Here is a 57,671-nt window from a genome sequence, read left to right as displayed (position 1 = left end):
GTCCCTCGGGCGCCCGGCGCCGCAGTGCCCGTCCGCCGGTGGGCGCAGCGTCACCCCGGCCGACGGCGGCGAGGGCGCCGTGGTGGACCTCTCGCCGTCCGGGGTCGCCGGCCCGGGCGGCGGCATGGTCCGGGTGGCCGTCACGGTCACCCTGGGCCGGGCGGCGTCCGCGATGGGCACCACCGGCGGCCGCGAGGTGGTGAGCAGGTCCTCCGGCGGCAGGGCGCCGTCCTCGCCGGGGACGACCACGGGCAGCGCGGGAGGCGGATCCGCCGTGCTCTCCATGCGGGCCGCCCCGGTGCCCGCCGCGACCACGGTCATCGCGGCGATCGTCACGGTGGCGAGCGCGGTGAAGCCCGCGTGGGACATCTGCGCCCCCGAGCGCGCCGCGCGGCGCCGGGCCGCCCTGCCCTGCGTCGCCCCCCGTGCCACCCCCTCTGCCACCCCCTGCGCCACTCCCGGCGCGAGTTCCTGTGCCACTCCCCGCGCCGCGCCCGCCTGGGTGCGCACCCCGCGTGCGGCGGCCCGGCCGGGGGAGGTGCCCGCCGGGTGGGGCACGGGCTGCCAGATCTCGTCGAGCACGGCGGCGACCGCGCGCCGGGGGTCGGCGGTCGCGTGGACCCCGCCCGCGGCGAGCAGGAAGGCCAGCAGCCGGGCCGCGTCGGGGCGGTCGGCGGGCTCGCGCCGCAGCGCCGCCGCCACGCCGTCCCACAGCGGCTTCGGCACGGCGTCGATCCGGGGCTCCTCGACCAGGATGCGCCGCGTGAGCACGTCGAGATCACCGGCGCCGAACGGATGCTGCCCGGTGGCCGCGAACGCGACCAGGCAGCCCCAGGAGAAGACGTCCGAGGCGGGGATGGCGTGGTGGCCCCGCAGCCGCTCGGGCGCCACCCAGCCCGGGCTGCCCATGATCTGCCCGGCCTGTGTGTGCGCCATCGCGACGTCGAGGTCGCGGGCTATCCCGAAGTCGATGACGAACGGCCCGCGCGGCGACAGCAGCACGTTGCCGGGCTTGAGGTCGCGGTGGACCAGCCCGGCCTCGTGCGTGGCCACCAGCGCCGCGGCGGTGCCGAGGGCCACGCCGTACGCGAGGTCGGGTGTGAGCGGCCCCCTGGCGGCGACGACCTGGGAGAGCGCGGGGCCGGGGACGTATTCGGTGACGAGGTAGGGCCGGTCGCCGTCGAAGCCGTCCTCGATGACGGCGGCCGTGCAGAACGGCACGACGCGGCGGGAGAGCGCGACCTCCTCGGCGAACCGGGCCCGCAGCGTGGGGTCGCCCAGGTGCATCGGATGCGGCGTCTTCAGGGCGACGTACCCTCCGCCGGGATGCTCGGCCAGGTAGACCACGCCCATTCCACCGCTGCCCAGCCGGCCGAGCAGCAGGTAGCGCCCGACGACGACCGGGTCGCCCACGGTCAGCGGGCGCACACCGGGAGGCATGCCGTTCTGGAAGGCCGTTCCGCCACGTGCCATACGGAAGCTACCTCTCTCGAAGTGCCGCACAGCCACTGTGGCCGGTTGGAACGCGCCACGCGCTCAACTAGCGCCAAGCGGCATGAGAGGTAAGCCCAATGGCACCGTTCAGTAAGGCCGGCCAGAGAAACCCCAGGTCACATTGGTCCCATTGACCCCAAAATGACCCCTACGCGGCCTCGGCCCCCGCGGCGGAGCGGTGGACGTCGACGGCGTCGAGGAAGCGGGAGACGTGATCGAAGAACAGGCGGCCCTCGGGGAGGACGTCGGCGAGGAGGGGGAAGATGTGCGGCATGCGGTTCCACTCCTCGTAGGTCACCTGCACGCCGTTCTCACGGGCGCTGAGGGCCACGTGGCGGGCCTCGTCGCGCAGGACCTCGGTGGAGCCGGTGACGATCATCAGCGGGGGGATGCCGGTGTAGTCGCCGTACACGGGGGACACGATGGGGTCGAAGCAGTCGAGGCCGTCGGTCCAGCGGCGGGCGAGCCAGTCGACCCGGCCGGCGGGGAGCATGGGGTCCGCCCAGACGTTGGCGCGGCGGCGGCTGGAGCTGAGGTCGGCCCAGGGGGACAGGCAGATCCCGGCGGCGGGGAGGGGCATGCCGCGGTCGCGCAGGGACAGCAGCGTGGCCAGGGTGAGGTGGCCTCCGGCGGAGTCCCCGGCCAGCACGATGTCCTGGGGGTCGTATCCGAGGCCGAGCAGGCACTCGTACGCCTGGAGCGCGTCCGTCAGCGACTCGGCGAGGGAGTGGACCGGCCCCTGGCGGTAGTCGAGCGAGAACACCGGGCGGCGGGCCACGGCCGACAGCCGCCACGTGATCGGCCGGTGGGTGGCCGGGGAGCAGACGAAGTAGGCCCCGCCGTGGAAGTAGAGCACCACCTTGCCCTCGTCCAGGCCGGTGCCGCCGTGCACCCATTCCCCGGTGCACGAGCCGAATCCGTCTGGAACGATGGACACGTGCTTGGGGAGCATGCCGGGAACCCGCTCGCCGAGGCAGATGATGCGGCTGGCCACGGCCATCCCCGCGGTGTTGCGCACGAGAATGGTGGAGATCGGCTTCATGGTGCCCCGCAGAACCCCGTTGATCGCGGCGGCCTGCCAGCTGACCGGATATTCCGGACGGATGTCTACATTTAGCTCATGCTCCATGCAAGCCTCCCAAAAGGGACATTCCCCATTAGGTCATCCGTTCTACCGGTTGGCATGTTTCGCTCCCCTTACAGGGGTGTTACGAGCAGGTAACGACCGGAGGTCATGAGGCATCCATGCATGGATATTCGGCGGCTCCGCTGCCCCGGAAGCTCGGTGTCAAGCCCGGCCACCGGGTGTTGCTGGTAAACGCTCCGCAAAATATCCGCGTGGACGGCGATGAGGAGGACGACGGAAATCCCGCGCCGTACGACGTGATCGTGATTTTCTGCCCCGACAGCGCCGCTCTGGCGGCCGCGTTCCCCCGGGCGCGCGAGCGCCTGGCCCGGGACGGCGGGCTCTGGGTGAGCTGGCCCAAGAAGGCGAGCGGCGTCGCCACCGATCTGTCCGGCGACGTCGTCCGCGCCTTCGGGCTCGGCGAGGGCCTGGTGGACAACAAGGTGTGCGCCGTGGACGAGGTGTGGTCGGGGCTGCGCTTCGTCCGCCGCCTCGCCGACCGGTGATCCCCGGCCACGGCGCCGCCGCCTCCCTCTACCCGCGACTCGCCTGGTACGGCTTCCGCAGGCACGCGACCTACTGGGCCGCCGCGCTGGCCGGGGCCTTCACCAACAGCGTCTTCGGGGTACTCCGCGCGTACGTGCTGATCGCGCTGTGGCAGGCCCGGCCGGGGCTCGGCGGGTACGACGTCGCGGCGGCGGTGACCTTCACCTTCCTCACGCAGGCGTTCATCGGGCCCATGCAGCTGTTCGGCGGCGGCCTGGACCTGCCGCAGCGCATCCGCAACGGCGACGTCGCGCTCGACCTGGTCCGCCCGGCGTCCCTGCAGGCCTGGTGCCTGTCGGAGGACCTGGGCCGCGCCGCGTACCTGTTCGCCGTCCGCGGCGCGCCGCCGGCCCTCATCGGGGCGTTGCTGTTCGGCATCGTCGCCCCGCGCGCGCCGGTCGCGTTCCTCGTGAGCGTCGTGCTGGGCGTGGTCGTGAGCTTCGGGTGGAGGTACATCGTGGCGCTGGCGACGTGCTGGGTCATGGACGACCGGGGCCTCGCGACGGTGTCGATGGTGCTCACCACGTTCTTCAGCGGGCTCATGCTGCCCCTGACGATCTTCCCCGGGTGGTTCGGCGAACTCGCCCGCGCACTGCCGTGGTCGGCGATGGCCCAGGTGCCCGCCGACGTCTACCTCGGCACGGCCGAGCCCGCCCGTGCCCTCGCCTTCCAGGCGCTGTGGGCCGCAGTCCTCCTGGCGCTCGGCGCGCTCATGACCGGCGCCGCCCGCAGGAAGGTCGTGATCCAAGGTGGGTGAGCGGCCGTGATCAGGACGTACGCACTGCTGGCCTGGACGTGGACGCGGGCCGCGGCGCAGTACCGGCTCTCGTTCGCGCTCACGACGACGGGCGCCTTCGTCGTCGGCGGCCTCGACATCGCGGTGATCTGGGTGATCTTCGCCAACACCGACACGCTGGCCGGCTTCGGCCTGGCCGAGGTCATGCTCCTGTACGGCGCGTCACAACTGGCCTTCGCGCTCGCCGACATGCTGTTCAGCAACGTCGACCGGATCAGCCAGCACATCAGGGCAGGGACCCTCGACGTCATGCTGATCCGGCCCGCGTCGCCCTTCGTGCAGGTGGCGGCCGACCGCTTCACGCCGCACCGGATCGGCCGGGCCCTGCAGGCCGCCGTGGTGCTGGGCGTGGCCCTGGCGCGACTGGAGATCCCCCTCGGCCGCGTCTGGATGGTGCCCGTCATGGTGGTGTCGGGGGCCGTGATCTTCACGGCGTTGTTCACGCTGGGCGGCGCGCTGCAGTTCCTGCTCACCGACGCCCCCGAGGTGGCCAACGCGTTCACCTACGGCGGGGCGATGCTCAACCAGTATCCGCTGAGCGTCTACGACGCCCGCATCGTCCGGGGGCTGACCTTCGTGCTGCCCCTGGCGTTCATCAACTGGCAGCCGGGCCTGTACGTGCTCGGCAGGCCCGACCCGCTCGGGCTGCCGTCCTGGACGGGCCTGCTGTCCCCCGCAGCCGCGCTCGCGCTGGCCGCCGTCGCCGCGCTCGCCTGGCGTGCGGGGATCCGCCGCTACCGATCGACGGGGAGCTGAACAGTGATCGAGGCAGACGGGGTCGGCAGGACCTTCACGGTCCGCCGCCGGGTCGTGCACGCCGTACAGGATCTGTCCTTCCGCATCGCGGCCGGGGAGTTCGCCGCCTTCCTCGGACCGAACGGCGCGGGCAAGTCCACCACGATCAAGATGCTGACCGGGATCCTCACGCCGACGTCGGGCCGGGTCACCGTGGCCGGTCTCGACCCCTCCCGGCGGCGTACGGCTCTCGCCCGCAGGATCGGCGTCGTCTTCGGCCAGCGGACGACGCTGTGGTGGGACCTGCCGCTGCGGGACAGCCTGGAACTGGTACGGCTCCTGTACAAAGTAGATCGCAAAGTGTTCCGGGAGCGGCTGGACGAGATGTGCGACCTGCTCGACCTGGGCGCCTTCCTGCGGACACCGGTGCGCCAGCTCAGCCTGGGCCAGCGGATGCGCGGCGACATCACCGCCGCCCTGCTGCACGATCCCGCCGTGCTGGTGCTCGACGAGCCGACGATCGGGCTCGACGTGGTCAGCAAGGCGGAGGTGCGCGACTTCCTGCGGCGGCTGAACGCCGAGCGCGGGACGACCGTGCTGCTGACCACCCACGACCTGGGCGACGTGGAGCGGCTGTGCCGCCGGGTGCTGCTGATCGACCACGGCCGGCTGGCCTTCGACGGCACGGTGGACGACCTGCGCGCGACGGTGCCGGGACGCGCGTCGATCGAGGACGTGGTGGCCGACCTCTATCTCAGAAGCCGTACGACTCCTCGTACTCCTCCTCCTGCTCCTCTTCCCGCTCCCGACCGGCCCAGCGGGACGGCATGAGCACCGGGAGGAACAACGCGACACCGAGCAGGCCGTACACGCCGGTGGACAGCAGCGTGAGCATGCCCCGGCCGGCCTGCAGCAGCTCGGCCTGCACCGACGGCCCGGTGGGCACGAGGCTCGCGGCGCGGGACACGTCGAGGACGTAGACCACGGTCCAGGCCAGCAGCGCCATCGACGGGACGAACGCCGCCAGCGGGGAGACCCGGCCGACCAGCACCAGCCCGAGCAGCAGACCCACGACGGCCATCACGCCCAGGGCGATCAGCATGCGGGTGTCCTTGGCCGGGTCGATGCTCTGGGCCGCTCCCCGGACCGCCTCCTGGGAGGCCCATCCACCACCGAGGAGAAGAGCCGCCGCGACGACAACGCCCAGGAGCAGCCCGAAGAAGTGCCGCATGAACACCGCCTTGGGTGAGAGGTCCGCGGCAACACTAGCGACAAAGAACGGTAAAGGGCAGCACTTACGCCGTGATGTCCTTGCTCGTGAAGCGCGCCCAGGCGACGGAGCCGGCGACGAGGGCGTAGGCGGCGAAGGCGAACAGCCCCTGCCCCATCTGGTCGAACGCCACGGGCGCCCGCAACGCCCCGTCGAACGCGCTCCACCAGGAGGTCAGCAGGAACGGCCGCACGGCCGCGACCTGCGGGATCGCGGACAGGACCTGGCTGACCACCACCAGCACGACGCTCGCGGCCACCGCCCCGATCGGCGCCTCGGTCAGCGTGGAGACCGCGAGCGCGACCGCGCCGAGCGCGGCCATCCCGGCGGCGGCGTACAGGACGACCACCCCCACGCGCAGCAGGGCTCCGGACGCCGGGATCGTCGTGCCGGACAGCAGCGTCACCGGCCCGGCCGGGAACAGCACCAGCCCCGCCGCCAGCGCCGACAGCGCCACCACCGCGCACGCCGCGAGGCAGAACACCACGATGTTGGCGTACTTGACCGCGAGCAGCCTGGTGCGGCCCGCGGGGGCGACGAGCAGGTAGCGCAGCGTGCCCTGGGCGGCCTCGCCGGCGACCGCGTCGCCCGCCACGACCGCCACGGTCAGCGGCAGCACGATCGGCATCATCGCGACGAACGCGGCGAACGTCAGCATCAGGCCGTTGCCCGCGATCTGCCCGACGATCGAGCCGCCCACGTCCTCACCCGACGCGACCCGCACCGCGACGCCGATCAGCACCGGCACCACGGCCAGCACCCCGAGCATCGCGAGGTTGCGCGGGCGGCGGAACGTCAAGCCGATTTCGGAGGCCAGCAGCCTCGTCAGATGCCGCGCCGCCCGCCCCGCCGACGGCCCGCCCGGCGCGGGCCCGGTGGCGTGTCCGAGGCCCGGCCGGGCCTCCTCCCCCGGCCGGGCCGCGGACACGGCCTCGGACACCGGTTCGGCCACCGCCTCGGACACCGGTTCGGCCACTGCCTCGGACACCGCTGTCGCGTTCTCACGCACCGACATCGAACCCCTCCCCCGTCAGCCCGACGAAGATCTCCTCGAGCGTGGGCCTGACCACGCCGAACCCGCGTACGGCCACGCCCTCGCCGACGAGCAGCGCGCAGAGCCGTTCCGGCGCCTCCTCGCCGGCGACCGCCGTCACCTCGCCGTCCCCCGCGCGCACCTCGCGCAGCCCGGCCCGGGACAGCACGGCCGCCGCCGCGCCGACGTCCGGCGTCTCCACGCGCAGGCGCGGCCGTTCGCCCGACGCGCGCAGGGCGGCGATCGGCCCCTGGGCGACGAGCCCGCCGGTGCGCATGACGCCCACGTGGGTGCACATCTGCTCGACCTCGCTCAGCAGGTGGGAGGAGACGAAGACGGTCGTGCCGTCCTCGGCGATCCTCCTGATCAGCGTGCGCACCTCCCTGGTGCCCTGCGGGTCGAGGCCGTTGGTCGGCTCGTCCAGCACGAGCAGCTCCCTCGGGACCAGCAGCGCGGCGGCGATGGCCAGGCGCTGGCGCATGCCGAGCGAGTAGTTCCGGTAGCGCTTGCCGGCCGCCGCTGTCAGCCCGACCCGCTCCAGTGCCGCGCCGATCCTGGCCCGCGCCGTACGCGGGTCGGCCCCGGGGCCGGCCGCGTCGAGGCGGCGCAGGTTCGCCTCGCCCGACAGGTACGGATAGAAGGCCGGCCCCTCGACCACCGCGCCGACGCGCGGCAGCGCCCGCGCCAGCCCGGCGGGCATGGGCGTGCCGAGCAACGACCACGTGCCGGCGGTCGGGGCGACCAGGCCGAGCAGCATGCGGATCGTGGTGGTCTTGCCCGAGCCGTTGGGACCGAGGAAGCCGAAGACGGCGCCGCGCGGCACCGCCAGGTCGACGCCGTCGACCGCCACCTGCCCGCCCCGGAAGCGCTTGGTGAGACCGGACGTGACGATGGCGTGCGCGCCCGCGCCCTCGGAGGAGGGCGAGGGTGCCCCGGCGTCGTCCCGGAGCGCCCCCGCGCGCGTGCCCACCGTCACCGCGTCCACCGGAGTGTCCACCCGGCCGTCCACCGCGATGTCCGCGGTGACGTCCACGTTGTCGTCCACGGTGTCGTCCAGGGGGATCCCGTCCGTCCGCGGTGCGTGGGCCCGGTCATCTCTTCTCACCCGCCGCCCGGTAGAGGGCCTCCGGGGTGACGGCGCCGGCGAGCAGGCGGCCGTCGTCGGTGATCAGGATCGACACCACCTTCGTGCGCAGCAGCCTGCCGCTCCCCCACGCCCCGCTGACCGGGGTGGCCGACGAGCGCACGCCGTCGAGCAGCGCGGCGAGATCCACGCCGTCCCGCTCGCCGTCCCCCTCCCCTGATCGCTCGGCGGACCGCTCGGCCGAGACGTCGGGCAGGGACGTGACGAGCACGCTGTCCCAGCCCGAGCCGGCGACGCGGCCCCGGTCACGGGCCTCGGCGGCCGTCTCCGGCCGGTGCCCGGCGGGAGGCGTGGCGGTCCCCTCCTCGACCTTCGCCCCGGGCGGCGGCGTGAAGGAGAAGTTCTCCGCGGCGGGAGGGGTGAACGACAGCGACTCGAAGCCGACCTCGAAGACCGGCTCGGCCGCGCCCTTCGCGTAGACCTGCACGCGCAGCGGCATCAGCTTCTCACCGTCGAGCGCCACCCGGACGTCCTTGATCAGCGAGTCGGCCGCCTTGGGCGTCAGCACGAGCTGGTAGGCCGCGCGGCCCGCGACCGTGACGTTCTCGCCGACGCTGATCGCGGTGTCGGTGCCGGCCGCCTCCAGCGCCTGCCGCGCGGCCTGCTCGGGCGTCGCGAACCGCGTCTCGAACGGCGTCTCGAACGGCGTCTTGAACGGCGTCGCGGGCCGCGCCGGGAACGCGCCGTCCGGCCTGCCGCCGGTGGCCGCCGGGGCGGTCATGCGGGTCGCCTTGTTCGCGGCGCTGTCCCACAGCCACACCTCGTCACCGTCGGCGATGAGGTCGGTCTCGCTCATCTCCCCCGGCAGCATGAGGCGGAACCGGTTCTCCCCCGCGTACCAGATCTTGAGCTGGTGCGACCCCGACAGCAGCGACAGGGGCGAGGCCCCGGCCGACCCGGGCGGCCCGGACTGGCCCGACAGGCCGGGCAGCGCGGGCAGGCCGAGCGACGCCGTCTCGACGATCGTGCCGGACATCTGCGGCATCCGGCCGTGCTGCCAGGTGCGCGCGACCTCGGTCAGCAACTGCTCCGCCGTGCGGTCCGGCAGCGACGGGTCGCTGCCCACCGCCGCGATCACCGGGCCGGCTCCCACGGCCGCCGCCACCACGGCCACGGCCGCCACCGGCACTCCCCACTTCACTGCTCGAGCTCTCGTCGACATCTCACATCTCCCACTATGGGCGGAAACCTGATGACTCGAAGACTGCCGGGATGTTCCTGTGCCGACGCTGAGACGGGCTGAGAGGCCTCTCAGGCACGCCGCACCCTCACGGGCGATAGGGGCCACACTGGGGCAATGCGGGTTCTGGTGGTGGAGGACGAGCGGCGGATGGCGGCGGCGCTGCGCCGCGGGCTGCAGGCGGAGGGCTTCGCCGTCGACCTGGCGCACGACGGCAACGAGGGCCTGCACCTGGCCCGCGTCGGCGACTACGACGTGGTCGTGCTCGACATCATGCTGCCCGGTCTGTCGGGCTACAACGTGTGCAAGCAGTTGCGCGCGGAGGAGAACTGGGTGCCGATCCTCATGCTGTCGGCCAAGGACGGCGAGTACGACATGGCCGACGGGCTCGACCTCGGCGCCGACGACTACCTCACCAAACCGTTCTCGTACGTCGTGCTGGTGGCCCGGCTCCGGGCGCTGCTGCGCCGGGGCGGCGGCCGCAGGCCCGCCGTGCTGCGCGCGGGCGATCTGTCGCTCGATCCCGCGGCCCGGCACGTCGCGCGGGGCGAGGAGCCGGTCGAGCTGACGCCCAGGGAGTTCGCGCTGCTGGAGTATCTGATGCGCCGGCCGGGCGAGGTGGTGTCGAAGCCGGAGATCCTGGAACACGTGTGGGACACCTACGACACCGATCCGAACGTGGTCGAGGTGTACGTCGGATATCTCCGCAGGAAGATCGACACGCCGTTCGGGCGGGCCGCCCTGCAGACCGTGCGCGGAGCCGGATACCGGCTCGCGAGCGACGGCGGCTGAGCCGTGCGCCTGCCCGATCCCGCCGTCCTCGCGCGCCCCGTGACGTGGTGGCGGCGGCAGAGCCTGCGGTTCCGGGTGACCGCCGCCGCGACCGCCGTGCTGGCGCTCGCCCTCGCCGTGTCGGCGTACGTGTTCGTCGCGGTGCTCGGCGAGGCGCTCGTGCGCCGCATCGACGACCAGGTCTACCAGCGGGGGCGTGAGATCGTCGCGCTGTCGGACGCGGACCGGCTGTCCGATCCCGTCGTCTCGGCGGACAACACGATCGTGCAGGTGCTCGACCGGGACGGCCGCATCGTCGACGCCACCCCCAACACCGACCGGCTGGTCCCCCTGCTGCCGGCGGAGGCACGGGAGGCCGCCGTAGGCGCCGGCGAGCCCCTCTTCCTGGACGGCCGGCCGTACGCGCTGCCGGGGACGCTGCGGGTGCGGGTGCTCAGCGCGGACCGCGGCGTGACGGTGATCGTGGCGCGGTCGTTCGCCGAGGTGGAGAGCAGCCTGGTGACCACCGGGCACGTGCTGATCGCCGGCATGCCGCTCCTGCTCGCGCTGCTGGCGGCGGTCTCGTGGCTGGTCGTCGGGCGCACGCTGCGGCCGATCGCGCTGCTGCGGCGGGGCGCGGCCGAGGTGGGCGCGACGGCGCGGTCGCGGCGGCTGCCGGTGCCCGAGGCCCGCGACGAGGTGCACGCGCTCGCGACCACCCTCAACGACATGCTCGGGCGGCTGGAGGAGGCCGACGCGCGCCAGCGGGCGCTGGTCTCCGACGCCGCGCACGAGTTGCGCAGCCCGCTCGCGAGCATCCGGCTCCAGCTGGAGGTCGCGCTCAGCCACCCGGAGGGGCAGGACTGGAAGGAGACGGCCGAGGGGGTGCTGGAGGACACCCTCCGGCTGTCCCGGCTCGCCGAGGACCTGCTCGCGCTCGCCCGGCTCGACGAGGGCCGCCTGGGCCGGCGGGAGCCGGTCGACCTGGCCGAGCTCGCCCGCCGTACGGCCGAGCGGCACGGCCTCGCCCTCGACCTCGCGTCCGGCCCGTCTCCCGTCGTGGTGGGCGACGCCCTGGACCTGCGGCGGGTGCTCGCCAACCTGGTCGGCAACGCCCTGCGGCACGCGGCGTCCGCGGTCCGGATCGGCGTGCGCGCCGACGGGACGGTCGCGGAGCTGACCGTAACCGACGACGGGCCGGGCATCCCGCCGGAGGACCGCGAGCGGGTCTTCGACCGGTTCACCCGGCTCGACGACGCGCGCAGCCGCGACGACGGCGGCGCCGGGCTCGGTCTCGCCATCGTGCGCACCACGGTGGAGGCCCACGGCGGTACGGTCCATCTGGAGGACGCCTCCCCCGGGCTGCGCGCCGTGGTCCGGATCCCCCTGGCACGTTGAGGAGTTCCATGCTTCCCGACCACGGCAGGCCCGTCGCCGAACTGCTCGCCGAGCTCACCGCCCTGAAGGCGGCCGACCTGCCGGTCCGCGGCGGCAAGGTGACGGCCTACGTCTACGACACCGGCCTGCCGGAGGTGCACGAGGCCGCGCAGCGGGCGTACGCGGAGATGCTCGAGGTCAACATGCTGGACCCGACGGCCTTCCCCAGCATGGTCGCGCTGGAGCGTCAGGTCGTCGGGGCGGTCGCCGAGCTGCTCGGACGTCCCGGCGCGCCGGGGATCTTCACCAGCGGCGGCACCGAGTCGATCATGCTGGCGGTGAAGGCGGCCCGCGACGCCCGTCCCGGCGCCACCCGGGTCGTGCTGCCGGTCACCGCGCACCCGGCGTTCCACAAGGCCGCGCACTACCTCGGCATGGAGATCGTGCCGGTCCCGGTGGACCCCGCCGGCTACCGTGCCTCGGTCCCGGCGTTCGAGGACGCGCTGGACGAACGGACCGCGCTGGCCGTGGTCTCGGCGCCGTCCTACCCGCAGGGCGTCGTCGACCCGGTCGAGGAGGTCGCCGCGCTCGCCGCCTCGCGCGGCGTGCCGTGCCACGTGGACGCCTGCGTCGGCGGGTGGCTGCTGCCGTGGCTGCGCGAGGCCGGGGCCGCGATCCCGCCCTTCGACCTGAGCGTGCCCGGCGTCACCTCGATCTCCTGCGACCTGCACAAGTTCGGGTACGCGCCGAAGGGGGCGTCCGTGCTGCTGTTCCGCGACGCGGAGCTGCGCCGCCGGGCCTACTTCGCCTCGGCGGCCTGGCCCGGCTACACGATCATCAACGCGACCGTGCAGAGCTCGCGCTCGGCCGGGCCGCTGGGCGGCGCCTGGGCGACCCTGCAGGCCCTCGGCCGGGAGGGCTACCTGGAGCTCGGCCGCAGGACGCTCGAGGCGACCCGGCGGCTGGCCGACGGCGTGGGGAAGATCCCCGGCCTGCGGGTGCTCGGCGAGCCGGAGGCCGCGCTGGTCGCCGTCGCCGGCTCCGCCGAGGTGGACGTCTTCGTGCTCGCCGACGAGGCGCGCCGGCTCGGCTGGTTCCTCCAGCCGCAGCTGTCGTACGCCGGGATCCCGGCCAACATCCACATGACGGTCACCGGCGTGACGCTGGCCGGGGTGGACGCGATGCTGGAGGTGATCGCGGAGGCGGCCGAGGCCGCCCGGAAGCGGGGGCCGGCCGAGGTGCCCGAGGGCCTGCCCGAGCTGATCGCGTCCCTCGACCTCGACGCGCTGGACGACGCCACGTTCGCCGAGCTCGCCGCCTCGGTCGGGATCGACCTCACCGCGACCGGACAGCCCGGGATGGCGGTCGTGAACGCCGTGCTCGACGCGCTGCCGGCCGCGTCCCGCGAGGCGGTCCTCGTCCGGTTCCTGTCGGTCCTGTACGCCTGAGCCGCCTGTCTCCCGAGGAGGCCCTCCGCCCGCGGTGAGCGCCCCGGTTGCGCCGGGGTGGGCACGGGTGTGCCGCTGGTGCCAAACTCTGCGTCATGAGGGAGAACGAGCAGCGGTCGCTGGTTCCCAGCATGCGGTTGGACGATCTGCTGGCGGAGTTGCAGACGCGACTGGAGGCGGTGCTCGCCACGCGTGATCGGGTGCACGCGCTGCTGGAGGCGGTCGTGTCGATCGGCAGCGATCTGGACCTGGAGGTCGTGCTGCGGCGCATCGTGGCGACCGCCACCACGCTGGTGGACGCGACCTACGGGGCGATGGGCGTGATCGGGGAGGAGAACACGCTCGTCCAGTTCGTGCCGGTGGGGCTCCGCGAGGAGGAGATCGCCCGGATCGAGCACTGGCCGCACGGGCTGGGCCTGCTCGGTCTGCTCATCAAGGAGCCGCAGACGCTGCGGTTGTCGCATATCTCCGAGCACCCGGAGTCCTATGGTTTCCCGCCGGGGCATCCGCCGATGGGCAGTTTCCTCGGCGTGCCGATCCGGGTGCGCGATGAGGTGTTCGGCAATCTGTATCTGACCGAGAAGCGCGGGGGCGGGGACTTCGACGAGGACGACGAGGCGATCGTGGTGGCGCTGGCCACGGCCGCGGGTGTCGCGATCGAGAACGCGCGGTTGTACGAGGACAGCCGGCGGCGGGAGACCTGGTTGCAGGCCTCGGCCGACATCACGACGCGGTTGTTGTCCGGTGGCGAGCCGCAGGAGGTCCTCACGCTGATCGCGCGGCGTGCCCGTGAGATGGCCGACGCCGACGCCGCGGCGATCCTGCTCCCCGGCAAGGACGGCGGCATCCTGCACGTGGCGCTGGAGGACGGCGCGCCGGCCGAGGACGGGCAGCCGGGCGTCCGTCTCGTCGGCGACGAGGTCGCGGTCGAGGGGTCTCTGGCCGGCCGGGCGTTCCTCAGCGGCGAGCCGCTGGCGCTGGACGATCTCGACCACAACCAGGTGCGGCTGGTCTGGGCCGACGACCCGCCGGTGGGGCCGGCCGGCGCCGTGCCGCTGGGTGCGCCGGGAGCCGTGCGCGGGGTGCTGGCCCTGGTCAAACGCGCGGGACGGATGCCGTTCAGCCAATCCGAACTACGGACGCTGCACGCCTTTGCCGGACAGGCCGCCGTCGCCCTGGAACTGGCCGAGACCCGCCGCGACGCCGAACGCCTCGGCCTGCTGGAAGACCGCGACCGCATCGCCAAGGACCTGCACGACGTCGTCATCCAGCGCCTGTTCGCCGTCGCCATGACCCTGATGAGCACGGTACGCCTGGTCGAACGTCCCGAAGCCTCCTCCCGCCTCCAGAACGCGATCGACGAACTCGACACCACCATCCGCCAGATCCGCTCGACCATCTTCGCCCTGCAGACCCCCCGCGAGCAGAGCGCGCCCAGCCTCCGCGCCCAGATCGTCGACCTGGTCGAAGGCGCCCGCGGCCACCTGGGCTTCATGCCCGGCCTGAGCCTGGAGGGCCGCCTCGACAACGACGTGCCCCCCGAGACCGCCGAGCACCTGCTCGCCGTGCTCCGCGAGGCCCTGTCCAACCTCGTCCGCCACGCCAAAGCCCGCCGCGCCGACGTCACCGTCCAGGCCGCCGACGGGCGCCTGACGCTCCTGGTCCAGGACGACGGCGTCGGCATCCCGCCCGAAGGCCGCCGCAGCGGCCTGCGCAACCTCGCCGACCGCGCCGAACGACTCGGCGGCACCTTCACCGTCACCTCCCCTGAGGCCGGCGGCGCCCGCCTCGACTGGAGCGTCCCACTGCACGGATGAGACCACCCCTACGCCGGCCGGACCCGCCGCGGGCCGTCACGCTGCGGCGGATCCGCGGACGAGGTCACGGGCGGGGGCGGCGGACGCGGGGAACGGCTTGGCCGCGGCGGGCGGCCTCGGCCTCCAGGCGCTTCCTGAGCATTCTGCCCTCGCCGTAGAACGAGCGGATCCGCTCGCGGCGGTTCCCGGACAGGCTCCAGTCGTTCAGGGCCCGCTCGACCCGCACACTCAGCCGGTCGCCCTCTCCGGTCGCGCTCCCGACGAGCACCACGTTCTCCTGCCACTCCATGGCCGGGCCGTGCCGGTGAAAGGTCAGGCACACCGGCCCTCCGGCCGCCTGGACGCCCGCGGGAAGCCACAGGTCGAAGCCGGCATCGGTGCGTACGGCCGAGCGGACGCGCACCGCCAGCGGCATGCCGTCGGCCACCATGGTGACGACGGGCTCGCCCAGACGGGCCGCGCGGTCGGCGAAGAGCCGCCAGTCCGGCGGCGGGGCCGATCGGCTCGGCAGCCGGGGGCCCGCGGGGGCGGGATCGGAGGCGGGGACCGCGACGCCTCCGGGGCCCCTCCAGACCTCGGGCGTCCTGGACAGATCGCCCTCGGGCCACCAGACGATCCTCTCGGGGGTGACCTCCACCCAGATGCGAGCGAAATACCACCCCAGCCGCTTCACCAGGAACCACGGCATCCCGGCGAATCCGGCGCCGGTCTTGGCGAGCGACAAGCGGACGTACCGGTCGGTGTTGGCCTGCAGGTCCGCGTCGCGTACGGTCGCCCGGCCCTGCACCAGGACGACGGGCGGCCGGTCTGGCCCGCTGCCCGCGCCCTCCGCGCCAGCGCTGGAGAAGAGCAGCGCGACGCGCGGGTCGCGCCGGGCGCGCTCGGCCTTGCCGGGGTAGGTGAGCCCGGTGCTCACGTCGAGCGTGCCGGCCGCGCCGGCGTACGGCGTGACGGGCCAGGTGACGGGCCTGCCGTCGCTGGTGAGCGAGGCGTATTCGCAGACCATGGCGCGGTCGAAGAGCTCGGCCGCCTCACGCGGCCACGTGGTCGGTGCGGATGCGGTCATCACGACTCCAGGACGGCGATCACGGGGGCGGCGGCGCCGTACAGGCGGGAGAAGCGCCGCCGGTAGGCCGGCCACCAGAACAGGCGGAACAGGAGCCGGGCCACGACGGGCAGGTCGGCGTACGACCTCGCGAGCAGGCCGGCGTCCGCGCTCGAGGCGAGCCAGCCGAAGACAAGGGGGACGCGGCGGCGGCCGAAGTCGTCCATCGCCCGGCGCTTGTCGGCCTCGACGTCGTCGAGGGTGAGGTGGCGGAGCATGAGCGGCACGGCGGTCCGCTCCTCGTGGTCGAGGTGCTCGTTGACGAGCTCGTGCAGCCGCCGCAGGGCAGGCGCGCGCCCGGCCAGGGGCACCCCGCGATCGGAGGCGGCCGCGACGAGCGGGTCGAGCTCGGCGTGCTCGGACTCCAGCTCGGCCAGCGCGTCCGCCGCCTCCGGGGCACGGCCGGTGAGCGTGGGCCACAGGTGGGCGTCCTCGTGCGAGTGGTGGGCGTGCAGCATGTCCAGCACGAGCGCGAGCTGCTCCTCCAGCAGCTCCTCGTGCGCGTCGTCACGCGGGTTCGCGCACGCCTCGGCCAGGCGGCCGAACTCGGCGCGGAAACCGGCGTGCATCATCAGGAAGCCGGTCAGGTGTTCCGTTGTGATCATCGGTCTGTTTCCTCACGTGTCGAACGTGTCGGAGACAGACTGCGCGACCCGCCTCTACACGCACTTGTCGAGGGCTTGGCGGGCCCTTGCCAGCCAGTAGCCCCCGCCCGCCTGCTCCAGCAGGCGCACCGCCTCCCGCAGGTGGGACCGCGCCCCCTCGCGGTCCCCGAGCGCCAGCAGCGCCTCGCCCATGTGACCGTCGTAGGCGCCGTCGATCGTGGTGCAGGTGCCGCTCACGTGCAGCAGCCCGGCGAAGGGACGGAACGCGTCGTAGACCTCCCGCACGATGTCCGTCTCGCCGAGCCGGATCGCCGCGTGCAGCCGGCACATCGCGGCCATCGCCCAGTGGTAGTCGCGCGGCGGCAGCGGGGTCTCACGCAGGAGCCGCCGGGCGCGCTCGTGCTCGCCCCGGTCCGCCAGCGCGTACGCCAGGACGTAGGCGAGCCCGGCCATGCCCGTCCGCCGGAACACCTCCTCGACCCACTCCGCCTCCTCGCCGAAGCGGTCCTCCTGGATGAGCGTCTCGGCCCGCACGGCGAGCATGCCCACCTCGAAGTACGCGAGGTCGGAGAAGGACAGCGTCGCCCTGACGGGCTCGAAGTGACGCGTCGGGTCCGGCACACCCTGGAACAGGTCGAGACCCACGTGTGCGATCGCCGCCTGCAGCGCCAGCGTGGGGTTGTGCAGGTCGCGCAGCAGCGCGTCGGTCCGCGCCAGCAGCGCGCGGGCCTGCGCCACCCTGCCGTGCTCGACGTGATGGGTGACGAGGTGGAGCTGTGCGATCACCCTGAGCTGCGACGACAGGCCCGGCTCGGCCAGCAGGCGCCGCGCGGTCGCGGCGAGCTGCTCGATGAAGTCCTGTCCCTGCATGGCGAGCAGCCGCAGGTGCAGCACGCGCCGCAGCAGGGCGGGGTCGCCCACGCGCTCGGCCGCCGCCACGGCCCGCGACGAGACCGCGTCGACCTCGTCCTCGTGGCCGGTCTGGGCGTGCACGACGGCCCGGACGGCCTGCGCCGTCGCCCACGCGGGCGTGTCCGGGGACAGCTCGCGCACGGCCCGGTCCATCGCCTCCCGCAGGGCGGCCACGTCGAGGCCGTAGCGGAACGGCACCCAGACGCCGTGTCCCATCGCGATGTCGGCGGCCCTGACCGCCTTCTCCAGGTCGGCGCCGGCCAGGGCCAGCGCCTGCTCGACCGCCTCGTACCCCTCGTCGAACCGCCCGGCGGCGTAGCGGCTCTCGGCCAGCCCGACTGCGAGCTCGAACCGCTCGGCCGCGCCGGCCCCCGCCGGCTCGGCCGCCGCCAGCGCCTCCTGCCACGAGATGGCCGCGTCATCGGGCGCGTGCCGCCGCAGGGCCGCCCGCGCGGCGCGGGCGGAGTAGTCCATCGCCATGCGGGCGTTCTCCTCGCCGAGCTCCGCCGCCGCGAGCCAGTGCCGCGCGATCACCGCCGCCCGGTCGTCCCGGTCCCCGTGGACGCGGGTGAGGACGCCCGCGACCTGCTCGTGCACGCGCGCCCGCCACAGCCGGGACCGGCGCGACAGCAGCGCGTCGGTCACCAGGGCGTGCGCGAACTCGTACCCGCCCAGCCGGTACGACGACTCCCGGACCAGCCCCGCACCGAGGGCCGCGTCGAGCGGCGGCAGCAGGTCGCCGACCGTGACGCCGGCGACCTGGGCCAGGACGCCCGCCTCGAACTCGTCGCCCATCACGGCGGCGAGCTCCAGCACGCGGGCGGCCTCCTCCCCCAGGCCCGCCACCCGGTGCAGCACGACGTCCAGCACGCCCTGCGGCAGCTCCTCGCCCGCCCGCGCCAGCTCCGCGAGGAAGAACGGGTTCCCCGCGGTGCGCCCGCGCAGTTCCTCGGCCCTGCGGCTGCCCGGGTCGCGGCCGGACAACTCCCGGACGAGCGCGCGGACCTCCTCTGCGGCGAGCCCGTCGAGCCCGAGCCTGCGCGCGCCGAGCCGCGACAGCGCCGACAGCGTGCCGGTGAGCGCCGACGCCTCGTGCCGCCGGAAGGTCGCCACCAGCAGCAGGCCCGGCCGGGCGGTGGACGCCACGTGGACCAGCAGCCGCAGCGTGGCGTCGTCGGCCGCGTGGATGTCCTCCAGCACGACGATCACCGGGCCGGCGTCGGCCAGGAACGCGCCGACCGCCTCGAAGAACCGCAGCCGCGCCCCTTGCGCGTCGGACGCCGGGATCGCCGCCGAACCGCCCGACAGGAACGTGCTCACCTCGTCGGGCAGGGCGGCCTCCGGGGCCGCGGCGGCGAGGTCGCACAGCACCCGTTCCCAGGGCCACAGGGCGGGCGCGGTCTCGTGGTCCGGACTCGACCCCCAGCCCACCGGCACGTCGGCGGTCGCGCGGAACCGCTTCAGCAGGCTCGTCTTGCCGACGCCCGGCTCGCCGTCCACCAGCACGACCTGCCCGGCGGCGGACGACGCCTTGGCCGCCTCGTACAGGAACTCCAGCGCGCTCTGCCTGCCGACGAAGACCTGCTGTTCCGCCGCGGGCTCCGAAGCCCCGCGTACCGTCGTCTCTTTCGGCGGCCGTGCCGAAGGCCGCTGCGGGGGTGAGGGCTCCGGCGGAAGCAGCGCGGCGTCCTGGCGCAGCACCGCGCCTTCGAGCTCCCGCAGCCGCGGCCCGGGGTCGATGCCCAGATCTCCGGCGAGCACCTCGCGCACCCGGCGCAGGCATTCGAGGGCCGCCCCCTGCCGGCCCGCCCGGTAGTGGGCCAGCACCAGCAGCTCCCAGGCACGCTCCCGAAGGGGGTGCTCGCGGACGAACGAGTCCAGCCGCGCGACCACGTCCGTATGGCGGCCGAGCTCCAGCAGGGCCGCGGCCAGCCCCTCCACCGCGTCCAGCCGCACCTGTTCCAGGCGGCCGATCTCCGGCTGCGCCCACTCCTCGGACCGCACGTCCGCGTACGGGTCGCCTCGCCACAGGTCGAGCGCCTCGGCGAGGGCGGCCGCCGCCACCTCGTGCCGTCCCCCGGCGAGATGACCGGCCCCTGCCGACGCGAGCGTCTCGAAGTCCCTCGTGTCGAGCCCGAGCCCTCCGGTCATCAGGCCGTACCCGTCGGCGGCGCTGACCAGGACGGTCGGGGTCGCGCCCGGCCGCCGGTCGGGCTCCAGCCGGCGGCGCAGGTTGGAGACGTAGACCTGCAGGCTCCCCTGGGCGCTGGCCGGCGGGTTGCCCGACCACAGCCGGTCCGCCAGGAGATCAACGGGGAGCACGCGGTCCGCGTGCATCGTGAGGAGAGCCAGGAGGGCTCGCTGCTTAGGCGGTCCGGCCGGTACGGCCTGCCCGGCCACGACGAGTTCCATGGGCCCGAGGACGTTCAGCCGCACGGGCCAATGGTAGGAGGCGCCTGACAACCGGTCCAGTTGTCACATCCCCGGAGCCGTCCGGCGTTCCAGGACCTTCGCACCGGCCGGCTCCCCGCCCCAGGGGTGCGTGACCACGGCCGCCCGAGCACACCGCGGCACTGGTTCGAGATGGGATGGCGCAGCGGCAGGCCCGCCGTGTGTGACACCCGGCCGGGACCGGAGCGCGAGGTCAGCCGGCCTCCGCCTCGGCGCCGCTGCTACCCGCCGAGGCGGGAGACCACCGCGAGAGCCGTACGGGCGCTCGCCGCGTCGTGCACGCGGAACACCCGGGCGCCCTGCAGCGCCGACACGGTGAGCGTGGCCAGGGTGCCTGCGTGGCGGTCCTCCACGGGCAGGCCGCCCAGGGTCTCCCCGACGAAGTCCTTGTTGGAGACGGCGACCAGCACCGGCCACCCCGTCGCGGTCAGCTCGTCGAGCCGCCTGCTGACCTCCAGCGAGTGCCACGTGTTCTTGCCGAAGTCGTGCGCCGGGTCGACCAGGATCGCGTCGCGGCGGACGCCCGCCGCGACCGCCCGCTCCGCGAGGTCCGTCGTGTACGCGATCACGTCGGCCACCACGTCGGCGTACGCGATGCGGTGGGGCCGGGTGCGCGGCTCCACCCGCCCGGCGTGCGCGCACACCATGCCGATGCCGTACGCCGCGGCGACCTCGGCGAGCTCGGGGTCCACGCCGCCCCAGGTGTCGTTGAGCAGGTCGGCCCCGGCCTCCGCGACGACCTTGGCGACCTCCGATCGCCAGGTGTCCACACTGATGATCACCTCGGGGTGCCGCTCGCGCACCGCGGCGACGACCTCCGCCACGCGGCGAATCTCCTCGGCCGGGTCGACCTCTGTGCCGGGACCGGCCTTGACGCCACCGATGTCCACGATGTCCGCCCCTTCCTCGACGAGGCGCGAGGCGGCGTCCACCGCGGCGGAGAAGGCGTAGGTCGATCCCCTGTCGTAGAAGGAGTCGGGGGTCCGGTTGACCACGGCCATGACCGCGAAGTCGCCGGGACCGAAGGCACGGCCGCGCAGGCGCAGGACGGACGCAGGGCCGGGCGCCTCGGCGGGCATCGGCGTAGTGGACATCGCTCGCCAGCGTACTAGCTGAGCGTCGTCCGATCCGTGCCCGCCGGAACACTGGGGTGATGGAACGGTCCAAATCGCGGGCACACGCTCACGCCGCGGAGCCGCCCTCGGCCAGGGCCACGAAGTCCTGCGCCATCGCGGGCAGCCGCCGCCGGGCGTGCACGACCGCGATGATCTTCCGGAGGGAGGGATCGAGCGATCGGACCACCAGCCCGGCCCTGGCCGCCTGCTCGGCCATGCTCCGGTACCACAGCAGCGAGGCCCGCCCCTCCCGTACGGCCCGCAGCCAGCCCCGGCGCTCGTCGGACTCGACGGCGGGGATCGGGCGGACGCCGTACGAGGCGAAGATCTGGTCGAACTCCCTGCGGCGCGGGCTCCCGGGGGCGGGCAGCACCAGCCGCATGCCGTCCAGCCGGGCCACGGGGACGGGATCGGGCAGGTCGAGGCCGGGCGGGGAGATCAGCACGATCTCCTGGCGTTCGAGCGGGTGACTCACCAGGTCCGTGGGCACCGGGAGATCGGTCAGCCCGAGATCGGCGCGCTGCTCGCGGACCGCGCTGACCACTCCCTCCCGGCCCTCGCACCGCACGATGTGCACCCGGATCCCGGGATGCTCGGCGGCGTAGGCGGGCAGCAGGCGCCCGGCGAGGCCGGGCTCCAGGCTCGGAGTGGACGCGATCCGCAGTTCGGCGCCGGAGGAGTTGCCCTGCGTCGCGAGGGCCTCGATCTCGGCCACCGCGTCGAGGGCCTCGCGGGCCAGCTTCACGACCCGGCGTCCCTGGGCCGTCACGACGACCCCGCGGCCCGAGCGCGCGAAAAGCGTCATTCCGAGTTCGCGTTCCAGGTCGCGTATCGCGCGGGACAGCGCGGGCTGCGCGATATAGAGCGATCTGGCGGCATCGGTCATGGTGCGGTGCTCCGCAGTGGCGACCACGTAACGGAGCTGCTGCAGATTCATGCGAAAAACGCTAGGGCAGACGAGCCCGGCGATTCCGGAACATCGCAGAGATCACGCCGGTCGATTACCCATCGTGCCCGACATCTGCTACATCCGTGATGGATGAGAAAACAGTATTCTTTTGCCCCAAATCCACAAAGGGGGCAATGTAGTGGCGCAGCAGTACCCTCCCCAGGAGCAACCCGGGGGGAGTTCTCCCTATTCAGGGCCGCCGTTTCCGCCGCCCGAGGCTGTGCCCGGCTCGGCGGACGGACCGCACTCCCCCGGCGCGGCGCCGGGACCGTACGGGCCGCCCGCCTGGGGGGGAGCGGGCGGCACGAGCGGAGCGGGCGGCACGGGCGGAGCGGGCGGCACGGGCGGAGCGGGCGGCCAGGAGGGCGGCGGCCCCCAGCCCGGACCCGGCGTATGGAACGGACCGTCCGGATGGCCTCCCTCCCCGGGAGAGCAGCCTGGGCAGCCGGGTGGCCCCGGCCCCCATCATGGCGCGGCTCCCTATCCGCCGCCCCCGCAGCAGCAGAGCGGTCCCTATGTGCCCGGGACGCATCCTCAGGGGCCGGCCGCGTACCCGAACGCCCCGTCACACGGCGGGCAGCAGGTCTACGGCGGGCAGCAGCCCTACCCGCAGGCCGTGCCGCCCCCCGGTCACGGCGCTCACCCGGCGGCCCCGGCGCAGGGCGGCGTCCATCCGCAGAACGGCCCTCAGCCGGGCGCGACGCCGTACCAGCCCGGAGCCCGGCAGCAGGGCGGACCGCAGCATCAGGGCGGCGCGCAGCAGTACCCGCAGACCCCGGCGTGGCCGGGCGCGACGGGTGAGGGGCCGCACGCACAGGCACAGGCACAGTCCCCCGCCGCCTACGCGCCCCCGCCGTCTCCCGCCGCGCCGACCGGCTCCCCCTACGGCCCGGCGAACGGACCTGCGTACGGAGTCGCGCACGGAGTCGCGGGTCATCCGGGCGGCCAGGCGTACGCGCCAGGCGGGCCCGCGTGGCCGGCGAACGGCGGTGTCCAGGCTGCGCCGGGGAACCCGGCGGCCCCGGCGGCCCCCGCCCCACCGCAGTTCCCGCCGCCCGCGGGAAGTCCGGCCTGGGGAACACCGTCCCAGGGAACACCGCCCGCGCCACAGGGCATGCCGTTCCCGCCGGCGCCGTCGCAGGGACCCCAGGCTCCATCGCAGGGAATCCAGGCGCCGCCGCAGGGGCCCGGATGGGCGCCACATCAGGGGCCGGCACAGAGTCCGGCACAGAGTCCGCCCCAGAGTCCGCCGCAGGGCCCGGGATGGGCGCCACAGCCTCCGCCTCCCCCACGCGGGCCGGCCGCGCCCTTTCCGCCACCCGCCGCCTGGCGCCCGCCCCGCCGCAGGTCCGGTGCGGGGGCGGTCGTCGGTGCGCTGATAGGCGTGCTCGCGGTCGTCTTCGTGCTCGTCGTGGTCGTGGGCGCGCTGGCGAACCTGTCGGACCGCGAGGAGACGGTCTCGCCCGTCGCGCTTCCGACCCTCACCTTCTCGCCGTTCCCGTCGCACCGTGACACCGCGGACACGGAACCGACCCGCAAGCCCACGACGCGGCCCTCGACGCAGCCGACTGCGCGGCCGACCCCCGTGCTCAACCGCACGACGAAGAACAACAGCCTCTACCGGGCCGGGTCGCCGGCGAAGACCAACTGCCGGGCCGGGAACGCCAGCATCTACAACCACGCCCAGTTCAAGGCGCTGATCCTCAAAACCGGCGCGTGCATGGGCAAGGCGTGGGCGCCGGCGCTGCAGCGGGCCGGGATCGCGTGGAGCCCGCCGAAGTACATGATCGCGGCCCGCAAGGGCAGGGGCGCCTGCGGCGACTACCCCTCCCCCGGCAGCAACGTCCCGTACTACTGCCCAAGCAACAGCACCATCTACGCGTCCACCTCGGCGATGGCGAGGGAGTACGGCCCGCTCGGATCGTGGAACGGGATCATCATCAGCATGATGGCCCATGAGTACGGCCACCACATCCAGAGCATCTCGGGCATCTCCGACTCCTGGTGGCGGCAGACGCTCGACTCCACCTCGCGCAGCGGCCGGCTGGCCCTGAGCCGACGGCACGAACTGCAGGCGACGTGTTTCGGCGGCATGTTCATGCGATCGGTCGCCGCGTCGTATCCGATCGACACCACCCGGCGCAACACGCTTCTATGGGCGTACAGCCACCTGGGCGACCCGCCGGGAGGGCCGCGCGACCACGGGAACACGCGCAGCAACGCCGCGTGGTTCCGGCAGGGGTACACCCGCCCGATGACCTACCAGTGCAACACCTGGGTCGTCGGGTCCGCGTCCGTGTCGTGATCATCGGCGCGGTGATCTACGTCTACCTTGTCCGGGTATGGGGGTTAGAATCCCTGCCACGGCTTCGGAGGAGAGAGCGGTGAACCATGCGAGGCGGGGGTCCCGCTGACGACACCGGGGGTCCCCGGAAAGGTCGGCGCCCAGGTCAGCCCGGCGGAGACACAGATAAGCCCGGCGGAGACACGGGTCAACCCCGCGTGAATCCGAGCCAGCCGGGTGGAAACCCAGGTCAGCCCAGTGGAGACACAGGTCAGCCCAGTGGAGACGCGGCCGAGCACGGCGGAGACGCGGCTCAGCGCGGCTTGAACACGGGTCAGCCCAGTGGAGCCGCGGGTCGGCCCGGCGGGAACGCGGGTCAGCCCGGCGCGGAGGCGAGCCGGCCCGGTGGCGGCACGGATCAGCGTGGCGGGACCGGGAGCGACGGGGAGCCCACGGGCTCGGCGCGCGCGGCCGCCGCACGCGGCGGGGCGCCGCGTTTCAGTCCCCCGCTGACCACCGCCTCCCTGATCGGCTGGACGGCGCTGTCGGCCGTCCTCCCCGGGGCGGCCCACCTTCGGGCGGGCAACCGCCGTACCGGGATCGCTCTGCTGGCGACGTTCGGCGTCGTACTGGTCGCCCTGGTGGTCCTGGCCCTGAACTTGAAGGACAACGCGGGAGTCGCGCTGCGCGGCAGCACGCTGACCGCCGTCATGGTCGGCGCGGCCGTGTGCGCGCTCGCGTGGTTCACGCTCGTGCTGCTGTCCTTCGTCGCCCTGCGCCCGCAGCGCCTGCCCCAGACCGGGCAGGTGGTGTCCGGCATCGTCGCGGGCGTGCTGTGCGTGGCCGTGATGGCGCCGTTCGCCTTCACCGCGAACACGATCAGGACGGCCAACCAGTTACTCGACGACGTCCTGGCTCCGGTGAACGACGGCTCGACTCCCGCCCCCGTACGCGCCGAGGACCCGTGGAACGGCCGCAAGCGGGTGAACTTCCTGCTCGTCGGCGGCGACGCCGCAGGCAACCGGGTCGGGGTGCGGACCGACTCGATGACCGTGGCCAGCGTGAACGTCGCCACCGGCAACACGGTCCTGTTCAGCCTGCCGCGCAACCTCCAGTACGTCCGCTTCCCCCCGAGCAGCCCCCTGCGCAAGGTGTTCCCCAACGGCTTCAACGACGAGGGCCAGGGCCTGCTCAACTCCGTCTGGTACTACGCCGACAACAACCCCCAGGTCATGGGGGGCAAGAACCGGGGCGCGCAGGCCCTGAAGGACGCCATCGGCTACACCCTGGGCCTGCACATCGACTACTACGCGATGGTCGACATGTACGGCTTCGCGGCCCTGATCGACGCGGTCGGCGGGCTCAAGATCCGGGTCGAGCAGGACGTCAAGTGGGGCGGCAAGTTCGGCACCGCCGGCACCATCAAGGCCGGTTACCGCACGCTGAACGGCGAGGAGGTGCTCTGGTACGGCCGCTCCCGGGTCGACAGCGACGACTTCTCCCGCATGTCCCGGCAGCGCTGCGTCATCGGCGCGCTCGCCCAGCAGGTGACCCCGGCCACGGTGCTCGCGAACTTCAACAGGATCGCCACCGCGGCCCGGCACATGTTCCGCACCGACATCCCCCGCGACCTGCTCGAGCATCTCGTCCCCCTCGGCATGAAGGTCAGGAACGCCAAGATCACCAGCCTCCAGTTCGTGCCGCCGCTCATCTACACCGGCAACCCGGACTGGGCCAAGATCAGGAAGCTGACGCTCGAGGCGATCCGCGAGTCGATGACCGACCGGGGCGCCGTCGCGGCCACCGCGTCTCCCATGACCTCCACGGGGTCGGGGGCGTCCGCGTCGCCCTCCGGTTCGACCGCGGGGTCCGTGTCGCCGTCCTCGTCGCCGTCCGTGTCGCCGAGCCCGTCGGCCTCGCGCACGCCGGTCGTCGCCGGGGCGAACCCTCGCGCCACCCCCACTCCCAACGACAAACCGGCCAAGAGCCTGTCGGAGCTGTGCGGCTTCTGAGCCAGGCCTGCTTTCGCTCGGGATGACGTGCCGGTCGAGGGCTCCACGGGACGGTCGAGGCTGAGCGGACACTGCCGGCCGCGGCTTCTCGACGAAGGAGGCCGCGGCCGGCGCGTCCTCGTCGCGCGTAGTCACGTGGCCGGGGGCCGCAGGCCGAGCCACTGCTCGGCGTCCCAGGCCTGGAACCGCTCGACCTCGGTGAACCCCAGCTTCGCCGCGAGGCGCATCGAGCCGACGTTGGCGCTCTGGGTGGTGAGCACCACCGGCTCGCCGGGGAAGGCGCCGTCGAACCAGTCGAGTGCCGCCGCGCACGCCTCGGCGGCGTACCCTCGCCCCCAGGCCTTCGGCAGGAACAGGTAACCGAGGTCGGCCTTCCCCGCGGCAGCCGGGCGACGGTGCCCGGCCGCTCTCCTGAGCAGGATCTGGCCGATCATCGCGCCGTCGAGCTCGACGACGAAACTCCCGGGCCACCGCTCGGGCACCTCGGGCATCTCGCGCTCGAGCTCGTCACCCGAGCGGGGACCGCCCAAGTAGGTGTGCACCTCTGCCGAGGCGAGCAGTTCGATGAACGTCGCGCGGTCCCGCGCCTCGGGCTCACGGAGCACGAGCCGCTCGGTCCGGATCGGCTCGGGCGGCCAGGCCACATGTCCTGGATCTGACATGCGCGCAAGGTAACAACGCTGTAGGACGACGTCCAGTTCGGGCATCAGCGCGTGCTCACCGGCCGAGCTGTGCGCGCGGCCGGGTGCACGATCCCGGCCTTGTCTGCGAGGTCACGCTCGACGACCTCCACGCCGATCCCCAGGTCCCACGCCATGGGCGACGCCGGACGGTTTTCCGTGAAGGCGTGGACGCGGCCCGCCGCATGCAGCAAGGTTGTCACGTAACGTATCCACCCAGTCACCATCCGCCGAGTAACGGAGTGGGCTCGTCGTGCGTGTACTCATCCAGTTGCGTCCCTCCCCCGACCTGGTCGCCGCGGTCGCCGACCCGTCGGTTCCGTCGATGGCGTCCGACGTGGCCGGCGGCCTGCCCGGGGTCGTCCTCGACCAGTCGTACGCACCCGTGGCCGTGCCCCGCCCGATGCCCGCCTCTCCCGGCGGGGACCCGCTGTCGCTCAACCAGCCGCTGATCTTCTCCATGGCGCCCCAGGACGCCTCGGTGGTGGTCCGCGGGGAGATCGCCGACGACGAGGTGACCAGCAGGATCGCCCTCCTGCCGGCGACCCGCCGCGACGTGGTCGCGGTGTACGCCGACCCGGCGATCGAGACCACGCTCACCTGCGCGGGCGACCCGGCCGTCGGCGACTGGCACGACGTCGAACGGCTGCTGCGCGTGCCCGACCTGACGTCCGAGGGGCTCGACGGCTCCGGCGTCCCCCTCGCCGTCGTCGACACGGGCATCAACGCGGCGTACGTCAAGGCCGCCCGCGGCCACGACGTGACGGTCGACCACGAGCGGAGCTGGAACCCCGCGAGTGTCTCCGGGACCCCGGGGGACTTCCCTGTCGACCACGGCACGATGTGCGCCTTCGACGCGCTCATCGCCGCGCCCAAGGCGTCACTCGTGGACGTGCCGGTGCTGCTGTCGCGGCGGCAGGGCGGCTCGACGCTCGACGGCCTGCTGTCCGACGCGATCGCGGCGTACGCCCACCTGCGCGAGGTCCTCGACGCCCAGCCCGCCGAGTCGCGGGCGCTGGTGGTCACCAACAGCTGGGGGTCGTTCTCCCCGCGCTGGGACTTCCCGCCCGGCCACCCCGGCAACTACTCCGACAATCCCGCCCATCCGTTCAACCTGATCGTCGGCAGCCTGGCCGAGGCGGGGGCGGACATCCTGTTCGCCGCGGGCAACTGCGGAACGCAGTGCCGCGACAGCAGGTGCGCCTTCCCCGACCGGCCCATCGTCGGGGCCAACTCCCATCCCCGCGCGCTGTCGATCGGCGGGATCGACACCGCCGGGGCGCGGGTGGGCTACTCCTCGCAGGGCCCCGGGCGGCTGGCCGCGCGCAAGCCGGACGTCTGCGCCTACACGCACTTCGCCGGCTCCGGCGCGCTCGGCGACGGCGAGCCCGACTCCGGCACCTCGGCGGCCTGCCCCGTCGCGGCCGGGCTGGTCGCCGCCGTGCGCTCCCGCTGGCCCGCCACCGTGCTGCCGCCCGCCCAGCTCCGGACCCTGCTGCGCCGGACGGCCGATGATCGCAGTGCCGTAGGGTATGACCACGACTACGGGTACGGCGTGGTGGACGCCGCCGGCATCATCGCCGCGCTGCGCCGCCGCGCCGCGAAGGCGGCCTGAGAGCCACAGCGCCGCGAAGGCGGCCTGGCGGCACCAGCGCCGCGAGAGCGGCCTGAGACGGGCCGCGCCGCCCGGCGTCGAGACGTCCACCAGTGGGAGGCGGGGCCGGTGGCAGAGGTGCTCATCACCGTGCGGCTTCCCGCGCCGGCGACGCTGGAGGCCGCGATGCGGCGGCTCGACCTCGCCGAGGACGAGGTCGACACCGCGTACGGCCTGGTGCCGGTCGACCCGGACAGGGACCTGTACGTCCTGCGGGTGACCGAGGACGCCGGACGGCGCGTCGGCGGCCCGGACGCCGGCGGGGCGGACGGCGGGCCCTACTCCGACCCGCCCATCGAGCCGTACGGGCCGCCGCGATGAGCGCTCCCGTCTGGGTGGTGTCCGGCCCGCCGGGCGCGGGCAAGTCGACCGTCTGCGATCTGCTGCTGGCCCGTCTCGACCCCGTGCCCGCCCTGCTCGACAAGGACACGATGTACGGCGGCTTCGTCGAGGCCACCCTCGCCGCGCACGGCAGGTCGCCGGGCGAACGCGAGGGGCCGTGGTACGACGAGCACGTCAAGCGGCACGAGTACGCCGGCATGACGGCGACGGCCAGGGAGATCCGCTCCCACGGCTGCCCGGTGATGCTCGGCGGGCCGTTCACCTCCCAGGTGCACGACGCGGCGCTCTGGCGGGCGTGGGTGGAGGCGCTGGGCGGCCCAGAGGTGCGCCTGGTCTGGATCCGCTCCGACGGCCCAACGCTGCGTGAGCGGCTGCTGCGCCGGGGCCTCGCCAGGGACGGGCAGAAGCTGGACAGGTTCGCCGAATACCTGCGTGCCATCCGCGTGGACGAGCCGCCCGCCGTGCCGTACGACGAGATCGACAACCGCCTCGGCGCCCCGCCGCTCGCCGAGCAGCTCGACCGGCTGCTGACGAGGACCTAGGCGGTCCCCGTCCGGTGGGCGTGGAACGCCTGGATCACCAGCGCGGCGAAACGCCGGGAAGCCGTGACCCGGGCGGCCGTCGAGGTGGCGGGGATGCCCCTGTTGGCCATGAGCATGAGGATCAGGTCGTCCAGGACGAAGTCGGGGCGCAGGTGACCGGTGTCCTTCGCGCGGCGGGCGAGCTCGGCGAGCGAGTCGAGCGTGTGCCGCCGGTTCGCGGCGACGTCCGTCGCGTCGGGGAAGGCCGCCATGAAGGCGCCGGTGAAGCCTCGGTTGCGGGCGTGCAGCTCACAGATCCTCTCGATGACGAGGCAGAGGCCGCGCCACGGATCCGGGTCGGCACATCCCTCCTCGACGATGGCGTGGCACGCGCGTGTCTCGTCGGCGAAGGCTTCGGCGACCAGCGCCTGCTTGGTCGGGAAACGGCGGTAGAGGGTGGCGGGGCCGACTCCGGCCCGCCGCGCGATCTCCCTCATCGAGGCGTTCAGGCCTTCGGCGGCGAACAGCGCGCGGGCCGCGCCGAGGATGCGCTCCCGGTTGTCCAGTGCGTCGGCACGCAGGATGTGAGGCAAACGGTCACCCACCGCTCTCACTTTAGCCAAGCGCACCGCGGCGGCCGTTAGCGTCCGGGCCAGTCCCCCGCCCGACCCGAGAATGCGGAGACGACAGTGAAGGCAGTCGCGATCCAGGCGTTCGGCAGTCCCGAAGGCATGGAAGTCATCGACATCCCCGACCCGGCTCCCGCCGCCGGACAGGTGCTGATCGCCACCGAGGCGATCGGCGTGGGCGGCGTCGACGCCGTGATCCGGCGCGGGGCCCTGGCCGCCCACGGCTTCACCGAAGGCCATGTCCCCGGCGGCGAGGTGGCGGGCACCGTGACCGCCGTCGGCGACGGCGTCGACATCTCATGGATCGGCCGGCGGGTGTGGGCGTTCACCGGCGTGGGCGGCGGCTACGTCGAACAGGCGACCGCTCCGGCCGGGGAGGTCCTTCCCCTCCCCCCGGGCCTGTCCGCCGTCGACGCGGTGACACTCGGCAGCTCGGGGGTGGTGGCCCATTTCGCGCTCGCCCATGCGCGTTTCGCTCCTGGGGAGTCGGTGCTGGTGCGCGGCGCGGCCGGCAGCATCGGGATCACCGCGGTCCAGCTCGCGGCTCGTGGCGGCGCCGGCGCGGTGGCGGTCACGACGTCGTCGGCCGAGCGCGGGGATCGCCTTCGCACGCTCGGCGCGACCCACGTGCTGGACCGCTCGGGGGACGGAGACGAGGACGCCCCCGCGGGTTACGACGTCGTCATCGACGTCGTCGCCGGCGCCGGCATGCCCGCTTTCCTCACCAGGCTCAACCCCAACGGCCGCATGGTGGTCGTGGGCGTGGTGGGAGGCCCGCCTCCGGCGGACTTCGGGGCGACGATGATGGCGGCGTTCCGCAAGTCGCCGTCGTTCGCCACCTTCAGCGCCGACACCGTGGCCGGGCCCGCTCGGCGTGCGGTGAGAACCGAGCAGTTCGCCGCCGCGGGCCGGGGCGAGCTGCGGACGGTGGTGCACGAGGTGCTCCCACTGGAGCACGCCGTGCTGGCGCACCGGAAGATGGACGCCGGCGAGGTCTTCGGCAGGATCGTGCTGACGCCGTAGCGCTCGCGGCTCACGCGGGGTCGCCGGTCACACGATCTCGTGCCCGTACGCGGCGGCGAGCGGCTGGAGGTCGGGGACCCCGAACGCCACGCACATCTCCGCGAACCGTTCGGCCTTGTCCTCGCCGTACCGGCGGACGTGAGCCGCGTAGGCGCCGGCGCTGACGAACCTCGGCGGCTCGGTCTTGCTGTGGAACTTGTCGGCGAACATCACGAGCCGCTCCTCGGCCGACTCCGCGAGGTAGTCGGCGGGAGGCAGCGGCAGGCCCTGCCGCAGCACGTCCGCCCGGCTGATGCCCACCCCCGTGTGATGGGAGCAGAACCGGCACAGGATCTCGGGCAGGCCCTCCCCGCGGAGCAGTTCGTGGCCGAGGACCCCGTGGCGTACGTAGCCCGCGTGGTCGAGCCGTTCGTCGTCGTCGTAGAGCAGGTAGACCCCGATGTCGTGCAGGAGGCTCCCGGCCCTCACCAGCTCGGCGTCGACGTCGAGGCCGGCGCGCTCCGCCAGGTCCAGGGCGATCGCGCAGACGATCTCGCAGTGGGTGTGGACGAGCTCGAACGCCTCCTCCGTGGGCGCGTGTTCCGCGTGCAGCGCCCGGATCTCGGCGTCCGTCGGAAGCCGCAGGCGCGGGGCGTCCATCACGAGCTGGGCACCCGTTCGCCCAGGCTCTCGCGCAGGCCCCTGATCTCCTCGCGCAGGGCCGACAGCTCGGCGAGCGTCGAGCGGTCGTCCCTGGCCTCCTCCTCCATGGCGCTCACCACGACCGCGATGAAGAGGTTCAGCACGACGAACGTGCAGACCAGCACGAACACCACGAAGTAGAGCCACGACGAGGGGTGCGTCTGCATCAGTTCGCGGTTGATCTCCGACCAGCCGTCCCCCGTCATCACCTGGAACAGGGTGTACAGCGAGGTGGGCAGGTCGCCGAAGTACTCGGGCGCGGCGGCGCCGTACAGCTTGGTGCCCATGACGGCGGCGACGTACAGGACGAGGCCGAGCAGGACGACGATCGAGGTCATCCCGGGGACGGCGGTGAGCAGCGCGGAGACCACCCGGCGCAGCGACGGCACCACCGAGATCAGCCGCAGCGCCCGCAGGACGCGCAGGGCCCGCAGCACCGACAGGCCGCCCGCGGTGGGGAGGAAGGAGAAGCCGATGATCAGCAGGTCGAAGACGTTCCAGGGGTCACGGAGGAACCGCCACCGGTAGACGTAGATCTTGGCCAAGATCTCCGCCACGAAGACGTACAGCGCGACGTGGTCGGCGACGTGCAGTTCCGTGCCGTACCTGGCGACCGCCTCGGCGGAGGTCTCGACGCCGAGCGTGGCCGCGTTGAAGAGGATCACCACGGTGATCACCTGCTGGAACCGCCGCGACTCGATCAGGCGGCGGACACGTTCACGCACGAAGGACTCCTGGGGGCCATGGAAGATCGTCACAGAGCCTAGTGCCCCCGCCCGACATATCCGCCTCTCAGCCGGGATGGAAGCGCTCCGGGTCACCGAAGGAGCGCCTCACCCCACACCGCGGTGGCGCCGCACTCGGTCAGCCCGACCGGCTCGACGTGCAGCACCAGCCGGAGCCCACCGGCCACCGGCACGTCCACCCGGGCCTGCTCGGCAAGCCGAAGGTCACGGCTGAAGAGTTGCCGTCCTTCGAGGAACACGGTGAAGCGCGTGCGGGAGCCGCTGTGAGCGTCGTCGGCCAGGCCGACAGTGGCCTGGAAGCGCCGGAAGCGCCGGCCGAGGTCGAACGACACGTCGCTGTCATCCGCCGAGAAGCACGTCGAGCCGACGACGCTGTGCGGGAACACCTTCGCGCCGACGGTCCGCGACCCTCGCTCCCAGCCCTCCCCGCCGTCCACCGTGGGCATGTCGACCAGCCATGTCGTGCCCGGCGATGTGGCCGCGCCGGTCTGCTCCTGCGCCGGCGCCGTGGTCTCCCCGGACGAATTCGCGGCGGCGCCCTCGTCGACCCGCTGTACCGGCGCCGGCGAGCCGGCGTCCTGGCTCGGCCGCGTGGCCGCGGCGTAGCCGAACATCCCGGCGCCGGCGACGGCGACGGCGAACCCGGCGAGCAGGGTGCGATCGACCTGCTCGCCCCAGCGTCGCCACAGGATGTAGGCGCCGGCGACCAGCGCACCGAAACTGGCCGTCCACACCACGGCGACCCCGCCGCCGGCGAGCAGGGCCGCCACGGCCGCCACGTCGGCCACCACACCGACGGCCTGCGGAAGTAATCGGGCGTTCGGCTTGGCCGGCGCCTCAGACGGGTGCGCCACGGAACCATCCCTCCTGAAGGTCATCAGCGAGGGTCACGATAACCCGGCCACCGCGAGGCGGGATGACGGACGGAAGGCCCAAGTTTCCGGACCTGTCGTCACGCTGTCCTTGGCGCGGTCCCTGGCGTGCCCGGAGAGTCGGGCCATGACTCGGACGACACCCGACACACATGAGCAGGAGCGTCGAAGCCTGGGAGCACTGATCCGGACCTGGCGGGATCGTGCGCTGCTGACCCAGGAGCAGCTCGCCGACCGGGCGGGCGTGAACGTCCGCACAATCGGCAGGTTCGAAGGCGACGCCGTGCGGCGGCCCCGCAGTGCGTCACTCCAGCGGCTGGCCGAGGCGCTGGGCCTGGACGGTCGGGAGCGGGCCGCCCTCGCCGCGGCGGCCGGCCGCATGTCGGGCAGGCCGGAGCCCGGCGAGGATCTCCGCCAAGAGGTGTGCGCGTGCCGTCCGCCCGCGGAGGCGACCCCGGACCTCGGGGACCGGGGCCGCCTCTGTCAAATATTCCTCGCATGCGCGTGCCGGTGCCGGTGCGGGTCCGGCCGGGACGCCCGGCGCTGATCGCCGGCCGGTGCGGAGGCGCCGAAGCACGGCACCCGTCCGGAGACTCCCTCGGGAGGCCGCCGCCGCGCGGCTGTGGCGTCAGGCGGCGACGGCACGGCGCGCGAGCGGCTCGCCGTGCCTGCAGACCACGCAGAAGAGCCAGAGCTGGACGGCGACGATGCTGCCGCCGTCGCGGATGGTGCGGCAGTAGGCCCGGTAGTTCCCGGTCGCCTCGTACGCACTGCCGGCGGCCACGCACTTCCCGCAGGCGTTGGGCTGTGGGTAAGTGGCCTCCAGAAAGGAGCCTGACGGGGGAAGTGAGATCGAGCAACTCACGGTGGGCACGAGGCCGGCCGTGGCAGGTGCCGCGCGCACCGGGGCCGCGCTCGCGATCACGCCCGTGATCAGCGTGGATGCCGCGCCCAGCCCGACGGCCGTCTTCGTGAAGCGCATGGTCATGACGTCTTCCTTCCGTCAGCTGCCATTGGGCGTCACCGGTGACCGGTGCCGCCGGTCGTCCCCGTTGCCAGCGGTCCACCTGGTCGGCGCCGGCTCAGGCCGCCCACACACCGTCGGCCCGGTCGCAGGCCTCGGAGGCGTGCGCGGGGCTCACTCCGGTCTCCCTGAGCACGTCGTAGCAGAAGACATAGCCGCCGATCCCACCGTCGGCGGCCCGCTCGCAGGCCATCCTCTTCGCCGTCGTCTCCGGGTAACCCGCGCCGGCCAGGTATGAGAGGCAGTGACTGGGGGAGGCGAGGGCGGGGGACGCGACGAAGACCGCCGATCCGGCCGCCGCCACGGCGACAGCGACCGTCGATGCCACTCCGAACCGTCTGAGCATGGGTTTCCCTTCCGCCGAACCGTTTCCGGACGGACCGCGTCGCGCGCCCTGCGCGTCGGCGACAGCGGAGGGTGGGGAACCGCGAGACCTGCCACCGCGGATCGACGTGCGCGCACCGGGGTCTTGACGTCCACTCTTATGGCTGCGTGCATGACGGACCAGGGCGTCCACCGGACATTCGCCGGGCATCGGCGCCATGCTCGGGGGGGTCGTCCCCCAGGAGGGGTCGCCACCGCGCGGCGGCGGACCTCAGCGGGCGGCGGCGTCCACGGCCCGGGCCGACAGGACATGGTCGAGGACCATGAGGGCGCAGCCGGTGATGCCCGCGCCGGGCCCGAGCCGGCCGCGCTCGATGCGCAGGCTGCGGGTGGCGAGCTGGGTGGAGCGCCGGTAGACGACCTCGCGCACGCCGGACACCAGCGGCTGGAACATCTCGGCGACGTCGCCGCCGAGGACCACGACCGCGGGGTTGAGCAGGTTGACCGCGCCGGAGATGACCTCGCCCAGCCAGCGGCCGGCCTGCCGCACCACGGCCATGGTCTCCGCGTCGCCGGCCCGGACCAGGGCGGTCACGTCGGCGAGCGACGTCACGTCGCGGCCCTTGGCCCGCAGGTCGCGCAGGATCGCGGTGCCGCTGGCGACCGAGTCGACGCAGTCGAGGTTGCCGCAGCGGCACAGCACGCCCCCGCCGTCCCGCACCGGGATGTGCCCGATCTCCCCGGCCGCGCCGAGCGCGCCGCGCAGGATGCCGCCGCCGGAGATCACCCCCGCGCCGATGCGGGTGGAGACCTTCACGAACAGCAGGTCGTCGAGTTCTGAGGCGTAGACGACGCGGTGCTCGCCCATCGCGATGACGTTCACGTCGTTGTCCACGAGCACCGGCACGCGGAACCGCTCGGCGATGACCGGCGGGATCACCACGCCCGTCCAGCTCGCCATCACGCGGGCGCTCTCGACCCGGCCGGCGGCGAACTCCACGGTCGCCGGGACGCCGAGCCCGATGCCGACGACGTCGTCCCGCCCGTCGAGCAGCTTCTCCCAGGTGTCCATGAGCAGGGGCAGCACGACGTCCGGCCCCTCCTCGACGTCGATGTCCAGGTCGGTGCGGTGCAGCACCTCGCCCGCGAGGTCGCACAGCGCGATCTGGGTGCGACGGGCGCCGAGCGAGGCCACCGGGACGACTCCCCCGGAGGCGGCGAAGCGCAGCCGTACGGGCGGGCGGCCCCCGGTGGACGGCCCTTCGGCGTCCTCCACGATCAGCCCGCGCTGGAGCAGGTCGGCGACGCGGTGCGCGACGGCCGGCCGGGACAGGCCCGTCACACGGCCGATGTCGGCACGCGTCATCGCCTCCCCGCTCCGGATGAGCTGGAAGACCTCGCCGGTGGTGGCTATACGTGACATCGAGCGTAAGTGAAGCACAGGAACTCACCTAAGTTCAACGACTTATTCATTTCGAGTTACAAAACTAGGCTTGATAACTGGCATAACTTCCCGATACTGTCCCATCCGTGCCCGATCGACACCTGGTGCCCGATCAACGAATCGGGGGCCGGACGTGCCGGAGGGCGCACGTCCCGGGACGACGCCCCCGGGGCGCGTTCGACCCCGCCTCGCGGCGGCACCGGCAGGAGGAGGACCTTCCGTGACGCACCCCGTTATCACCGAGGTCACCGAGCGCGTGGTGACGCGCAGCCGCGACAGCCGTGGGGCCTACCTGGAGCGGGTGCGCCGCGCCGGGGCCGAGCTGCGTGAGCGGGGGCCGGCCCGGGGGCGGCTCGGCTGCGCCAACCTGGCCCACGGCTTCGCGGCCGCGCCCGCCGAGGACAAGCTCGACCTGCGCGGCACGGCGAAGCCCGGCGTCGCCATCGTGACGTCGTACAACGACATGCTGTCGGCGCACCAGCCGTACGAGACCTACCCGCCGGAGCTGAAGCGGGCGGTCCGCGACGCGGGCGGCGTGGCGCAGGTGGCGGGCGGCGTGCCCGCGATGTGCGACGGCGTCACCCAGGGCCGGGCGGGCATGGAGCTGTCGCTCTACAGCCGCGACGTGATCGCGATGGCGACCGCGATCGCGCTGTCGCACGACATGTTCGACGCGGCCCTCCTGCTCGGGGTCTGCGACAAGATCGTTCCGGGGCTCCTCATCGGCGCCTTACGCTTCGGGCACCTACCGGCGATGTTCGTGCCCGCCGGGCCGATGACCTCGGGCCTGCCCAACAAGGTCAAGGCCAGGGCGCGGCAGGCCTTCGCCGAGGGCAAGATCGGCCGCGTGGAGATGCTCGACGCCGAGGCGGCGTCCTACCACTCCCCCGGCACCTGCACGTTCTACGGCACCGCCAACTCCAACCAGCTCCTCATGGAGGTCATGGGCCTCCACCTGCCCGGGGCCACGTTCGTCAACCCGCACACCGAGCTGCGGCACGCGCTGACCCGGGCGGCGGCGCGGCGGGCGGTCGAGATCACCCCGCACGGTGAGGAGTACACGCCCCTCGCCGAGGTCGTGAACGAGAAGGCGATCGTCAACGCGGTCGTCGCGCTGCTCGCCTCCGGCGGCTCCACCAACCACACGATGCACCTGGTCGCCGTCGCGGCGGCCGCCGGCATCGAACTGACCTGGGACGACATGGCGGACCTGTCCAAGGTGGTGCCGCTGATCACCCGCATGTACCCCAACGGCCAGGCGGACGTGAACCACTTCCAGGCCGCGGGCGGCATGGCGGTGTTCATCGGCGACCTGCTGGACGCCGGGCTGCTCCACGAGGACGTGCTCACGGTCGCCGGGCGCGGCCTCGGCCACTACCGGTCCGCGCCCGCGCTCAAGGAGGGCGTGCTGGTGTGGGAGGAGCGGACCGAGCCCGGCACCGACACCGAGGTCCTGCGGCCGGTCGCGGAGCCGTTCTCCCCCGACGGCGGCATCCACATGCTGTCGGGCAACCTGGGCCGGGCGGTGAGCAAGGTCTCCGCCGTCAAGCCCCAGCACCTGGTGATCGAGGCCCCGGCCAAGGTGTTCGACGACCAGCTCGACCTGCTCGCGGCGTTCGAGCGGGGCGAGCTCGACGGGCAGGACTTCGTGGCGGTCGTCCGCTACCAGGGCCCCCGGGCCAACGGCATGCCCGAGCTGCACAAGCTCACGCCGCCGCTGGCGGTCCTGCTCGACCGCGGCCAGAAGGTGGCCATCGTCACCGACGGCCGCATGTCCGGCGCCTCGGGGAAGGTCCCCGCGGCGATCCACCTGTCCCCCGAGGCCGCCGACGGCGGGCCGATCGCGCTGGTGCGCGACGGCGACGTGATCCGCCTCGACTCGGCCGCCGGGACGCTCACCGTGCTCGCCGACCTCACCGGGCGTACGCCCCAGGGCGCACCGCTGACCGACGAGCAGTGGACCGGCACCGGCCGCGAGCTGTTCGCCTCCTTCCGTCGCGTGGTCGGCCCTGCCGAGCGCGGGGCGAGCGTCTTCGGAGGTGCCGCGTGAGCCTTCCCTGGCTGGTCGCGGACATCGGCGGAACCAACGCCAGGTTCGGTTTGGTGACGCGGCCCGGAGGGCAGCCGGAGGCGGTAGCCGTACTCGACGTTTCCCAGCATCTCGGCCTTGCCGATGCCGTAGCCGCCTATCTCGCAGACCATGCGGGCGGAGTTCGGCCGGGGGCCGCGTGCCTGGCGATCGCCGGGCCGGTCGACAAGGACCGGTACCGGCTGACGAACGCGGGGTGGTCGGGATCCGTGGAGGAGCTCGGCATCCCGCTCACGGTGCTGCTCAACGACTTCGAGGCACTGGCGATCTCGCTGCCGCACCTGGCGGGGGACGACCTCGTGCCGCTCGGCGGACCCCCGCCGGCGGCGGGCCTGACGAAGGCCGTGCTCGGACCCGGCACCGGGCTCGGAGTGGCCGGCCTGGTCCCCGTGCGGGAGGGCTGGCAGCCGGTGGCCGGCGAGGGCGGGCACGTCGCCGTCCCCGTCGTCACGGACCTGGAGATGGAGATCGTCCGGGCGCTGCGCGCGGACGGCCTGCCGTACGTGGACGCCGAGCACCTGCTGTCGGGCACCGGGCTGCCGCGGCTGTACCGCGGCCTCGCGCTCGCGCGCGGCGACACACCCGAACCGCGCACGGCGGTGCAGATCACCTCCTCGGACGACCCGCTCTGCGCCGAGACCGTCGAGGTCTTCCTCGCCCTGCTCGGCGGCTTCGCCGGCGGCGTGGCGCTCACCCTCGGCGCGCGGGGCGGGGTCTACCTGGGCGGCGGCGTGCTGCCCCGCCTGGCCGCGCGGATCCCCGGCAGCGCGTTCCGGGCCCGGTTCGAGACGACCGCGCCGGCGCTGTCGGAGTACGCCGCCGCGATCGCCACCTCACTGATCATCGCCGAACAGCCGGCGCTTACGGGTGCGGCCGCCTGGCTCGCCCAACGATTCCCCGATGTGGAGCGTGTATGAGCAACATTCTCGACCTCGCGCCGGTCGTCCCGGTGGTCGTCCTCGACGACGCCGAAAGCGCCGTCCCCCTCGCCCGGGCCCTGGTGGGCGGGGGCCTGCCGGTCATCGAGGTCACGCTGCGGACACCCGTCGCCCTCGACGCCATCCGGCGAATCGCCGCCGAGGTGCCGGAGGCCGTCGTCGGCGCCGGCACCGTGCGCTCGCCGGAGGACGTGGAGGCCGCGACGGAGGCCGGCTCCCGATTCCTCGTCTCCCCCGGCACCACGCCCGGCCTGCTCGCGGCCATGCTCGCCTCCGGTGTGCCGTTCCTGCCGGGCGTCGCCACGGCCACCGAGGCGATGACGCTGGCCGAGCGCGGGGTACGCGAGCTGAAGTTCTTCCCGGCCGAGCCCGCCGGGGGCGTCACGTACCTCAAGGCGCTGAGCGGCCCGCTGCCCGACGTGCGCTTCTGCCCCACGGGCGGGATCACCCCGTCGAACGCCCCGGCCTACCTCGCCCTGCCGAACGTCGGCTGCGTCGGCGGAAGCTGGCTCACGCCGCGCAGCCTGGTGGCGGCGGGCGACTTCGCCAGGATCGAGAAGCTCGCGTCCGAGGCCGCGGCGCTGCGTCCCTGAGTTCCCTCAAGCTCGCCGGTCCGTCCTTCCTCCCTCGGCGGAGCCGGTGACCATGCTCGTGCCCGTGACCCGGGCACGTCCATGGGTGCCGGGCCCGGGTCCGCTCACCGGCGGTCGCGGGCCCGGCGTCGTCTCATGACACCGGGCCCGGTCTCACGGCGCCGTGGCCGGCAGGGCGTCCAGGGTGATCGGGTCCTCGTGGGTGCCCTCGCTGGTGCACGCGTGCGCCCCGGCCACGGCGCCCAGCCGTACGCACTCCTCCAACGGCCGGCCGGTCAGGCGGCCGTACAGGAAGCCGGACACGAACGCGTCCCCGGCGCCGTTGCTGTCGGCCACCGGGCCGGGCAGCGGAGCCGCGGGGAAGCGCCGCACGCGCCCGCCGGCGAGCACATGGCAGCCCTCGGCTCCGGCCGTGCACACGACCACCGACGCACGGCCCCGCTCCGCGATCGACCGCATGACCTCCTCCCGCCGCCCGCCGAGCTTCACCGCGGACAGGAAGACCAGGTCGGAGGAGTAGGCGAAGTCCTCGTGGTGCGGGTTCTCCCCGTCCCAGTCGTGCAGGTCGGTCGAGACCGTCGTGCCGTCCGGGATGTCGGCGTACACGTGCCGGGCGAAGTCCACGATCGAGACGTGGACGTGCCGGGCCGACCGGAGGGCGGGCAGGTAGAGGTCGCGCGGCATCCGCTGGCCGGGGACGACCCGGGGGTCGAAGAGCGACAGCCGCCTGCCGCCGGGGTCCACCAGCAGGACGCTGCGGCGGGTGCCCGCCTCCGACACCGCGTGGGAGAAGTCCACGCCGCGCGCCGCGAGGTGGTCGCGGATCAGCGCGCCCTGCGGGTCGTCGCCGATCAGGTCGACGAACTTCACGCGCAGGCCGAGCGCGTGGCAGCCGAGGGCGACCCCGGCACCGGTGTTGCCGATGCGGTCGACCACGGGCGGCACGGCGTAGGTGTCGGCGTACGGCAGGGGCAGCTCGGGCACGTAGACGGTCGTGTCGACGCCGGCGCCGCCGACGACGAGGACGTCGAGTGCATGATCAGGAAGGGCGTCGTTGAAGGTCACGCCGGGCTCCACGAGGTTCTGTGCGTGATCACGGAGGGTGGACGCCCAGGCCTGCGGCCCTCCGCGCGGCGAACCGCGAGACCACGGGGGTTTCAGCGGTTGACGAGGGGCCCGGAGCTGGTGGAGCCGCGCACCACGAGCTCGGGCTGGTAGACCAGCTCGACGTGCTTGGCCGGGCTGCCGCCGATCTCCTCGAGCAGCGTCTCGACGGCCGCGGCCGCCATCGCGCCGATCGGCTTGCGCACGGTCGTCAGCGGCGGGTCGGTGAAGGCCATCAGCGGCGAGTCGTCGAATCCGACGACGGACACGTCCCCGGGCACCGACAGCCCCCGCTCGCGGGCGGCGCGGATCGCGCCGAGGGCCATGAGGTCGCTGGCGCAGAAGACGCCGGTGCAGCCGCGGTCGAACAGCGCCGCGGCGGCGGCCTGCCCGCCCTCGACGGAGAACAGCGAGTGCTGGATGAGGTCGTCGACGCCGGTCACGCCGAGCAGCTGCGCCATCGCCTGGCGGAAGCCCTCGATCTTGCGGATGACCGGGACGAACCGCCGCTGCCCCAGCGCGAGGCCGATGCGCTCGTGCCCGAGGTCCACCAGGTGCTGCACGGCCAGGCGCGCGGCGAGCCGGTCGTCCGGCGAGATGAACGGCGCCGGGATGGCCTCGTTGTAGCCGTCCACGAACACGATCGGCAGCCCGCGGTCGGTGAGCCGGGTGTAGCGGTCCATCCGCGCGGTGGTGTCGGCGTGCAGGCCGGACACGAAGACGATGCCGGACACGCCCCGGTCGAGCAGCATCTCGGTGAACTCGTCCTCGGGCGCGCCGCCGGGCTCCTGCGTGCACAGGATCGGCGTGTAGCCGTGCTGGATCAGCGACTTCTCCATCGCCTGGGCGAACGCCGGGAAGATCGGGTTGCCGAGCTCCGGGATCACCAGGCCGATCAGGCCGTTGCTGCGCTGGCGCAGCCGCTGGGGGCGCTCGTAGCCCATCAGGTCGAGGGCGGTGAGCACGGCCTGGCGGGTGGCCGGGGAGACCCCCGCCTTGCCGTTGAGCACACGGCTCACCGTCGCCTCGCTGACTCCGGCCTGAGCAGCGATGTCGGCGAGCCGCGTGTTGTTCATGAGCATTACTTTAGACATTGTTCCCTGTCCACCAGGTGGCGGAGTCGGGCGCGAGCCGCACGACTCCGCCGGACGTCTCCGGCCCTCCGCTGGCCAGCAGCAGGTCGCCCGGCGCCCCGATCTCCACCCACTCGGCGGTCATGTTGAGGACGCAGACGAACGACTCGCCGCGGCGGAACACCAGCGTGCCGGCCGGGCTGTCGAGCCAGGTCAGCGTGCCGTCGCCCAGCTCCGGGTGCTCCCGCCTGAGGGCGAGCGCGGCCCGGTAGAGGCTGAGCGTCGAGGCGCCGTCGCGCAGCTGCGCCTCCACCGACAGGTCGCGCCAGCCGGACGGCATCGGCAGCCAGCTCTCGTAGATGCCCGGCGGGGTGAAGCCGTACGGCGGCTCGCCCGCCGCGGTCCACGGCAGCGGCACCCGGCAGCCGTCCCGGCCGCTGTCGGGGTCGCGCAGCCGCTGGGGGTCCTGCAGGTACTGCTCGGGCAGGTCGAGCACCTCGGGCAGCCCGAGCTCCTCGCCCTGGTAGATGTAGGCCGAGCCGGGCAGCGCCAGCATGAGCAGCGCCGCCGCCCGCGCCCTGCGCAGGCCGCGCTCGCCGCCGCCGTACCGCGTGACGTGCCGCTTGACGTCGTGGTTGGACAGCACCCAGGTCGAAGGCGCGCCCACCAGCGCCGACGTGCGCACCGACTCGTCGATGACCTCGCGGAAGCGGCCGGCCTCCCAGGGCGTCTTGAGGAAGTGGAAGTTGAACGCCTGGTGCAGCTCGTCCGGGCGGACATAGTTGGCCAGCCGCTCGGGCGAGGGCGCCCACGCCTCGGCCACCCCGATCCGCTCGCCGTCGTAGGAGTCGAGGATGCGGCGCCACGTCCGGTGGATCTCGTGCACGCCGTCCTGGTCGAAGAACGGCACGACCTGCTCTCCGATCATCTCGGCCTGGCCCGAGGCGCCCACGTCGGGCAGGCCGGGCGCCTTGACCATGCCGTGCGCCACGTCGACGCGGAAGCCGTCCACGCCGAGGTCCAGCCAGAACCGCAGCACGTCGGCGAACTCCTCGTGCACCTCCGGGTGCTCCCAGTTGAGGTCCGGCTGCTCGGGCGCGAACAGGTGGAGGTACCACTGCCCGTCCTCGACCCGGGTCCAGGCGGGCCCGCCGAAGATCGACTCCCAGTCGTTGGGCGGCAGCTCGCCCGCCGCGCCCTTGCCCTCGCGGAAGATGTAGCGCTCCCGCTCCGGGCTGCCGGGCCCGGCCCGCAGCGCCGCCTCGAACCAGGGGTGCCGGTCGGAGGTGTGGTTGGGCACCACGTCCACGATGATGCGGATGCCCAGCCCGTGGGCGTCCGCGATCAGCGCCTGGGCGTCGGCCAGCGACCCGAAGATCGGATCGACGTTCCGGTAGTCGGCCACGTCGTACCCGAAGTCGGCCATCGGCGAGGGGTAGAAGGGCGTCAGCCAGATCGCGTCCACGCCGAGGTCGGCCAGGTACCGCAGGCGGCTGCGCACGCCGAGCAGGTCGCCGATCCCGTCGCCGTTGCCGTCCGCGAAGCTGCGGACGTACACCTGGTAGATCACCGCGTCGCGCCACCACCTGGTCGTGACCGCGGACGGCTGGACGGCGAGTTCGGTCATTGGGATCCCCCGATTCTCATATTGGGTCACGCCTTCGTCGCGCCGGCCGTCAGGCCGGTGACGAGGTGGCGCTGGACGAGCAGAAAGACGGCGGCCGCCGGGATGGCGATCAGCACCGACGAGGCCGTGAGCAGGCCCCACTCCGCCTTGTGCTGGCCCACGAACTGGCTCAGGCCGACCGCGAGCGTGTACTTGTCGTCGCCCGTCATGAACGCCGTCGCGTACGCGACCTCCGCCCAGGCGGTGATGAACGAGTAGAACGCGGCCACGGCCAGGCCGGGCTTGGCCAGCGGCAGGATGAGCCGCCAGAACGTGCCGAACGGGGTCAGGCCGTCCACCCGGCCCGCCTCGTCGATCGTCACCGGGACGGTGTCGAAGTAGCCCTTCATCATCCACGCGCAGAACGGCACCGTGGAGGTGAGGTACGCGATGACCAGGGACGGGAACTGGTTGATCAGCCCGAGGCCGGCCATCAGGTTGTAGATCGGCACGATAAGGATCGCCACGGGGAACATCTGCGTGATCAGCAGCATCCACATCACCGAGCGGAATCCGGGGAAGCGGAAGCGGCTGACCGCGTAGCCGGTCGTGGCCGACAGCAGCACGCCGAGCACGGCAGTGATCAGCGAGACGATCACGGCGTTGGCGGCCCAGGTGAGGAACCGGGTCTCCCCGAGGACCTGCGTGTAGTTGGCGAGCGTGGGGTGGTCGATCGGCGCGACCGACGCGGTCTCGATGACCGTGCGCGGCTTGAGCGAGGTCAGCACCAGCCACGCGACCGGGAACACCGACACGATGCTCGCGGCGATCAGCGTGAGGTGCAGGGCGACCGACCTGCCGGGGCTGCGCCTGTCGCGGCTCCACGTGCCGGCGCGGGCGGGGGCGGCGGCCGAGGCGGCGGAGCTCACCATGCCTCCCCCTGCTGCCTGAGCGCGCGCCGGTAGACCGTGGCCATCACGACGAGCAGGGCGAGGATCACCATGCCCCAGGCGGCGGAGCCCGAGTAGTTCCTGATGCCCTCGAACGCCTGGCGGTAGGCGTACGTCACGAGAATCTCCGTGGAGCCGCCCGGCCCTCCCTTGGTCAGCAGGAAGATCACCGGGAACTGGTTGAACGTCCAGATCGTGCCGAGCAGGACGACCGTGCTGGACACCGGGCGCAAGCCCGGAAGCGTGATGTGGCGGAAACGCTGCCACGGCGTGGCGCCGTCGACCTCGGCGGCCTCGTACAGCTCGCGCGGGATGGCCTGCAGGCCGCCGAGCAGCGCGAGCATCATGAACGGCACGCCCAGCCACACGTTGCAGGCGATCACCGAGACCTTGGCCCAGAACGGGTCGTCCAGCCAGCTGACGCCGGCGAACCCGGCGGCCCGCAGCATGGCGTTGACCACGCCGAACTCGCCGTTGAGCAGGTAGCGCCAGATGAACGCGGACACGAAGGCGGGCACCGCCCACGGCAGGACGAGCAGGATCCGGTAGAACGACCGCAGCCGCATGGGCCGGTTGAGCAGCAGCGCGAGGCCGAGGCCGATGCCCACGTGCAGGGCGACGCACACGACGGTCCACACGATCGTCCAGGTCAGCCGGCCGAGGAACTCCGACGAGGTGAGGATGTCGGTGTAGTTCTTCAGGCCCACGAACTCGTAGGTGGACGGGATGACGTTCATCCCGATCGTGCGGCCCATGTTGCCCTCGGTCGCGTCGGTGAGCGACAGGTAGATCCCCCGGACGAGCGGGTAGCCGACCAGCACCAGCGTCACGACGACGACCGGCGCGATCATCGCCCAGGCGTACCAGTGACGCGACAGGAGGCGCCGCGCCCCACTGCGGGGCGCGGCCCTTCTCGTCACGACGACGTCAGCCGTCATCGCCTACAGGCTCCAGCCCTTGAGGATGCCCTGGTAGGCGGTGGCGACGTCCTTGAGCATGGGCTCGGTCGTCGTCTGCCCGCCGGCGAGCTTCTGGTAGCCCTCGACCAGCGGCTGGAACAGCGAGGCCGCCTCGGGGATCCAGGGACGCTCGACGGCCGCCTCCATCGGCTTCTGCCACTGCGCGATCTTCGGGTTCGCGGTGGCCTCGGGGGCGCTGTAGGCGGGCTGGCGGGTCGGCAGCAGGCCGAGCTTGCCGGCGACCTTCGCCTGGCTCTCCGCGCTCGCCATGTACTGGACGAACAGGTAGGACGCGTCGAGGTTCTTCGAGCCCGCGTAGACCGTGTAGTCGTGGCCGCCCAGCGGCGAGCCCGCCTTCGCCGAGCCGGCCGGGACCGGGGCGACGCCGAAGTTGTCCGGGTTGTCCTTGAACACCTTGCCACCGAGGTTGTCGGCGTTCGACCACGGCCCGTTGAAGATCATCGCGACCTTGCCGTCCTTGAACGCGGTCTCGGCGTTCGTGTAGCTGTCCTGCAGCGCGGGCTTGACGGCGGCCCCGGACGTGATGAGGTCCTCGACGATCTTCACCCCCGCCACGCTCTGCGGGGACGAGATCGTGATCTTCTTGTTCTGGACGTCGACGAAGTCGCCGCCCTCGCCGTAGATGAACGGAAGCAGGAAGTAGGCGTCCACGTTCAGGGCGATGCCGCCGGCTCCGGTCTTCGACTTGACGTCGAGCGCCACCTTCTTGAGGTCGGCCATCGTGGCCGGAGGCTCGTCGTAGCCCGCCTTCTTCAGTAGTTCCTTGTTGTACAGCAGGCCGAGGGTGTCCGTCACCTGCGGCACGCCGTACGTCTTGCCGTTGAACTTGCCGCTGGCCGCCGGGACCGGGAGGAGTTCCTCGGGCTTGTCGACAGCCGCGGTGCCGTCCAGCGGCGCGAGGTAGCCGAGCGAGGCGAACTCCGCGACCCAGCCCACGTCGGTGCGCAGCACGTCGGGGGCGCCCGACCCGGACTGCGCGGCGGTCTTGAACTTGTCCCGCGCGTCCGCGAACGGCACGTTGACGTAGTTGACCTTGATCTTCGGGTACTTGGCCTCGAAGCCCTTGATGATCTCCTGGAAGACCGGTCCCTCGGTCGTGGCGTCCGAGGTGTCCCACCAGGTGACCGTGCCGGACACCTCGGCGGGAGCGGCACTCTTGGCCGGGGCCGAGCCGGCGTCGCCGGAACCGTCGCCACAGGCGGTGACCGCCAAAGCGAGCGCCGCGGCCACCGCCGCGGACGTGAGGACTCGCCTCATCTGCGTCGCACTCCTTGCTCAGGGGGATTTGAGCGGAACGTAACAGGAGCACGAACAGGGGTGAAAGGCCTTACAGAAACTTTCAGCAATTTCGTTACATTTCAGGCCCCAGAGAAGGGTGCGGGAGGTCACGACACTCCCCTGACAGCCGTCTTTAACGTGGGGAAAGTCTGGAGTAACGAGAAGTTGCACGTAGATGCCGGATCTTTCACGACACGTATGGACACGGGCACCCGGGACGCGATGTACTACCTCATCATTCACACCGAAGGCCTGGGGATCCGGGCGTGCCTGCCCGGGAGGAACGAGCTGGCATGAGCACCGTCGTCCTCGACAACGTGACGAAGATCTACCCGGGGGGGTACCTCGCGGTCGACCGCATGAACCTCCGCGCGGGCGAGGGTGAACTCCTCGTCCTGCTCGGACCGTCGGGCTGCGGGAAGTCCACGCTGCTACGCATGATCGCGGGACTGGAGGACATCACCTCCGGGGACCTGTGGCTGGGCGGGCAGCTCGCCAACCACCTCGCTCCCCGGGACCGGGACGTCGCGATGGTCTTCCAGAACGGCGCCCTGTATCCCCACAAGACGGTGCGCGGCAACCTGTCCTTCCCGCTGGAGATCGCCAAGGCGGACCCGACGATGGTCAAGCAGCGGGTGGTGGAGCTTTCCCGCGCGCTGCACATCGACGAGACGCTGGACCGGCGGCCGGGCACACTGTCCGGCGGCCAGCGTCAGCGCGTGGCGATGGGCCGGGCGATCGTGCGTCAGCCCTCGCTGTTCCTGATGGACGAGCCGCTGTCCAACCTGGACGCCGGCATGCGCACCGAGTTGCGCATGGAGATCTCGTCACTGGTGCGGGCCCTCGGGGTGACCACCATCTACGTGACTCACGACCAGGTCGAGGCCCTCACCCTGGCCGACCGCATCGCCATCATGAACCGGGGCGTGCTGCAGGACATCGGCACCCCGGCGCAGGTCTACAACGACCCCGCGACCGCGTTCACCGCCGCGTTCCTCAACTCGCAGCAGTTGAACCTGCTCGCCGCCACAGTCCGCACGCCCCAAAATCAGTACATAATGCTCGACTTCGGGCCACATCAGCTGACCATGCCCTGGACCGATCCACGCGCGTACGCCGTGTCCCAGCACACCGGCATGCAGATCATCGTGGGGATCCGCCCCGACGGGCTGGTCCCGGTGCCGGAGAAGACCGAGGGCCCGACCTTCTTCGGGCGGGTGCGGACGCTGGAGTACCACGGTCACGAGTGGCTCGCCTACCTGGAGGCCGGGATCCCGGGCGTCGAGGTGCCCGAGCCGCCGGACCGCCGGCAGCTCAACGGCACGGCGAGCGGCGGCCGGGCGCGGTCGATGATGCGCCGCCTGCTGAACGGTTCCACGCCCCCGGAGGAGGAACCGCCGCCGCCGCTGTCGCAGTCGGGCACGCACCGCCGCGCGGACCTGATCGTCAGGCTCGGCAACCGCCCCGTGTGGCGCGCGGGCGAGCACGGCCGGGTCGCGGTCGACGTCTCCCGGCTCATGCTGTTCACGATGGACGGCACCCGCATCGACCCGCCCCGCCGCTGACACCGCTCACACCCGCTCTCACACCGGCTCTCACACCGGCTCTCACACTGGCCGGCTGACGCCGCCGGCCAGCACGGAGACGATCCCCACCAGGCGGACGATCTTGTCCAGCTCCGCCCGGTGGAACGCCGGCCCCTGGGTGCGCGCCACCACCAGGTGGACGCCGTCCATCGGTACGCTCGCCAGGTGCAGCCCGCCCTCCTCGAACGCCGAGGCGCGCAGCGGGGTGAGGTCGGCCGCGGGCACGACCTCCGGCGCCTGCCAGCTTCCGTGGACGATCGTGCCGTCCGCCGAGTCGACCGCCACCGCCCACTCGGCGCTGAGAAGGTCGGGCACCGCGTCGACGAGGGTGACGTACGCCCGGTGCGGCTCCGCGGCGACGTGGCCGAGCAGATCGTAGTCGGGGGTCGACCCGGGCACCTCCCTGGTCGGCCACACGGCCTCCACCCGCGTGCCGGGGACCACGCCGATCCGCTCGCGCAGCTCTCCCGGCTCGAAGACGCCCGACCAGGAGACGGTGAAATCGTCCACCGCGCGGCCCGCCTGCCGCTCCAGCACGGTGACCTGCAGGATGTCGGCTCCCAGCACCCCGAAAGCGCGCGCCACCTGGCCGAGCACCCCGGGCCGGTCGGGGAGCGAGACCCGCAGCCGCAGCAACATCCCCACCACCTCCTTCTCGTGCGACACCAACAGTGTCGGACACACGTTTCGCCACCGTTACGGCGGTGGGTCACGGAATGGCTGCAATGTTTCTGGAAGTTGCAGCAAAGTCTTGCACGGATGTGCACTCATCACTAGCTTCCGGGCCATGGTGACCCCCCAGCACCGGCGTACGCGCGTGCCCGCAGCGCTGTCCCTCGTCGCGGCACTCGCCGCCGCGCTCATCGCCCCCTGTCTGACGTCTCCCCCGGCGGCGTCCGCCCTGGCCGCGCCGGCCCCGCCGACACCTGCCGGCGTCGCGGCCGGCGCGCCGTCCGACGCCGAACTCGCCCGCGACGCCCTCCGCACGGACCTGTCCCGCGAGCGGCTGTACTTCGCGATGACCGACCGGTTCGCCAACGGCGACCCCGCCAACGACCGGGGCGGGCTGTCCGGCGACCGGCTGACGACCGGCTTCGACCCGGCCGACAAGGGCTTCTACCAGGGCGGCGACCTCGCCGGGCTGATCGGGAGGCTCGACTACATCAAGGGCCTGGGCAGCACGGCCATCTGGCTCACGCCGTCGTTCGAGAACCGGCCCGTGCAGGGCACGGGTGGAGGCGCCAGCGCCGGCTACCACGGCTACTGGATCACCGACTTCACCAGGATCGACCCGCACCTCGGCACCAACGCGCAGATGAAGCGCCTCGTCAAGGAGGCGCACAAGCGCGGCATGAAGGTGTTCTTCGACATCATCACCAACCACACGGCCGACCTCATCGACTACGCCGAGAAGACGTACGGCTATCGCGGCAAGGCGGCCTACCCCTACGTGGACGCCTCCGGGCGGGCCTTCGACGACCGCGACCACGCCCTGCGCGACGACTTCCCGAAGGTCACCGCCGACTCGTTCCCGTACACGCCGGTGGTGACGGCGAAGTCGAAGGTGCCGTCCTGGCTGAACGACCCGACCATGTACCACAACCGGGGCAACTCGACCTTCTCCGGCGAGAGCTCCGAGTACGGCGACTTCGACGGCCTCGACGACCTGTGGACCGAGCGCCCCGAGGTCGTCAGGGGCATGACCGACATCTACACGACGTGGGTCAGGGAGACCGGCATCGACGGCTTCCGGATCGACACCGCCAAGCACGTCGGCATGGAGTTCTGGCGGCGTTTCGCGCCCGCGCTGCACGGCTACGCCGCACGGCTCGGCAACGACAGGTTCTTCATGTTCGGCGAGGTCTACAGCTCCGATCCGGCGTTCGAGAGCCGCTACACCACCACCGGCACGCTCGACGCCACGCTGGACTTCGGCTTCCAGGAGGCGGCGCGGTCGTACGCGAGCGGCGGCGACGCCGCGAGCCTGAGCCGGCTCTACGCCGGCGACGACTACTTCACCGACGCCGACTCCAACGCCTCGTCGCTGCCGACGTTCCTCGGCAACCACGACATGGGCCGGATCGGCCACTTCCTCCGGCAGGACGACCCGTCGGCCGGCGACGCCACGCTGCTCGCCCGCGACCGCCTGGCCCACCAGCTGATGTACCTGACGCGCGGCCAGCCGGTCGTGTACTACGGCGACGAGCAGGGCTTCACCGGCGCGGGCGGCGACAAGGACGCGCGGCAGCCGATGTTCGCCTCCAAGACGGCCGACTACCTCGACGACGACCTCATCGGCACCACCGCCACCCACGCGACCGGCAACTTCGTCACCACACACCCCCTCTACACCTCGATCGCCGAACTGGCCCGGCTGCGCGACCGCTACCCGGCGCTCGCGGACGGCGCGCAGATCGAGCGGCTGACGAGCGGAGGGGTGTACGCCTTCTCCCGGATCGGCGCGAAGGAGCGGGTCGAGTTCGTGGTCGCGCTCAACAACGGCGCGGCGGCGAAGACCGTCCAGATCCCGACGTACTCGGCCGGGGCCTCCTTCACCCAGGTCTACGGCGGGACGGGCAGGCTCGCCACCGCGGCCGACGGGAGGCTGGCCGTGACCGTGCCGCCGATGTCGGCCGTGGTCCACCGCGCCGACAGGGCCCTGGCCGCCCCGGCCTCGGTGCCGGAGATCGCCCTCACGCTGCCCGGCACGACGTTGCGCGGGACGGCGGCGGACGGCCGCGTGCCGATCACCGCCGAGGTGCCCGGCACCGGGTTCGCGCAGGTCACGTTCGCCGTCAAGGCGGGGAACGCGCCGTGGCGGGTGCTCGGCACCGACGACGCCCCCAACGGCCACACCTACCGCGTCTTCCACGACCTGACCGGCGTGCCCGAGGGCGCCCCTCTCGCGTACAAGGCGGTGGTCAAGGACGCGGCGGGCCGGCACGCGGGCGCCACGGCGACCGCGACTGCCGGGCCGGAACCCGCGGCGGACGAGCCGGGCGCGGTCAGGCGCGACCACCTGGTGGTCCACTACAAGCGGAACGACTACGACGGCTGGGGACTGCACGCCTGGGGCGACATCGACCAGACGGTCGAATGGGGCTCACCCGTCGCCTTCGCGGGCGAGGACGCGTTCGGCCGCTTCGCCTGGCTGAAGCTGAAGCCCGGCGCCACCGAGGTCGGCCTGATCACGCACAAGGGCGACACCAAGGACCAGGGCGACCGGACGGTGAATCCCACGCGTACGGGCGAGGTGTGGCTCATGGAGGGCAGGCCGGACGTGTACGCCTCCCGGGCCGCCGCCGAGGGCTACGCCACGATCCACTACCGCCGCCCGGACGGCGCGTACGACGGCTGGGGACTGCACCTGTGGGGCGACGCGATCGCCGGCGGCGCGGGCACCGACTGGAGCACGCCGCGCCCGCCGGACGGGACCGACGCCTTCGGCGCCTTCTGGCGGGTGCCGCTGAAGAACGCCGACGCGCCGCTGAACTACATCATCCACAAGGGCGACACGAAGGACCCCGGGCCCGACCAGTCGTTCGTCCCGGCCCGGCAGCCCGAGGCGTACGTGAACTCGGGCGGGGCGGCGGTCCACGGCAGCGCGGCGGCGGCGCGGAACGTCGCGGTGCTGCACTACCACCGCGCGGACGGCGACTACGACGGCTGGGGCCTGCACTTCTGGGGCGACGCGTCCGGCTCGGTCGAATGGGGCGACCCGCTGAAGCCCGCCGGAACCGACCGCTTCGGCGTGTACTTCGAGGTGCCGCTCAAGGAGGGCGCCAAGACGCTCGGGTGGATCATCCACAAGGGCGATCAGAAGGACCAGCAGGCCGACCAGTCGCTGGACCTCGGCGTGAGCGGCCACGAGGTGTGGAAACTGTCAGGTGTGGACGGATACCTGCTGCCGCAGCCCGCGGCCACCGGAGCGGACGCCGACCTGTCCAAGGCCACGGCCCAGTGGATCGACCGGGACACGGTCGCGTGGAAGGGCGGGGTCGCCGAGGCGAACCACTACGCGCTGGCCTATTCGCCGAAGGGCGACATCGCCTACGACAAGGGCGGCCTGACCGGGGACGTCCACCTCGTCCGCCTGACGCCCGGGCAGCTCACCGATGCCCAGAAGGCCACGTGGCCGCATCTGGCGGCGTACGGCGCGCTGAAGGTGGACCCGCGCGACGCGGACCTCGTGCGCGACGCGCTGCGCGGACAGGTCGTGGCCGTCGAGCGCGGGCCCTCCGGCGCGCTGCTGACCGCCACCGGCGTGCAGATCCCCGGCGCGCTCGACGACCTGTACGGCGGAGCGGCGAAGGTCCCGCTCGGCCCCACCGGGAACGGAAGACTGGCGGTGTGGGCGCCCACCGCGCAGAAGGTCGAGCTGGCCCTCTACGACGGCCCGGCCGGCGATCGCAGGACGGTCCACCGGATGCGCAGGGACGACGCGACCGGCGTGTGGTCGATCGACGGCCCGGCGTCGTGGCGGGGCAGGTACTACACCTACCTCGTCACCGTCTACGCCCCGGCCGCCGGGAAGATCGTCACCAACGAGGTGACCGACCCCTACAGCCTGTCGGTCTCGGCGGGCTCGGGGCGCAGCCAGATCGTCGACCTCGACGACCGGTCGCTGCGGCCCGAGGGATGGACGGGGCTGACCAAGCCCCCGGCGGTGCGCCAGGACCGGGCGTCGATCTACGAGCTGCACGTGCGCGACTTCTCGGCCTCCGACAGCACGGTCCCCGAGGCCGAGCGGGGCACGTACAAGGCGTTCACCGAGGGCGGCAGCGCCGGGATGACCGAGCTGCGGAGCCTGGCCAAGGACGGGCTCACGCACGTCCACCTGCTGCCGGCCTTCGACTTCGCGACCGTGCCCGACCGGAAGGCGGACCGCACCGAGCCGGGGTGCGACCTGGCCGCGCTGCCGCCGGACTCCGACCGGCAGCAGGCGTGCGTCGCGGAGACGGCCGCGAAGGACTCCTTCAACTGGGGCTACGACCCGCTGCACTACACCGTGCCCGAGGGCTCGTACGCGACCGATCCCGACCGGCGGATCAAGGAGTTCCGCGAGATGGTCGCGGGGCTCAACGGCGCGGGCCTGCGGGTGGTCATGGACGTGGTCTACAACCACACCCACGCCTCGGGGCAGGACCCCGGAAGCGTGCTCGACCGCGTGGTCCCGGGCTACTACCACCGGCTCATGGACGACGGCACGGTGGCCGCCTCCACCTGCTGCGCCAACACCGCCCCCGAGCACGCCATGATGGGCCGGCTCGTGGTCGACTCGATCGTCACCTGGGCGAAGCAGTACAAGGTCGACGGCTTCCGGTTCGACCTGATGGGCCACCACCCCAAGGCGAACATCCTCGCCGTGCGCAGGGCCCTCGACGCGCTCACGCCGGGCAAGGACGGTGTGGACGGAAAGTCGATCATCCTGTACGGCGAGGGCTGGAACTTCGGCGAGGTGGCCGACGACGCCAGGTTCGAGCAGGCCACCCAGGCCAACATGGCGGGCACCGGGGTCGGCACGTTCAGCGACCGGCTGCGCGACGCCGTCCGCGGCGGCACGCCGTTCGACGCGGACCCGGGCGTCCGGGGCCTCGGCTCCGGCCTGGCCGACACCCCCGGGGACCGGCTCGCGCACTACGAGGACCTGGTCAAGCTCGGGCTCGCGGGCAACCTGCGCGACTTCACGTTCACCGGCTCGGGCGGAACTCCGGTCAAGGGCGCGGAGGTCGACTACAACGGCACGCCGGCCGGGTACGCCGCCGGGCCCGCGGACACGGTGACCTACGTGGACGCCCACGACAACGAGACGCTGTTCGACGCGCTCGCCTACAAGCTGCCGAAGGACACCCCCATGGCCGACCGGGTCAGGATGCAGTCGCTGTCGCTGGCGACGGTCCTGCTCGGCCAGGGCACGGCCTTCGTCCACGCCGGCAGCGAGCGGCTGCGGTCGAAGTCGCTCGACCGCAACTCCTACGACTCGGGCGACTGGTTCAACCGCCTGCTGTGGGACTGCCGCCAGGGGAACGGCTTCGGCGGCGGCCTGCCGCCCGCGAAGGACAACGAGGCGCGCTGGCCGTACGCGCGGCCCCTGCTGGCCGACCCGGCGCTGCGGCCGGACTGCGCGGCGATCGGGGCGGCGCGGGCGAGGTTCGGCGAGTTCCTGCGGATCCGCTACTCCTCCCCCGCCTTCTCACTGGGCTCGGCCGCGGAGATCGGCAGGCGGGTCTCCTTCCCGCCGTCCGGCACCCCCGGCGTGATCGTCATGCGGATCGACGCCGCCGGAGCCGATCCCGCGAGCACGGCGATCTACGTGGTGTTCAACGCCACCGGGAGGACCGCCGCACCGGTCGTGCCCGCGCTGAAGGGCGCCGGGGCCGCGCTGCACCCCGTGCAGGCCGCGTCGGACGATCCGGTGGTCCGGCAGGCGGCGGCGGACCCGGCGACCGGCACGCTGACCGTGCCCGCCCGCACGGTGGCGGTGTTCACCCAGCCGCGCTAGGGGCGGCGCCGGGCGCGGGCTCTCCCGCGCCCGGCGCACGGCGGCTCCGCGCCGCGTCTCGAAACTCCATTGAGCGGGCTCGCGCGGTTTCGTTAGCGTGTCCGGATGCCCTCCCAGCGCCTCCTGCCGCGCTCGACCCCGGCCGCCTCGGGGATGTCGTCCCGATCGATCGCCACGTTGCTGGACCGGCTCGAAGCGGGATCCGTCGAGTGTCACTCCCTGATGATCGTCCGCAACGGTCACGTCGTCGCCGAAGGCTGGTGGGCGCCGTACTCGGCCGGGCGCCCGCACCTTCTCTACTCGCTGACCAAGTCGTTCACCTCGATCGCCGTGGGGCTCGCGATCGCCGACGGGCTGCTCTCGCTGGACGACCGGGTGGTGGACGTGCTGCCCGAGCACGTCCCGGCCGGCATTTCCGAGCAGGGACGCCGCCTCACCGTCCACCACCTGCTGTCCATGACGGCCGGGCACCGTACGGACAGCCTCGACGAGGCCTGGCGCCTGGAACCGGGCGACCTGGTGAAGGGATTCCTGCGCGTGCCGTTCCCCGAGGCCGAGGGAACGCGGCACGCCTACGACAACGCGACCACCTTCGTCCTGGCCCGGATGGTGGAACGGGTCACCGGGCGCGGCCTGCCGGAACTGCTCGACGAGCGCCTCTTCCGGCCGATGGGCGTCGGCCACGCCGAATGGGACCGGGTGGCGAGCGGCGCCGCCTTCGGATTCCACGGGCTGCACCTCACGACCGAGGCCGTCGCCGCCTTCGGTGAACTGCTGCTGCGCGGGGGCCTGTGGGGCGACCGGCGGCTCGTCCCGCGCGAATGGGTGGAGCTCGCCACCAGACGCCACATCGACACCCAGCAGGTCGAGGGCTGGTCGGAGAACCCCGACGCGCTCTGCGGGTACGGCTACCAGTTCTGGATGTCACGTCACGGATATCGCGGCGAGGGCGCCTTCGGCCAGCTGTGCGTGGTCGTCCCGTCGCACGATCTCGTGGTCGCCGTGACCGCCGCCGTCGCGCAGGGGGAGGCGATACTCGACCCGGTCTGGGAGTGCCTGCTGCCCGGCGTGGACCAGGCGGGGAGCACTGAGCTCGCGGGAAGCACCCAGCTCCCGGGAAGCACCGAGCTCCCGGGAAGCACCGGGGACGACGAGATCCTCGCCGAGCGGCTGCGGCGGCTGTCGTTCGCGCCGGTGCCGGGTTCGGCCGCCCCGGAGCGTTCCGTCAAGGCGAGAATCGACGCCTCCGCCGAGGATTCGGCGCTGCCCGGCGGAACCACGGTGGCCGTCGATCCCGTGGACGGCGGATGGATCCTGCGGCTCGGGTCCTCCCTCGACGTCGAGGCCGGCCACGGCGAATGGCGGGAGAGCGCACCGCTCGGCCGCCCCGTCGTCGCGGCCGGCGCCTGGCAGGGCGGCACGTTCGTCGCCGATCTCTATGTCATCACCACCCCGCACCGGGTCCGGCTGGTGGTCGACGCCGACGCGGGCACAGCCGTGGCGACGTGGAACGTCGTGCCCCTGACCGGCCCCGACCTGGCGTTGCATCTGCGGTCGCCGCTGATGACACGGCCCGACGTCGCGTAGATGACACATCACGGTCCGTGAGGGACGCGTACGTCTCGCCGAGCGCCCGCACCCACCCGGCACCCCGCAGTATTGGGAGACTTTGAGCAACTTTGGGGCGAGCTTTTCGCTGTCGCGAGTTTCCCTAAAGATGACCATGAGTAGCCTCGGGTAATGCTCCTCCCCAGGCGCTCCCCGTCGCTGCGAGCCCGGCTGGCACTCATCGCCACCGGGACCGCGGCGATCCTGCTGATCCCGCTCGCGATCGTGGTGCACGTGCTCGTCCGCGACGCGGTCGCGGACCGCATCTGGGACCGGAGCCTGGACACCGCCACCCACGTCGCCGCGCAGATCCGCGACGGACGGCTGAGCAACCCCATCCCGCCCGGCGAGAACGGCATCGACCTGATCGAGGTGACGGGGCCGGACGGCCGGATCGTCGCCGAGAGCGCCGCCGCCAGACATCTGCCGCGCCTGAGCCCGTTACGCACGGCCCCCGGCCGCGAGATCACCCAGACGACGGCCTGCTCGCCCGCCGGGCGCGACTGCCTCTACGTGACCGTGCTGCGGGTGTCCCCGGGCCCCGGCTCGGACCTCGTCTACGCGGGCCGGGCGGCCCCGCCGATCCTCGACACCCCCTTCACGCTGCCGGCGCTGCTCCTGGCGGCCCTGCTGCTCACCGCGCTGGCGGGCTACACGGCCTACAAGGCCACGAGCCGCGCGCTGCGGCCGGTGGAGGCGATCCGCTCGGAGCTGGCCGAGATCACCGAGAGGAACCCCGGCGGCCGCGTGCCCGAGCCGCCCGGCGACGACGAGTTCTCCCGGCTGGCCCAGGCGGCCAACGACGCGCTGTCCCGGCTGGACATGTCGATCCAGCGGCAGCGGCAGTTCGCCGCCGACGCCTCACACGAGCTGCTCACCCCCATCGCCGGGATCCGCGCCCAGCTGGAGAGCGCGCGGCTGCACCCCGAGGACACCGACGAAGCCGTCTGCGCCGCGCTGCGCGACACCGAGCGGCTGGAGGCGATCGTCGCCGACCTGCTCCTGCTCGCCCGGATCCCCACGGTCCCCGAGACCGCCAGGGAGGAGGTCGACCTGTCCCACCTGGTCGTCTGCGAGGTCGAGCGGCTTCGGGAGCGGCTGCCGACCCACCTCCACAACACCCCCGGCGTGGTCGTCAGGGGTCTGCGCCGCCACCTCGCCCGGGTGGTGGCGAACCTGCTCGACAACGCCGAGCGGCACGCGCTGACGGTGGTGTGCGTACGCGTCGAGCGCACCGAGGAGGAGGCCGTCCTG

The 57,671-nt window shown here is 72.9% G+C and carries 50 protein-coding genes (2 of these 50 cut by a window edge); 22 read left to right on the top strand and 28 right to left on the bottom strand.

The genetic code is table 11. The features are described 5' to 3' along the window. On the bottom strand, positions 1-1,473 hold the 5' portion of the coding sequence (locus ACWEQG_RS32280) for a serine/threonine-protein kinase (protein WP_452290528.1). 249 nt of this gene lie to the left of the window's left edge; only the first 1,473 of its 1,722 coding nucleotides appear in the window; its start codon is at positions 1,471-1,473; its stop codon lies off the left edge, out of view. 169 nt (positions 1,474-1,642) lie between these two features. Then, positions 1,643-2,623 (bottom strand): alpha/beta hydrolase, encoded by a 981-nt coding sequence (locus tag ACWEQG_RS32275; protein WP_452290526.1) that lies wholly within the window; start codon positions 2,621-2,623, stop codon positions 1,643-1,645. 209 nt (positions 2,624-2,832) lie between these two features. Between ACWEQG_RS32275 and ACWEQG_RS32270 the strand changes: the two genes are divergently transcribed. From ACWEQG_RS32270 to ACWEQG_RS32255, 4 genes are read left to right on the top strand one after another with little or no spacing between them, the layout of a single operon-like run. Then, positions 2,833-3,126 carry a hypothetical protein gene (locus ACWEQG_RS32270; protein WP_452290524.1) on the top strand — a complete coding sequence of 98 codons (294 nt, stop codon included), beginning with the start codon at positions 2,833-2,835 and terminating at the stop codon, positions 3,124-3,126. Continuing rightward, positions 3,123-3,923, top strand: coding sequence for an ABC transporter permease (locus ACWEQG_RS32265; protein ID WP_452290522.1), 801 nt, complete (start codon positions 3,123-3,125; stop codon positions 3,921-3,923). Before ACWEQG_RS32270 ends, ACWEQG_RS32265 begins: the two co-directional genes overlap by 4 nt. Positions 3,924-3,929: 6 nt before the next feature. Continuing rightward, complete coding sequence (locus ACWEQG_RS32260; protein ID WP_363469155.1) at positions 3,930-4,718, top strand: ABC transporter permease; 789 nt, start codon at positions 3,930-3,932, stop codon at positions 4,716-4,718. 3 nt (positions 4,719-4,721) lie between these two features. Then, positions 4,722-5,528, top strand: coding sequence for an ABC transporter ATP-binding protein (locus ACWEQG_RS32255; RefSeq protein ID WP_452290520.1), 807 nt, complete (start codon positions 4,722-4,724; stop codon positions 5,526-5,528). On the opposite strand, the gene ACWEQG_RS32250 is transcribed toward ACWEQG_RS32255, so the two are convergent. From ACWEQG_RS32250 to ACWEQG_RS32235, 4 genes are all read right to left on the bottom strand, one after another. Further along, positions 5,452-5,928, bottom strand: coding sequence for a hypothetical protein (locus ACWEQG_RS32250; protein ID WP_452290518.1), 477 nt, complete (start codon positions 5,926-5,928; stop codon positions 5,452-5,454). The two genes, ACWEQG_RS32255 and ACWEQG_RS32250, sit on opposite strands and share 77 nt — an antisense overlap. Positions 5,929-5,992: 64 nt before the next feature. Next, complete coding sequence (locus ACWEQG_RS32245; RefSeq protein ID WP_452290516.1) at positions 5,993-6,982, bottom strand: ABC transporter permease subunit; 990 nt, start codon at positions 6,980-6,982, stop codon at positions 5,993-5,995. Further along, the gene (locus ACWEQG_RS32240) at positions 6,969-8,105 is read right to left on the bottom strand and encodes an ABC transporter ATP-binding protein (RefSeq protein ID WP_452290514.1); all 1,137 of its coding nucleotides are present in this window, start codon (positions 8,103-8,105) and stop codon (positions 6,969-6,971) included. The genes ACWEQG_RS32245 and ACWEQG_RS32240 overlap by 14 nt, the downstream gene beginning before the upstream one ends. Next, positions 8,092-9,306, bottom strand: a complete 1,215-nt coding sequence (locus ACWEQG_RS32235) for a LolA family protein (protein ID WP_452290512.1) — start codon at positions 9,304-9,306, stop codon at positions 8,092-8,094. Before ACWEQG_RS32235 ends, ACWEQG_RS32240 begins: the two co-directional genes overlap by 14 nt. Positions 9,307-9,441: 135 nt before the next feature. Between ACWEQG_RS32235 and ACWEQG_RS32230 the strand changes: the two genes are divergently transcribed. From ACWEQG_RS32230 to ACWEQG_RS32215, 4 genes are all read left to right on the top strand, one after another. Then, positions 9,442-10,116, top strand: coding sequence for a response regulator transcription factor (locus ACWEQG_RS32230; RefSeq protein WP_363471612.1), 675 nt, complete (start codon positions 9,442-9,444; stop codon positions 10,114-10,116). A 3-nt stretch (positions 10,117-10,119) separates the two neighbouring features. Continuing rightward, positions 10,120-11,493: a sensor histidine kinase gene (locus ACWEQG_RS32225; RefSeq protein WP_452290510.1), complete on the top strand. Its 1,374-nt coding sequence runs from the start codon at positions 10,120-10,122 to the stop codon at positions 11,491-11,493. Between the two features lie 8 nt (positions 11,494-11,501). Next, positions 11,502-12,920: a pyridoxal phosphate-dependent decarboxylase family protein gene (locus tag ACWEQG_RS32220; protein ID WP_452290508.1), complete on the top strand. Its 1,419-nt coding sequence runs from the start codon at positions 11,502-11,504 to the stop codon at positions 12,918-12,920. 95 nt (positions 12,921-13,015) lie between these two features. Continuing rightward, positions 13,016-14,737, top strand: coding sequence for a sensor histidine kinase (locus tag ACWEQG_RS32215; RefSeq protein WP_452290506.1), 1,722 nt, complete (start codon positions 13,016-13,018; stop codon positions 14,735-14,737). Positions 14,738-14,801: 64 nt separating this feature from the next. On the opposite strand, the gene ACWEQG_RS32210 is transcribed toward ACWEQG_RS32215, so the two are convergent. The 6 genes from ACWEQG_RS32210 to ACWEQG_RS32185 form a co-directional block, all read right to left on the bottom strand. Then, positions 14,802-15,803 (bottom strand): hypothetical protein, encoded by a 1,002-nt coding sequence (locus ACWEQG_RS32210; protein WP_452290504.1) that lies wholly within the window; start codon positions 15,801-15,803, stop codon positions 14,802-14,804. Continuing rightward, the gene (locus ACWEQG_RS32205; RefSeq protein WP_452290502.1) at positions 15,803-16,447 is read right to left on the bottom strand and encodes a hemerythrin domain-containing protein; all 645 of its coding nucleotides are present in this window, start codon (positions 16,445-16,447) and stop codon (positions 15,803-15,805) included. Before ACWEQG_RS32205 ends, ACWEQG_RS32210 begins: the two co-directional genes overlap by 1 nt. A 54-nt stretch (positions 16,448-16,501) precedes the next feature. Continuing rightward, complete coding sequence (locus ACWEQG_RS32200; protein ID WP_452290500.1) at positions 16,502-19,795, bottom strand: BTAD domain-containing putative transcriptional regulator; 3,294 nt, start codon at positions 19,793-19,795, stop codon at positions 16,502-16,504. Between the two features lie 236 nt (positions 19,796-20,031). After that, positions 20,032-20,904 (bottom strand): dihydropteroate synthase, encoded by an 873-nt coding sequence (gene folP / locus ACWEQG_RS32195; RefSeq protein WP_452290499.1) that lies wholly within the window; start codon positions 20,902-20,904, stop codon positions 20,032-20,034. A gap of 88 nt (positions 20,905-20,992) precedes the next feature. Continuing rightward, positions 20,993-21,862, bottom strand: coding sequence for a LysR family transcriptional regulator (locus ACWEQG_RS32190; RefSeq protein ID WP_452290497.1), 870 nt, complete (start codon positions 21,860-21,862; stop codon positions 20,993-20,995). Positions 21,863-22,439: 577 nt separating this feature from the next. Continuing rightward, positions 22,440-22,685 (bottom strand): hypothetical protein, encoded by a 246-nt coding sequence (locus ACWEQG_RS32185; RefSeq protein ID WP_452290495.1) that lies wholly within the window; start codon positions 22,683-22,685, stop codon positions 22,440-22,442. Positions 22,686-23,258: 573 nt separating this feature from the next. On the opposite strand from ACWEQG_RS32185, the gene ACWEQG_RS32180 reads away from it, so the two are divergent. Both ACWEQG_RS32180 and ACWEQG_RS32175 read left to right on the top strand, forming a co-directional pair. After that, positions 23,259-24,179, top strand: a complete 921-nt coding sequence (locus tag ACWEQG_RS32180) for a neutral zinc metallopeptidase (protein WP_452290493.1) — start codon at positions 23,259-23,261, stop codon at positions 24,177-24,179. 302 nt (positions 24,180-24,481) lie between these two features. Next, positions 24,482-26,170 (top strand): LCP family protein, encoded by a 1,689-nt coding sequence (locus tag ACWEQG_RS32175; RefSeq protein ID WP_452290491.1) that lies wholly within the window; start codon positions 24,482-24,484, stop codon positions 26,168-26,170. A gap of 131 nt (positions 26,171-26,301) precedes the next feature. Here ACWEQG_RS32175 and ACWEQG_RS32170 read toward each other — a convergent pair whose 3' ends face one another. Both ACWEQG_RS32170 and ACWEQG_RS32165 read right to left on the bottom strand, forming a co-directional pair. Next, positions 26,302-26,832: a GNAT family N-acetyltransferase gene (locus ACWEQG_RS32170; protein ID WP_452290489.1), complete on the bottom strand. Its 531-nt coding sequence runs from the start codon at positions 26,830-26,832 to the stop codon at positions 26,302-26,304. A 44-nt stretch (positions 26,833-26,876) separates the two neighbouring features. Further along, the gene (locus ACWEQG_RS32165) at positions 26,877-27,053 is read right to left on the bottom strand and encodes a hypothetical protein (protein ID WP_452290487.1); all 177 of its coding nucleotides are present in this window, start codon (positions 27,051-27,053) and stop codon (positions 26,877-26,879) included. A 50-nt stretch (positions 27,054-27,103) separates the two neighbouring features. On the opposite strand from ACWEQG_RS32165, the gene ACWEQG_RS32160 reads away from it, so the two are divergent. From ACWEQG_RS32160 to ACWEQG_RS32150, 3 genes are all read left to right on the top strand, one after another. After that, complete coding sequence (locus ACWEQG_RS32160; protein ID WP_452290485.1) at positions 27,104-28,465, top strand: S8 family peptidase; 1,362 nt, start codon at positions 27,104-27,106, stop codon at positions 28,463-28,465. Positions 28,466-28,573: 108 nt separating this feature from the next. Further along, a complete protein-coding gene (locus ACWEQG_RS32155; protein ID WP_363471499.1) occupies positions 28,574-28,825 on the top strand; it encodes a hypothetical protein in 252 nt (83 codons plus the stop codon). Continuing rightward, positions 28,822-29,388, top strand: a complete 567-nt coding sequence (locus ACWEQG_RS32150) for an AAA family ATPase (protein ID WP_452290483.1) — start codon at positions 28,822-28,824, stop codon at positions 29,386-29,388. The genes ACWEQG_RS32155 and ACWEQG_RS32150 overlap by 4 nt, the downstream gene beginning before the upstream one ends. Here the strand turns inward: ACWEQG_RS32150 and ACWEQG_RS32145 are convergent. After that, positions 29,385-29,972, bottom strand: a complete 588-nt coding sequence (locus ACWEQG_RS32145) for a TetR/AcrR family transcriptional regulator (RefSeq protein ID WP_452290481.1) — start codon at positions 29,970-29,972, stop codon at positions 29,385-29,387. The genes ACWEQG_RS32150 and ACWEQG_RS32145 overlap by 4 nt on opposite strands. An 84-nt stretch (positions 29,973-30,056) precedes the next feature. Between ACWEQG_RS32145 and ACWEQG_RS32140 the strand changes: the two genes are divergently transcribed. Then, a complete protein-coding gene (locus ACWEQG_RS32140) occupies positions 30,057-31,019 on the top strand; it encodes a zinc-binding dehydrogenase (protein WP_452290479.1) in 963 nt (320 codons plus the stop codon). Positions 31,020-31,046: 27 nt separating this feature from the next. Here the strand turns inward: ACWEQG_RS32140 and ACWEQG_RS32135 are convergent, their stop codons facing one another. From ACWEQG_RS32135 to ACWEQG_RS32125, 3 genes are all read right to left on the bottom strand, one after another. Further along, entirely contained in the window at positions 31,047-31,658 is a 612-nt protein-coding gene (locus ACWEQG_RS32135; protein WP_452290477.1) for an HD domain-containing protein, read from the bottom strand. After that, positions 31,658-32,425: an ion transporter gene (locus ACWEQG_RS32130; protein WP_452290475.1), complete on the bottom strand. Its 768-nt coding sequence runs from the start codon at positions 32,423-32,425 to the stop codon at positions 31,658-31,660. The genes ACWEQG_RS32135 and ACWEQG_RS32130 overlap by 1 nt, the downstream gene beginning before the upstream one ends. 92 nt (positions 32,426-32,517) lie before the next feature. After that, entirely contained in the window at positions 32,518-33,300 is a 783-nt protein-coding gene (locus ACWEQG_RS32125) for an NPCBM/NEW2 domain-containing protein (RefSeq protein ID WP_452290474.1), read from the bottom strand. Positions 33,301-33,445: 145 nt separating this feature from the next. Between ACWEQG_RS32125 and ACWEQG_RS32120 the strand changes: the two genes are divergently transcribed. Further along, entirely contained in the window at positions 33,446-33,865 is a 420-nt protein-coding gene (locus tag ACWEQG_RS32120) for a helix-turn-helix domain-containing protein (RefSeq protein WP_452290472.1), read from the top strand. An 81-nt stretch (positions 33,866-33,946) separates the two neighbouring features. Here ACWEQG_RS32120 and ACWEQG_RS32115 read toward each other — a convergent pair whose 3' ends face one another. The 3 genes from ACWEQG_RS32115 to ACWEQG_RS32105 all read right to left on the bottom strand — a co-directional run bounded on the left by ACWEQG_RS32115 (position 33,947) and on the right by ACWEQG_RS32105 (position 36,089). After that, a complete protein-coding gene (locus ACWEQG_RS32115) occupies positions 33,947-34,306 on the bottom strand; it encodes a hypothetical protein (RefSeq protein WP_452290470.1) in 360 nt (119 codons plus the stop codon). Positions 34,307-34,400: 94 nt separating this feature from the next. Continuing rightward, positions 34,401-34,688, bottom strand: coding sequence for a hypothetical protein (locus ACWEQG_RS32110; protein WP_452290468.1), 288 nt, complete (start codon positions 34,686-34,688; stop codon positions 34,401-34,403). 249 nt (positions 34,689-34,937) lie between these two features. After that, positions 34,938-36,089 (bottom strand): ROK family transcriptional regulator, encoded by a 1,152-nt coding sequence (locus ACWEQG_RS32105; RefSeq protein ID WP_363471483.1) that lies wholly within the window; start codon positions 36,087-36,089, stop codon positions 34,938-34,940. 241 nt (positions 36,090-36,330) lie between these two features. Here ACWEQG_RS32105 and edd point away from each other — a divergent pair, with 241 nt between their 5' ends. From edd to eda, 3 genes are read left to right on the top strand one after another with little or no spacing between them, the layout of a single operon-like run. Then, entirely contained in the window at positions 36,331-38,160 is a 1,830-nt protein-coding gene (gene edd / locus ACWEQG_RS32100; RefSeq protein ID WP_452290466.1) for a phosphogluconate dehydratase, read from the top strand. Continuing rightward, positions 38,157-39,116 (top strand): glucokinase, encoded by a 960-nt coding sequence (locus ACWEQG_RS32095; RefSeq protein WP_452290464.1) that lies wholly within the window; start codon positions 38,157-38,159, stop codon positions 39,114-39,116. The genes edd and ACWEQG_RS32095 overlap by 4 nt, the downstream gene beginning before the upstream one ends. After that, positions 39,113-39,730, top strand: coding sequence for a bifunctional 4-hydroxy-2-oxoglutarate aldolase/2-dehydro-3-deoxy-phosphogluconate aldolase (gene eda / locus ACWEQG_RS32090; RefSeq protein ID WP_363472606.1), 618 nt, complete (start codon positions 39,113-39,115; stop codon positions 39,728-39,730). Before ACWEQG_RS32095 ends, eda begins: the two co-directional genes overlap by 4 nt. Positions 39,731-39,883: 153 nt before the next feature. Here eda and ACWEQG_RS32085 read toward each other — a convergent pair whose 3' ends face one another. The 6 genes from ACWEQG_RS32085 to ACWEQG_RS32060 all read right to left on the bottom strand — a co-directional run bounded on the left by ACWEQG_RS32085 (position 39,884) and on the right by ACWEQG_RS32060 (position 46,700). Further along, entirely contained in the window at positions 39,884-40,795 is a 912-nt protein-coding gene (locus ACWEQG_RS32085; RefSeq protein WP_452290462.1) for a carbohydrate kinase family protein, read from the bottom strand. Positions 40,796-40,887: 92 nt separating this feature from the next. Continuing rightward, entirely contained in the window at positions 40,888-41,910 is a 1,023-nt protein-coding gene (locus tag ACWEQG_RS32080; RefSeq protein ID WP_363472610.1) for a LacI family DNA-binding transcriptional regulator, read from the bottom strand. 10 nt (positions 41,911-41,920) lie between these two features. Beyond that, positions 41,921-43,534 carry a glycoside hydrolase family 13 protein gene (locus ACWEQG_RS32075; protein WP_452290460.1) on the bottom strand — a complete coding sequence of 538 codons (1,614 nt, stop codon included), beginning with the start codon at positions 43,532-43,534 and terminating at the stop codon, positions 41,921-41,923. Between the two features lie 26 nt (positions 43,535-43,560). After that, complete coding sequence (locus ACWEQG_RS32070; protein WP_452290458.1) at positions 43,561-44,445, bottom strand: sugar ABC transporter permease; 885 nt, start codon at positions 44,443-44,445, stop codon at positions 43,561-43,563. Further along, positions 44,439-45,401 carry a carbohydrate ABC transporter permease gene (locus ACWEQG_RS32065; RefSeq protein ID WP_452290456.1) on the bottom strand — a complete coding sequence of 321 codons (963 nt, stop codon included), beginning with the start codon at positions 45,399-45,401 and terminating at the stop codon, positions 44,439-44,441. Before ACWEQG_RS32065 ends, ACWEQG_RS32070 begins: the two co-directional genes overlap by 7 nt. A gap of 3 nt (positions 45,402-45,404) precedes the next feature. Further along, positions 45,405-46,700: an extracellular solute-binding protein gene (locus ACWEQG_RS32060; protein WP_452290454.1), complete on the bottom strand. Its 1,296-nt coding sequence runs from the start codon at positions 46,698-46,700 to the stop codon at positions 45,405-45,407. 314 nt (positions 46,701-47,014) lie between these two features. On the opposite strand from ACWEQG_RS32060, the gene ACWEQG_RS32055 reads away from it, so the two are divergent. Then, complete coding sequence (locus ACWEQG_RS32055) at positions 47,015-48,286, top strand: ABC transporter ATP-binding protein (protein WP_452290452.1); 1,272 nt, start codon at positions 47,015-47,017, stop codon at positions 48,284-48,286. A 42-nt stretch (positions 48,287-48,328) separates the two neighbouring features. Here the strand turns inward: ACWEQG_RS32055 and ACWEQG_RS32050 are convergent, their stop codons facing one another. Beyond that, positions 48,329-48,946 carry an amino acid-binding protein gene (locus ACWEQG_RS32050; protein WP_452290620.1) on the bottom strand — a complete coding sequence of 206 codons (618 nt, stop codon included), beginning with the start codon at positions 48,944-48,946 and terminating at the stop codon, positions 48,329-48,331. A 148-nt stretch (positions 48,947-49,094) separates the two neighbouring features. Between ACWEQG_RS32050 and pulA the strand changes: the two genes are divergently transcribed. The 3 genes from pulA to ACWEQG_RS32035 form a co-directional block, all read left to right on the top strand. Further along, entirely contained in the window at positions 49,095-54,809 is a 5,715-nt protein-coding gene (gene pulA / locus ACWEQG_RS32045) for a pullulanase-type alpha-1,6-glucosidase (protein WP_452290451.1), read from the top strand. A 105-nt stretch (positions 54,810-54,914) separates the two neighbouring features. Further along, positions 54,915-56,396: a serine hydrolase domain-containing protein gene (locus ACWEQG_RS32040; RefSeq protein ID WP_452290449.1), complete on the top strand. Its 1,482-nt coding sequence runs from the start codon at positions 54,915-54,917 to the stop codon at positions 56,394-56,396. Positions 56,397-56,549: 153 nt separating this feature from the next. After that, positions 56,550-57,671: the 5' portion of a sensor histidine kinase gene (locus ACWEQG_RS32035; RefSeq protein WP_452290447.1), read on the top strand. It continues 264 nt past the right edge of the window; the window shows 1,122 of its 1,386 coding nt (coding positions 1-1,122); it begins with the start codon at positions 56,550-56,552; its stop codon lies beyond the right edge, outside the window.

The organism is Microbispora sp. NPDC004025 (genome assembly GCF_053604425.1).
Note: the sequence above shows the minus strand (reverse complement) of the source record. Positions and strands in the feature narration are given on the sequence as shown.

What these genes read in the sequence shown, in the direction of transcription:
- ACWEQG_RS32050 (WP_452290620.1), bottom strand. Translation starts at nt 48,946, where the DNA reads ATGTTGCTGCGGCTGCGGGTCTCGCTCCCCGACCGGCCCGGGGTGCTC.
- folP (WP_452290499.1), bottom strand. Translation starts at nt 20,904, where the DNA reads ATGTCCACTACGCCGATGCCCGCCGAGGCGCCCGGCCCTGCGTCCGTC.
- ACWEQG_RS32040 (WP_452290449.1), top strand. Translation starts at nt 54,915, where the DNA reads ATGCCCTCCCAGCGCCTCCTGCCGCGCTCGACCCCGGCCGCCTCGGGG.
- ACWEQG_RS32245 (WP_452290516.1), bottom strand. Translation starts at nt 6,982, where the DNA reads ATGTCGGTGCGTGAGAACGCGACAGCGGTGTCCGAGGCAGTGGCCGAA.
- ACWEQG_RS32215 (WP_452290506.1), top strand. Translation starts at nt 13,016, where the DNA reads ATGAGGGAGAACGAGCAGCGGTCGCTGGTTCCCAGCATGCGGTTGGAC.
- ACWEQG_RS32055 (WP_452290452.1), top strand. Translation starts at nt 47,015, where the DNA reads ATGAGCACCGTCGTCCTCGACAACGTGACGAAGATCTACCCGGGGGGG.
- ACWEQG_RS32105 (WP_363471483.1), bottom strand. Translation starts at nt 36,089, where the DNA reads ATGTCACGTATAGCCACCACCGGCGAGGTCTTCCAGCTCATCCGGAGC.
- ACWEQG_RS32075 (WP_452290460.1), bottom strand. Translation starts at nt 43,534, where the DNA reads ATGACCGAACTCGCCGTCCAGCCGTCCGCGGTCACGACCAGGTGGTGG.
- ACWEQG_RS32250 (WP_452290518.1), bottom strand. Translation starts at nt 5,928, where the DNA reads ATGCGGCACTTCTTCGGGCTGCTCCTGGGCGTTGTCGTCGCGGCGGCT.
- ACWEQG_RS32275 (WP_452290526.1), bottom strand. Translation starts at nt 2,623, where the DNA reads ATGGAGCATGAGCTAAATGTAGACATCCGTCCGGAATATCCGGTCAGC.
- ACWEQG_RS32220 (WP_452290508.1), top strand. Translation starts at nt 11,502, where the DNA reads ATGCTTCCCGACCACGGCAGGCCCGTCGCCGAACTGCTCGCCGAGCTC.
- ACWEQG_RS32065 (WP_452290456.1), bottom strand. Translation starts at nt 45,401, where the DNA reads ATGACGGCTGACGTCGTCGTGACGAGAAGGGCCGCGCCCCGCAGTGGG.
- ACWEQG_RS32115 (WP_452290470.1), bottom strand. Translation starts at nt 34,306, where the DNA reads ATGACCATGCGCTTCACGAAGACGGCCGTCGGGCTGGGCGCGGCATCC.
- ACWEQG_RS32210 (WP_452290504.1), bottom strand. Translation starts at nt 15,803, where the DNA reads ATGACCGCATCCGCACCGACCACGTGGCCGCGTGAGGCGGCCGAGCTC.
- ACWEQG_RS32190 (WP_452290497.1), bottom strand. Translation starts at nt 21,862, where the DNA reads ATGAATCTGCAGCAGCTCCGTTACGTGGTCGCCACTGCGGAGCACCGC.
- ACWEQG_RS32110 (WP_452290468.1), bottom strand. Translation starts at nt 34,688, where the DNA reads ATGCTCAGACGGTTCGGAGTGGCATCGACGGTCGCTGTCGCCGTGGCG.
- ACWEQG_RS32135 (WP_452290477.1), bottom strand. Translation starts at nt 31,658, where the DNA reads ATGGACGCCCCGCGCCTGCGGCTTCCGACGGACGCCGAGATCCGGGCG.
- ACWEQG_RS32170 (WP_452290489.1), bottom strand. Translation starts at nt 26,832, where the DNA reads ATGTCAGATCCAGGACATGTGGCCTGGCCGCCCGAGCCGATCCGGACC.
- ACWEQG_RS32080 (WP_363472610.1), bottom strand. Translation starts at nt 41,910, where the DNA reads ATGAACAACACGCGGCTCGCCGACATCGCTGCTCAGGCCGGAGTCAGC.
- ACWEQG_RS32060 (WP_452290454.1), bottom strand. Translation starts at nt 46,700, where the DNA reads ATGAGGCGAGTCCTCACGTCCGCGGCGGTGGCCGCGGCGCTCGCTTTG.
- ACWEQG_RS32120 (WP_452290472.1), top strand. Translation starts at nt 33,446, where the DNA reads ATGACTCGGACGACACCCGACACACATGAGCAGGAGCGTCGAAGCCTG.
- pulA (WP_452290451.1), top strand. Translation starts at nt 49,095, where the DNA reads ATGGTGACCCCCCAGCACCGGCGTACGCGCGTGCCCGCAGCGCTGTCC.
- ACWEQG_RS32070 (WP_452290458.1), bottom strand. Translation starts at nt 44,445, where the DNA reads ATGGTGAGCTCCGCCGCCTCGGCCGCCGCCCCCGCCCGCGCCGGCACG.
- ACWEQG_RS32230 (WP_363471612.1), top strand. Translation starts at nt 9,442, where the DNA reads ATGCGGGTTCTGGTGGTGGAGGACGAGCGGCGGATGGCGGCGGCGCTG.
- ACWEQG_RS32150 (WP_452290483.1), top strand. Translation starts at nt 28,822, where the DNA reads ATGAGCGCTCCCGTCTGGGTGGTGTCCGGCCCGCCGGGCGCGGGCAAG.
- ACWEQG_RS32235 (WP_452290512.1), bottom strand. Translation starts at nt 9,306, where the DNA reads ATGTCGACGAGAGCTCGAGCAGTGAAGTGGGGAGTGCCGGTGGCGGCC.
- ACWEQG_RS32205 (WP_452290502.1), bottom strand. Translation starts at nt 16,447, where the DNA reads ATGATCACAACGGAACACCTGACCGGCTTCCTGATGATGCACGCCGGT.
- eda (WP_363472606.1), top strand. Translation starts at nt 39,113, where the DNA reads ATGAGCAACATTCTCGACCTCGCGCCGGTCGTCCCGGTGGTCGTCCTC.